Source organism: Fibrobacterota bacterium (assembly GCA_019509785.1).
Lineage (GTDB): Bacteria > Fibrobacterota > Fibrobacteria > UBA11236 > UBA11236 > Chersky-265.
Window position 1 is genome coordinate 1 of record JAEKLQ010000035.1, and the last position, 57,671, is coordinate 57,671.

A 57,671-nucleotide genomic window follows, 5' to 3' on the forward strand; every position below is an offset into this window, starting at 1 on the left:
ATGAGGCCGCCCAGATCGCGCAGGCGCATTTGCTTGGCCACTTCCCAGGCCGCGTCGATGTTGGTCTCCAGGATGTTCTTGCCCTGGTCGCGGCCGCGCACCTTGCCGCCGGTGTTGACGTCGATGGAGACCAAGGCTTCGGTCTGATCGATGATGAGGTAGCCGCCCCGCTTCAACTGCACGCGGCGGGCGAAGGTCTTTTCCAGTTCTTCTTCGATGCCGAAATGATCGAAGAGGGACAGGTCGCCTTCGTAGAGCTTGACCTTGCCCACCATGTCCGGGGAAAGCACGCCCAGGTAGCCTACCACGGTCTTATGCTCGATGCGATCGTCGATCCACACCGCGTCCACGTCTTCGGAGAAATAATCGCGCAGGGTGGTTTCGGAGGAATCGCTTTCCTGATGCACCAGACCCGGGGCCTGGACCTTCTCGGACAGTTCCTTGCAGGCATGCCATTTGGCTTCCAGCTGCTTCATCTGGATGGCGAATTCGTTTTCGCTTTCGCCCAGGCCGATGGTGCGCACGATGTAGCCGACGTCCGGCGACTTCAGATCGCGGATGAGCTTCTTCAGGTTGCGGCGCTGCTGCGGATCCCTGCTCTTCTTGCTGACGCCGATGAAATCGGTGCCGGGCATGCAGACCAGGAAGCGGCCGGCGAAGGACAGGTGGGCCGTGAGACGCGGGCCCTTGGTGCTGATGGGCTCTTTGGTCACCTGCACCAGGATCTCCTGGCCGGTCTTGAGCAGTTGGTCGATGGTCTTATTGTCTTCCACCCGGGGGGCCGGCTTATCGCCATCGTCTTCGTCGTAGTCTTCCAGGTTGGGGCGGCCCTGCACGTCTTCCACGTGGAGGAATCCGGCCTTCTCCATGCCGATATCCACGAATGCGGCCTGCAGGCCGGGAAGCACCGCGTTGACCACGCCTTTATAGATATTGCCCACCAAACGGTTGCTTTCGGGGCGCTCGTAAACGATTTCCGCCAGGCGGCCGTCTTCGAGAATTGCGATACGTTTCTCGTAGGGGCGCACGTTGATGAGGATCTCGCGCTTAGACTTCTGGGGCCGGTTCAACTGGTTCGAGGTGACTCGTCCAGTCCGTTTCAGAGTTTTATCCATTGTCTCCACTAATCGTTCAGGTGTAGGTGGACGTGATTTTTTTACTTCCCAAATAGGGAACCGGGCCCGGATCATCATGATCCGGCCCGACGAAAAAGCCGCTAACCCCGCCCTGCCACAAAGGCAAGAAGGGGCCTTTAGAGGCGGTAAAGATAGATAAACTATCCAGTTAGCTAGCCGAGGACGGTCAAACCGGCTCAAAAACGCCGTCTTGGCGGGGAGGGCCCTGCGGCCTTTATATCCTAAGCGGCCCCACCTTGGTCCGTCCATGAATGAGGGAGGTCACCGCGCTTCAAGCGGAGGGGGCGGGTCTGGGGGTCCGCGGCGGCGAATTGCGAGTGTACGAGGTTCGGGAGGGGAATCGATCTCGAAAGCCCGCGTCGGCCGGCGCGCGACCCAGCCCAGTGTTCGCGGGCGATGCCTTCCCGGGCCGAGAACGACCCACCAAAAGCGCCAAGCGAGCAGCTTGAGCCGCCGCGGACCCCCAGCCCCGCCCAGACCCACCCTAGAAGCGCATCGTAAACTCCCCGTGAACCGTGACCTCGTGGGTCGACTCCTCGCGAGCGGTATGGTAGAGCTTGGTGTACTTGTACTGCGTATAGAAAAGGGCGTCGACGTTATTGGTGAAGTTGTAGGAAGCCTCGGGACGGGCGCTCAGGGTCAGGACGTTCTGGTCCTTGTGGGGATCCGTCTGCGGAAGGGTTCGCTCCGTCCACATGTAATCCGCGCTGGTGGAGACCTTTAGGCGCAGGTTATTCTCCAACTTCACGTAATAGCGCCAGAATTGAAGGCCTTTCTGGGTCTGCACGTCGTAGGCCAGGGAGCCGTCGCCGCCGACGTCGAAAGCGTCGCGCTTGGTGCGCTTGTCGTTGCTCCGTTCATACGGGGTTTGCAGGGTATCGCCCGAGTAGTAGCGATAATTGATCTGGGGCTTGGGAACCTTCTCATAGTCGATGGCGTTCACCATGCTCACCCGCGTGCTCAGCTCCCCGCGCACGTCCTTATTGGTCGTCGCCGCCACCCGCACCAGCGGGTCCAGCTTGTAGGTGATCTGTTCGGTTTCGGGCGAAGAGGAAAACAGGGCATGCTTATCCTCCTTGCGCAAGTTGAAGGTGGTGGTCGAGGTCATGCTCCGGAAGGTCTTGCGCAAGGCCGGGATCTTGTTGGCGAAGTCGCCCAGCGAGCCGGTGACGGTGAGATCGGGCCAGACCACCGAGGTATCGCTCGGGGTCAGGGCCCGGAAGAGCGTGTACTCCTGGGTGTACTTGAGGTTGAAGGACATGGCGAGATCGATCCACGGCACGGTGAAGCCGGTGCTGGCGTCCACGCTACGGGTCACCCCGTGGGAGAACTGCGTACCGCTATGGATGGTGCTGTCCGGGGGCATCAGGTAATCCATCCACCGGGGATTCGGCTCCCCGTTGAAGAGGGTGTTGAAGAATTCCGCGGGGCTTTTATACACCAACCCGAACTGGTACTCGTAATAATCCCAAACGTCGTTCTTCTGGTTCAGGTAGCCGTAGGTGTATTCCTCATGGTTGTACTTGTGCCCCACGGAATAGCCGAGATCGATGTTGCGCAGGTTCCAAGTCTCCACCTTCTTGCGGATGGCGCCCAGGATCCCTTTGCCGTCGCCCGATGCCCCCAGTACGCCGGGCAGGCTCAAGGAAAGGTTCAATTTCACGTCATGATCGGCGTCGGTGGTGAAATGCTCGGGGCTGGTGATGCTATCGCCGTATTTGGATTTCACCGAATCGTTACGGGTCTGATGGAAACCCGAATTGAAATTGGCGCTGGTGGTGAGCCAGGAGACCAGATTGGGATTGAAATCCAGATGGAAGGCTTGCGTGCGATTGCGCTCGCGGTACAGGATCCCGTACTCGTCGCCCAGATGGCCCGGATGCCGGGTCGCATCATCCAGGTCGAAGACGAGGTTATGCGCCAAGATGCCTCCCTGGCCGGCGGACCCGCACGAACCATCGTCTTGACCCCACATGGTCTCATCGAAACACGAGTGCTCATTGTCGAAATCGCGATCCACCGAAGTGCGCACGCCGAAGTTCAGGAAAGTCAACAAACGCCACTCCATGTCCACGCCATGGGTCAACGCCACCGTGTACTGGGGCGGGATCACCAGCGGCTGCTCATCCAGGGTGCGCGGCTTGTTCACGTTCTCGCTGCGCACGAAGGAGAAGTCCGCCAAGGTCAGGTTCAGCTTGTCGGGATAGGGCTCGAACTCCACCCCGGACAGGAAGGACGGCATGAACCGCCACTTGGCGGTGAAATCGAGGGGCTTTTTGGTCTTGTTCTCGAAGGGGGACAAACTGTAAAGGACGCGGGTATTGTAATTCCGGGAATCGCTGGAAGCGAAGAACTCGTCCTTGCTGGAGGAAGAGTAGGAGTATTGCAAATCGGGCCGTTCGAAGAAGATTTGGTTGAGGTAGCTGGAGGATCGATGCTCTTTCTTATAGGCGGCGGTGAATCGGTTCTCGAAGACGGTGGATTGGTAAACGCGGGCATAGCGGCGGTTGATGTCGTCGATGCTGTCGGCGGAATCGCGAACGGAAATATGCCGATCGCCGATATCGCGGGCGATGTCCATCAGACCGGTGCCCTGCAGGGTCAGGTCGGAGGCCGGGCGGGTGAAGGGGCGCGAAATGGCCCCATGGTACTGCAAGGTGAGCGGGAGGCTTATCCCCCATTGATCCGGGAATACCTTATTGGCGAAGACGCTCAGGTTGCCGTTATAGTCCACCGTCGTCTGGGAATTGGCGGGGGTGGTCTTGGTCTCGCTCATGGTGGTAAAGCCGCCGTTGCGGTAGGTGAGGTTGCCCGAAACGTTGACGAAGTCGGAGAAATCGAGTTGCAGCTGGGTACGCATGCTGCTGCCCACGCTATGATCCACGCCCTCCAAGCGCAAATCGTCCACCCAGATCTCGCCCGCTTGCTTCTCCGTCGCGCCCGAATCGACGTAGATCACAAGGCGCATCCAATCCACGCGGGATAAGGTGGGATTGCCTACCACCGACAAGGTCACGGACGAGTCCTGGCGGCCCTGGTTCCAGATCTGCATGCTGACAGGGCGGCCGTTGAAGGCCTGGTAGAGAGGGTCGTTCTTGAGCCCGACGAGATCGGACACGTTCACGTTGAAGGAGTTCCGCTCCCACAGCGCGACCTGCTTCTTGTCATAGATGCCGGCCGTGTCCATATGGATGCGGATCTCGTAGTAATCCTTCGAATCGCGATCGCCTTCGTCCTTACCCAGCCGCAACCCCAGGCTCACCTTATTCTGCCCGCCCTTGTAGCTATTGAAGTTGGGGATGTAATTGGAGTCCGGATGGATGTCCATGCGGATGCGGGAATACATCGTGAGGTCCTTGGGATCGCTGCCCAGCAGGCGCGTTGCCCCCACCACCTCGCCGGGATGCAGGTTCGCATAGCTCAGCACCAGCGAGCGCTCGGGCAAAGGCTCGTCGGTGCGGGTATCGCGCTCCGTGGGCGTGTTGGGGGACTGGACGTAACCCCGCGACTCCTGCTTGTTGATGACGGCGACCTTGAGGCGGTTGCTGTCGAGCACGGCGGGAGGCAGGCGTACCGCGCTGCTGTCCCTCAAGTCCCCGGAAGCGTAGCGGTCGGCGTCGGTCTCGAAGGCGCGGTTTCGATCCCCTTCTTCCCAGGTGTTCCCTACCAGGTTCACGCGGGCCAGCTGCACGCGGGCGTTGGTCACCCGCGAAGGCAAGCGGCCCATCCACATCCGCATGATCTTCACGTTGGAGAGGATCTGGTTTTCGCTTTCCCCGGAATTGGCCCCGATGCGGAAGCCCGAGCCGTACAGGGGGATATCGTATTTGCGCCAGCCGGTGCTCAACTCCTCGCAGTGGAATTGGGCCGTACAGGCGCTATCCAGCGGCATCACGTAACGCAGATAAGTGTTCTTCGTGTCCAGGGTGCCGGAGCGATCCAGATCCTCGGTATCGAAGGTGAGGCCGTTGGTGTGCCGGTTGTTCCCCTGGGTGCCATTCACGGTGGCCGCCTCTTCGGTACCGCCTTGCGGATCGGTCCAGTTATCGCCGCCCGGATCCCCTTTGTTTATATGGCTGAGGGGGATGGAATAGCACAAGGGTTTGCACTCCCAACGCACCCCGTGCTCGTCCTCGTCGCGTAGATTGTCCAGCCCCAGATCCGAGCTGTTGACGGTCTCGCGCGTGGGATCGATCTCCTGGTTCAGGATGCCGTCGGGCTTTCCGTTGTTCAGGCTTTGGATGCTGATGTCTTCGGAAACTTGCCCTAGGTCAACGACCAGCGATCCCTCGCGCCCGGAAACCACCACTTCCAGGTTCCGCTTCTTGCTTTGGTTCAACAGGCCCTGGCCCAGGCCGCGCATCACGCCGCCCCAGGAATGCCCCTCCAGGTTGTCGTTCGGCTGCAGGTTCATCTGCAGGATTGTTTGGTCGCGGCTATCGGTATAGCTGCTCCCGGTTTTCCCGTAGATCTCCGCGTACGGCTTCTTGATGCTGGAGTGCCAAGTAAGCTGGCCCTGATGCCGATAGTCCATGGTCTCGTCCGGCTTGCCGTTGTCGTCGAAATCCGGCGGGGAGGATTTGTACCAGCTGAAAATGGTCATGGGCATGGACAGGATGTTTTCGCTGCCCTCGAAGTTGTCCAGGTAGGCGCTTTCCTTGGTGTTCGGGTTGTACAGGCTCTGGGCCACTTCGAACTCGAAGTTGGCGCGGGACGGGGCTTCGGTCTGCACGAAGGGGAACAGGTTCGCCAGGCTGGTCATCCACTTGGGATTGCCGGTCAGGCGGGCGTTGAAGCCCCATAGCAATTGGTTGAAAGGCTCGCGGCCGAGCTCGGGGCGCTGGGCCGTGGTGCTCTGGCTCTTGTAAAGGAGGGTGGCCCCCAAAAGGCTCTCGTCCGAGATGCCGTCCAGCTTGTATTCCAAGCGCGTACCCAAGAGGATCTTGTCCTGGATCTGGAAAGGGGGATTGCATTCGTAACTGATATCGATGTTGGCGTTGGGATCCTTGGCGCGCGGGGAAAGCAGGGTGATTTGCCCGGTCTCGTAGAGGACCTCGTAATCGACGTCCCGTTGCAGGGTCACGGAACCGTTGAGGACCAGCTTCTCGGTGCCCTTCTCGATATCCACGCATTGCGATCCGCTTACGGAATGGGAGTTCGAACGCACGTCGAAAGTGGATTGCCGCTGCTGCGCGGTGATGATGAACTTATCCACCGTGGGGCCGTTGGCGATCTCGTCCACGTTGGCAGTATAGATCTCGGTGTTGGGGTTCACGCGCTTCATGGGCGTGAGGCAATTCGTGGAATCGTCCTTCGGATTGATGCCTCCCACGCAGGGAAGCACCATATAGCCGAGGTCCAGGTTGAACAGCGTCGGGTCGTCGACGTTGACTTGGCCGGGCTTGTCGGAAACCTCCATGCCCAGCTTGCGGATGAGGGTGACCGTATCGTTGGGATCGCGCTCCAGGCTGTCCGCGCTCCGCACCAGGCGCACGTGGAAGCTTTGCTTATCGGTCTTGGAAATGCGGCTGATGCCGTAAACGTTGCGCCACATCAGGTCGTCCAGCTCGGGCACGCCCACCGCCGAGCGCGAATGGATGAGGATGAGATTACGCAAATCCGTCGCGCCCGCGATGAAGTCCTGGTTCCAGCGCACCGCCAGCGAGGTATTGCGGGTGCCTCCGGGCACGGTCAGCATGCGCATGCGCTCGTCGTAGAAGTAATCGACACCTTCCTTCAGCGGCTTCCAACGGCCGATCTCGCACCTCTCCTTGATGCGCCCGCCCAGGCGGTTGTAAGGGCAGGCCGTGGCGGTATCCTTGACGGTATTGATTTCCTCGCCCTGGCCCAGGAATTGGAAGACTTGCACGGGCAGGCGGCCGCTATTCTGCAGGTAGGCCGGATTGGCTCCCTGCCAGTTCCGGATGTCGGCATAGTCGTCCCGATCGGAAAGCTTCAGCCAGAAATGGCGGTGCAGATCAATATCGCGATCCTCCCGCACCGCATCGGACAGGACCGAACCCACGCCCAGCTTCTGCCTTTCCTGCGAGCCCCCTTCCTGCGACGCGATGGTGGTCACCTCGAGCCCGCCGAACTTCATGCGCATTTTGAGGCCGAAAAGCCCCTTGTGGGCTTCGGTGTAGCCGGTAAGGCTGGTGCCGGTGAGGGCCAAGGAGGTGTTGCCCGCTTCGATCTCCTGGATGATGTCGTCCTCGAGCTCGTCCCCCTCGCCCTTATAGGTGATCTTGAGCTGTTCCTTCAGGTTGGATCCGAAGCCTTCCTCGTTGTTGATCTCGATATTGATGAGGCGCCCGATCGATCCTTTCACCGAGAAGGCGGGCTGCTGATCCATATGCAGGTTGGGGAGGAAGGATCCGGTGCCGTTGGTCGCGCCATTGCCCTGCACGCCCGTGCCTTCCACCACCAGCTTGTACGATCCGTTGATGCGCAGGCGGGGCTTGTCGACGCCGATGCGTTTCATCCAATCCGGCACATTCACCGGCAGCACGATGTCGAGCATGCCCGGCCCGCCCGCCTGCGAGGCCTCCTCCTTGCCCATGAATTCGTTCAGCCACAGCCGGCGCAGGGCCAAATCGTTCATGTCCATGGTATAGGAGTTCAACTCCACGTAGTACGACTGCCAGAGGGGGGTGGAGTCCTGCGAGCCGGGCTCGGCCTCGGGAGGCGGCAGCGACACGTAGCGGATGATCTCCACTTGGCGCGTTTCGAAGTTGACGCTATGGCGGCGCTTGAGGTAGGTGCTGTTGACCTGCAGCATGCCGTGCCCGCCCGTGCTCTCCACTCCCTTCTGGGGCAACAGCTCGTCGAGGGGATGCGCCGCATCCGGAACGTTCAGATAGGATTGGCTCTCGATGTAGATCGCTTGCGCGGGCCATATCGCAAAGGCCAGGCCCAACAAGGCCGCGATGCGCGCGCCCGCGAAACGCGGGGCCGCGAAGCGCAGATCGGTTTTAAGCACGACCGTCCGCTCCCTCGTTGGAACGGGGACAAGCCAAGCGAACTACCGCGGCGAGGAACGCCCGGCTTCCTGAATTCCGCATCCAAATCCTCATGAACCGCGCCCGATTCGGCCATTCGAAAAAGGAGAGCCGGCGAAGGGCTCTCCTGGCGGACGGATTCCCATCGGCGGGTTACCAAACCGATAGCCGGAGTATTATACGAAAAAGGCCATTTGCGTCCTGTCCCAGCCGACGTTTTTTTTCGCCCAAGCGCTTGTTGCGTCTCGGGATAGCGGCTGGATTGCTAGCTTTGCCCCTCCTTTGTCACGAAACACCCTCAAAGGTCCTAGAGATGCGCCGACCCCCGCCCATGGATGATGACCGTAAACGCCGTTGGAAGTTCGGGCAGAACTTCCTGGTGGACGAGTCCGTGGTTCGGCAGATCGCGGAGGATGCGGCGCCCAAGAAGACCGATTGGGTCGTCGAGATCGGCCCCGGCCAGGGCGCGATCACCCGCCGCCTCTTGCCCGAATGCGCCAAGCTCACCGCCATCGAAGTGGATCCCAAATGGGTGGAACATCTGCGCAGCCGCGATTGGGGCGCGCTTGACGTGGTCCAGGCCGACGCCACCCGCGTGGACGTCGCCGAGATCCTGGCCCGGGAACCGGGGAAGAAGCCCATCGTGGTAGGCAATCTGCCCTACAACCGGGCCGCGCCCATCCTCTTCCGCTTTCTGCCCTTCATCCACCGCTTCCAGTCCATGCAGATCATGGTCCAATACGAAGTGGCCAAGCGCATCTGCGCCAAGCCGCACAGCCGCGATTTCGGATTCCTGACCGTCTTCATCCGCACCCACTGCGAGCCCGAGTTCCTGCATAAAATCGGCCAGGAAGCCTTCCGCCCGCGCCCCAAGGTCTTCTCCGCCACGGTACGCCTGGTGCCATTGCCGGCCCCCAAGATCGAGGATCCCCTCTTCCTCCGCTTCGTCGAAATCGCTTTCTCCAGGAAACGCAAGAAGGTGGTCAACTCCTTGATCGGCTTCTATCGCAGGGACAAGGTGGTCGAAGCCTTGAACGCCCTCAAGGACATGACGGACGATCCCGAAGAGCATCGCGTGAATGCCGACTCCCGGGCGGAAGATCTCTCGGTGGACCAGTTCGTGGAGCTGTTCAAAAGGCTAGGGCCGCCTCCCGGCGTCCTCGCGAAGGCGGAAATCCCGTCGATCGCGTTAGCCGATATGGAATCGGGGCCGGATGGGGATACGGACGAAGAAACGGACGGGGAAGCGGAAACAGGGGAAGACGAGTAACGAAGATTCGCCCCCGGGACCGGCCCCGGCGCGGCGGGCGCATCTTACCGCCGTTTGGGAGGTGCCGGGACCGGCCGCAGGGGCGGTCGGGAGTTGGGTCGAAAGGGCGTTACGCGCGCCTTAAGCCGGGATCATCTGGCGATGCGGGGCCCGGATGTAGGCCTTCGCCGCGTTCTTACGCTCCGTATACGTCGCCAATTGTTTCCGGATTTCGGCCATCTTGCCTTGCATCTGGCGGATCATCTGGTGATCGATGGCCTGGATGCGCGTTCCCGCGTCCAGGAGCAGATTCCGCTTCTCTTCGACCAGGGCGCGTTCATTGGAAGGAACCAGGCGCTCCGCCTGGTATTCCTTGAGCAATACGGACAACGTTTGCGAAGCCTGCGCGGTATGCCCCAGTATTTTCTCGCGCGCATCGATCACCTTCTGGATGCGGGCTTCGTCTTCGGGCAGGATTTTCCGGGTCACGTCGGCGGCCATCTGGTAAAGGCCGTAGAGGACGTCGATTTCGGAGATGATTTTCTGCGTCAGGGAGTGCATGGTTCCCTTCCCCTTACGACACCAGGGAGAGTTGGGCGCCGCTCTTTTGGGACAGCGCGCCGTGATCCTCGCGGCGTACGTTTTCGATCGCCACCAGCCAGGCTTCGCGCAGCATGCTCATCATGCCCGCCACATCGCGCAAGGCCTGTACGGACCGATCCTTGATGGCCTGGGTGAGATGGCGGGAATAGAACTCGTACAAGCGGAACAGGTTCCGCGCGATATCCCCCCCGCGCTCCATGTCCAAGGCGCACATCAGCTCGGTGAGACCGTTCTGGACGCGCTGCACCGCGCGCACCATCTTCTCCACGTTCTTGGTGTCGAGCTCCTCTTCCGCCTTTTTCGTCCACTTGATGCAGTGGTCGTAAATCATGATCACCAGCTTGCCGCGATCGGCGGTGGTCACATTGGCGTTCTTGTAGCTCTGATGGGCGTATGACATCGTTACCTCGATAAGCCGCTGCTGCTGAACGCGGCGCTTTGGGACTTGAGCTTGGAGACGGATAATTCCAGGTTCGCGAACTGCTGGGTCAGGCGGTCCTTGACGCTTGCCACTTGGGATTCCAACTGGGCGATCTTGGTGTCCTCTTGGTTGATCTGATCCTGGTAATTCTTGGCGGTGGTGGTGACGAAGCCGTCGACGAAGTTCGTGATCTTGTCGTAGAAATCGCGGATCTGGCCCGCCACCCCGCGCACGAAAACGACCTTGCCAGGACCACTGCCTGCGGCGGCTTGCACCGCCATGCCATTCGAGTCACCGGAGGTCGAATTCAGCAGGTCCCCGTCGCCGCTCACGGTGGCGGCGCTCCAGTTGGTTCCGCTCGATTTATCCGTGTCGATCCGCTGGCCGGCGGGATCAATGTCGTATACGCCCGTCCTGGTGTCCTTCGTATAGGTTCCGAACTGGTGGGACGAATTCGTCATGTACCCGCCGGTAATGAAAATCCGCTTTACGCCTTCGAAGTCCGAGTCCAGGGCGGCGCTGAAGGTATCGCTTTTGATGGTCAGGAACCCGGTCTTCTGTTCCGAGGTGATGCCGACCGAGGCCAGGCTGCTGAATCGGCTGACATGGTTGTCGGTCAGTTCCGACATCATGCTGGTCATCATCCCCTGGATCTGCGAGCGTAGCCCTAAGATGGAAGAATCGCCGGCGAAAGGGCCCTTATCGATCGTAGTCGTCTGCTGGGACTGGCTGTTCGAGGGATCGGCGCTCTTAGTGACGTTGATCTTCGACTTATCGTCGATGAATTTGATCAATTGGTTATAGCTATCCAGGAAGTCCTGGACCTTCTTCGTGATGCCGTCCTTATCGAAATCCAAGGTCAGCTTGATGTTCTGGGTGGGATCGGCCCGCTTCAAGATGAAGACGGTTCCATTGACCGTGTTATCATCCCGGTTGGTTTGCGACGACACCGACATGTCGTTCATCAGGTAGAAAGCCTTGCTGCCTTGGGAGACCACGTTCTTGAAGGCGCTCTTGGTCACCGCCGCGCCCAGCCCGAGCTTGGACCCCGAGCTATCGGCATCGTTCAGGCTCAAATTGAGGGCCATGGTGCTGACGCCGCCGGCGGCGTCGAGGACCTCGATCTCGCCCGAGGTGTTCAAGGAGACGGTGGCTTTGGCCCCGAATTGGGCCTGGATGGAAGCCACCAGGTCGCCCACCGTCTGGACCGCCGTGTTGGCGATGGTGAAGCTGGAATTGATGGCAGTGCCGTCGCTGGCCGTGCCGGTGAAATTGATCTGGTCGTTGTTGGTCAGATTCGAGGCCGAGCCGATGCTCTGGAACAGGCTCGCGAAGGTGGTGGCCGCGGTCGCGGGCCCGCCCGCGGCTTGGCGGAAGTCGAAGTTGGCGCGCAACGCCTGCTTTTGGGTGGTGGCCGTCTGCTGCGTCACCAAATCCAACCCGTCGGCGAAGATGCTCTGGGCTTCTTTGCCCGCCACGGCATTCAGCTGGAACGCCTTGGTCCCTTCGTCCACGGCGGTGAGCATGAGGCGGTAATCCGTATCGCCCATCTTCAGCACCGAGGCGGTCGCTCCCGTGCCTTTGGCGCGATTGATTTTGTTGGCGATGTCCGTTATGGTATCGGTAGCGGTTATATCGATCTGCACCGATGTCGCGGTGGGATCCGCCTTCAGGGCCGCCGCCGAAGTCGAGATGGTAAAGCTGCCGGTGAGGCTGAGCGAGGCATTGGAATTGGCGAAGGAACCGGAAGCCACCTTCAGGGAGCTGGCCAGGTTCATCACCTTCACGTCGTAATTTCCCACGGTGGCTTTATCGCCTCCGGTGATATCGGCGACGGTGGCATCCGAGGAGGTGTTCTTGAACACGTTGAACACCGTGCTCTTGTCCATCGCCGAAGCCTGGGTATCGAAATCGTTGAGCTTGGTTTTAAGATCGTTGAAGGTCGAAAGCTTCAGTTGGATTTGGGATTGCGCATTCTCTTCCCGGGTGACCTTCTGCTGTTCGATGGAAATCAGGCCCGTGATGATGGAGTTGGTATCCAGGCCCGTGGCCAAGCCCCCCACCTGCAGGAGCCCCGCCTGCGAACCTACTCCTGAAGTTGAATCTGCCATGGATCTCCCGAATCCTTGCACGAGTACATTGGTTTATCGACCAAAGAGCCCATGGCCTTTAATCCGGAAGTGGTTCCACTTGGAGAGCATCGAGTCACAAACAATGACATAAATAGGCCCATTTTCTCCCATAATTACTGATTTTTATGATATTAGAGATGAAGAATCGCAACATCTGTTACAGATTAACGATGTTTTGTCACGGTATATGACGTAAATTAGACATTCGTCATATATCATGACGGAATAAGCATTTAACCGAAAAATCCTTTACAAATTCGCATGAAAAGTGCATAGGACTGCTGGAACGGGACTTGCTTGCTTCAGATTCGACCCCACACCCACCCGCAAAGGACAGGCGAATGACCTTTGACACGACCGATGAGACCTTAAAGCGTTATCTGGAAGATATCCGGAAGACGAGCCCCATCGACCGGAAGGATGAGCATTTGCTCTTCAAGCTTTGCCGCGAAGGCAACCGCGGAGCCCGCGAAAAGCTCGTAAGCGCCAACATGCGCTTCGTGCTTAAAGTGGCCTTGCAGTATCGCGGCTGCCCCATCCCTCTCCCGGACCTCGTGAGCGAGGGCGCGATGGGCCTTATCCGCGCCATCGAGAGCTTCGATCATAGCCGCGGCCTCAAGTTCATCTCTTACGCCGTTTGGTGGATCAAGGCTTATATCACCCGCGCCATCAACGAGCAAGGCTCGCTGATCCGCTTGCCTGCCAATCAGCATTTGCGCGTGCGCAAGGCGCTTAAGGAAAAGAGCAAGGGCAAGGAGCTGGGCGACGATATCCGCGAATTGATCCAGCTGGGCGAAGCCGGCATCTCTTTTGACGCGCCCCTCAAGACCGATACCAAGACCACCTATCAGGAAGTCTTGCCGGACGAGAAGGCCGTCAATCCGGAGAACGAAGCCGAAATCCAGGCCGTGGAGCATCTCGCGAAGGACCTGTTGTCCGAGCTGCCCGAAAGGGAAGCCCAGGTCATCAAGGGCCTGTTCGGCATCAACCATGAGGCCCCGCAGACCTTGCGCGAAGTGGGCGAGACCCTGAACATCTCCCACGAACGCGTGCGCCAACTGCGCGACCAGGCCCTGCGCCGGATCCGCAAGAACAAGAACAAGGAAGTCCTTCGCGAGAAGTACGAAGGCTACCTGCAAGCGCTGACGAACTGAGATTAGCGCTTCGATGCGATTGCGAAGGCCCCGGGGGAAACCTCGGGGCCTTTCTTTTTGCATTCCGTCATGAAGTTTCGCGGAACCGCGGCGAAGCACGCAAGACTTCCCACAAAGCTAACTTTCGACCCATGCAGCTCCCTTCCAGCCTTCGGAACCTGTTCGAGCCTGCCTTGCTGGCGGAGTTGGACCGCCGCGCGGAACACCGGCGCGTGCCGGAAGGCCAAGCCCTGCTTGAACCCGGCCAAATGGTCCGCACCGTGCCGATCGTGATTTCGGGGCTGGTCAAGGTTTCCCGGATCGAACCCGACGGGCGGGAGCTGTTCCTGTATTACGTGAACCCCGAAGAGACCTGCGCCATGACCTTCACTTGTTGCATGGAAAGCCAGCCGAGCGAAATCCGCGCCCTCGCGGAGGAGGACGTGGAGCTTTTGGCCGTGCCCGTGCAGGTCATGGACGAATGGCTGGCGAAATACCCTTCGTGGAAATCCTTCGTGATGCGCACCATCCGGGCCCGTTTCAACGAATTGCTGCGCACCATCGATCTCATCGCCTTCCAGAACCTGGACCAGCGCTTGGCCGCCTTCCTGCGGGAGAAGGCCCGGGCGCAGGCATCCTCCCTCATCAACCTGTCCCATGAGGCCGTCGCGAACGAGCTTGCCACCTCGCGCGTAGTCGTATCCCGGCTCCTCAAGAAGCTGGAGCGCGACGGCAAAGTGCTCCTTTTCCGCAACCAGATAAAGTTGCTCGGGGAATTGTAACCCAAGTAGCGGACGCGGCCGTGCCCATGGCGTATCTTCCAAACGAGGAGGGCAGGCCATGGCCCATGAAGTGGAAACGCGCTGGTCGGGTAAGATGGAGTTCCAGGCCGAGGTGGACGGGCATAAGGTGATCATGGACGCCCCGGAGCGCGTGGGCGGCGAGGATCACGGACCCATCCCCAAGCCTTTCGTGCTGACCGCGCTCACGGGTTGCACCGGGATGGACGTGGTGGCGCTGCTTCGCAAGCGCGGGAAGACGCTGCGCGAATTCCGCTTGCATGCTTCCGGCGAACTCAGCCGTAGCGCCCCCATCGAATACGTCTCCATCCATCTTACCTACGGGATGGAAGGGGACGAGGCCGATCGCGAAGCGGCCCTGGAAGCGGTGGACCTCTCGCAAAGCAAATATTGCGGCGTATCCCATATGCTCAAGAAAATCATCCCGGTAACCTGGGAGGTACGGTATAACGGCGCGATCGCATTCACGAACAAGCCGGCGCAGGAGCGGGCGGCGGCCTGAGAGGCCCGCCTTAAGTTTTGGGTCCTAAGGGGAAGGGAGATAGACCATGTTTGACGGCTTGAAGAATCTATTGGGTATCGGGAACGCAAATGGCGACGAGATCATCCGATTGGCGGAGCAAGGCGCGCCTATCGTGGACGTGCGTTCGCCCGCGGAGTTCGCGTCCGGGCATTTTCCGGGATCGGTGAACGTCCCGCTGGACCGGCTGTCCGCGGGGCTTCCGCGCTACGGAAAGGATCAAGCCCTGATCGTCTGCTGCGCCAGCGGGATGCGTAGCGGCATGGCGAAACGGACCTTGGAAGCGGCAGGGCACGGAACCGTAGTCAATGGCGGAGGATGGAGGACCTTGAAAGAGCGACTGGGGAAGTGAACGCGACGCCCGCATTCACTTCAGGCGGATTTGCAACTCCGTCACGTTGTCCGAGGAATCGTAGCCGGCCCATTTGAGGTAGATTTCGCGACGCTCATCGCTTATGGCCAGCCCTTTTTTTTCGGCCTTGGCGAAGAACTCCCCCCAGGCATCGGTGATGGAAGTCATGGGACCCTTGAAGCGGGCGGATAGGCAAGCCCACTCGGGCTCCCAGCGGGCCCGGTAGGGCGACTTCCCGCGCGTGCCGGGCCTCACCGGATGGCCGGCGCGCAAGGCCAACTTGCCCGGGGCCGCCGGACGGTAACTCCAGACCGGGGGACCGATGAGGACGGTCGTCCCCTCGATGAGGGACTGCAGATCGTCCATGATTTTCCCGCCTTCGGCGGGCACCTTGGCGTAAGCCACCACCTTGGAGCCGTGCAGGAAGGTGAAGGGCTTGGCGGTCTTCTTCTTGATCGGGCCGATCAGCATGGCGCGCTCCCGGGCCGGCGGGGCCGCGCTAGATTGGAGCGAACCGTTTTCATAAACCGCATCTCATATTCCGAATTTCATATGCCGTATAGTCCGGCGTACTTGGCTTCGAGGTAAGCCAGGAAAGGCCCGGCCGCGGTCCTGTGGCCGGTGATTTTTTCCATCAGGGCGTCCCCGTCGTAGCGTCGGCCGTAACGGTAGACGTTCTCGCCCAACCAGGCCTTCAGGGCCCCGAAGCGACCGGCCCGGATGTCGCCGGCTAAGCCCGGCAGGGCGCGCCGCGCGGCCTCGAAGATTTGGGCGGCGCGCAGGTTGCCCAAGGTGTAGGTGGGGAAATAGCCCAAAAGCCCGCAGCTCCAATGCACGTCTTGCATGTATCCGAGCCTGGGCTCGGGCGGGGTAACACCGAGGTTACGCTGCATGGATTCGTTCCAGGCCGGCTCCAGATCCGAAGGCTTGAGATCGCCGCTGAAGAGGGCGGTTTCCAGCTCGAAGCGGAGGACGATATGCAGGTTGTACGTCACCTCATCCGCCTCGACCCGGATGAAGGAAGGCTGCACGCGGTTGATGGCCTTAAGGAAGGCGTCCAAGGGCAGGCTGGCGAGCGGGCCGGGGAAGGCCGCTTGCAGTCCCGGGTACCGTCCGGTCCAGAAATCCCGCGAGCGTCCCACCTGGTTTTCCCACAAGCGGGATTGCGATTCATGCACTCCCAGCGAAACGGCTTCGGCCATGGGCGTTCCGTACCATTCGGGAAGGAATCCCTGTTCGTACAGGCCATGGCCGCCTTCATGCAAAGTGCTGAACAGCGCCGACATGAGATCGCCTTCATGGTAGCGCGTCGTGAGGCGTACGTCGCGGGGATGGGTGCCTTCCGTGAAGGGATGGGCCGATTCGTCCAGCCTTCCGGCTTCCAGATCGAAGCCCATGGCCGCCAGGATCCCGTGGTTGAAGCCGCGCTGGGCTTCGAGGGGAAAGGTTTTCCCGGCCAAGGGATCGGGCGCGGACCCCTGGGCCGCGCGGATGCGGCCCAACAAGGGGACGAGTTCGGATTTCAGATCGGCGAGCAGAACGCGGAGGGACGAGGCGCGCGCGCCGGGCTCGTAATTCTCCAGTAGGGCATCGTAAGGGGTTTCGGCGTAACCGAGGCACTCCGCCTCTTGCCGGCGCAGGGCGATGACCTTGGCGAGCCACGGATTGAAGGCGGCGGTGTCATTCTTGGGCCGGGCCTCGGCCCAGGCCCGTTGCGCCAGCGAAACGGTTTCGGCGATCTCGGCGGCCAAGGACTCGGGCAACTTTACCGCCTTGTCCCGATCCCGCTTTAGCTCGCGCACCACCGCGCTCTCGTCTTCGGAGAGCGGCGCGGCCTCGGCGGCGGCCAAGGCTTCCGCGAGGCGCGGATCGGAAAAGCGCTGGTGCATTACGCGCGCCAGCGCGGCCATCGAACGGGCCCGGCCATCGCCGCCTTTGGGGGGCATATAGGTTTCTTGATCCCAGGAAAGCACGCCGACGGCGGAGCGGAGCGCGTACAGGTCGCGGCTCAGTTCCAGCACGGTCTCGAAGGCCCGGTTCATGCATGTCCCTTTCGGATCGCCGCGCGGGGGCGGAACGGGTTTGGAATCCACAACGTATCGGGACCCTAAAGATACGATTCCATGGCAGGCAGGTGGCAAACGGATTGCGCCCCTTCCGAGGCGGGCCGCCCAGGTCCTGTCCCTTTTCTAATTTTCCGGACCATGTCCCCCTTCAAGCTCGCCCTCATCCAGACCAAGGGCAACAACCTGCATCCGGACCGCTTTCCCAAGCTGCAAGAGCGCATCGCCCAGGCCGCCGCCCAGGGGGCGCAGGTCGTCATCCTCCCCGAGCTGGTGTTCCACGATTATTTCTGCATCGAAGAGGACATCCGGCATTTCGATCTCGCGCATGACTTGGAGCATCCCGCCCTGCAGGCCCTCTCCGCCCTGGCGAAAGAAAAGGGGATCGTCCTGGTGGTGCCCATCTTCGAGAAGCGGGCTCCGGGCCTGTACCATAACTCCGCCGTGGTCTTCGACGCGGATGGTAGCCGCGCCGGCCTCTACCGCAAGATGCACATCCCGGATGATCCCGGGTTTTACGAGAAATATTATTTCACGCCCGGCGATCTCGGATTCCAAAGCTTCGCGACCCGCTACGGGCGCATCGGCGTATTGATCTGCTGGGATCAGTGGTTTCCCGAAGCCGCCCGGCTCACCGCCCTGCAAGGCTGCGACCTGCTGGTCTACCCGACCGCCATCGGTTACGACGAACGCGAAACGGCGGACCTGCCCGCGGCCGGCGCCCGGGCGCTCAACGCCAAATGGCTCGACGCCTGGATCACCGCCATGCGGGCGCATGCCATCGCCAACGGGGTCTACGTGGCCGCCGTCAACCGCGTAGGCCAGGAAGGCCATCTCCGCTTCTGGGGCAATTCCTTCATATGCGATCCGGGCGGCGGTTTGCTCGATCGCCTCGACGACACGAAGGAGGCCTTGCTCTTGCGGGACATCGATCCCGGCGAGGTAGAGAACCATCGCCGCGTGTGGCCATTCCTGCGTGATCGCCGTATCGACGCTTATCCCGATCTCTTGAAGCGCTTCGCGCGCTGACCCGGAGCCCCGCCTTTATGCACGACGCCCTTAAGCCGCCGTATCCGTCCTTGCTCTTGCCCGCCGAATGGGAGCCGCAGCAGGCGATCTGGTTCACCTGGCCTCAGAACGCCGAAACCTGGACGCCGGTCTGGGAGGAGGCGCGCGCCGCCTACCGCGCCATCATCCGCACGGCGATCCGGTACCAGGACGTGAACGTTTTGGTGAACGACGAGCGGACGCGTGATCGCCTGGCCGCTGAATTCGAAGATGCGGCCCAGGGGCGGCCTGCGGGCGATGGGGCCACGGGACCGTTTCGCTTGGAATTCCTGGTTTATCCCACCAACGACAGCTGGATCCGCGATTACGGCGCCATCACGGTGCGGGCGCCGGATTCCGGGAAGGGCACGCGCCTGATCGCCCTGGACTTCGGATTCAATTCCTGGGGCGGCAAATACCCGCCTTGGGACAAGGACGATGCGGCCCCCCGCTTCATGGCCGAAGCGCGCGGGCGCGAATGCTTGGCCGTGGATCTCGTGTTGGAAGGCGGCTCCATCGACGTGAACGGGAAGGGCCTATTGCTCACCACTTCGCAATGCCTCTTGAATCCGAACCGGAATCCCGGGCTGGATCGGGGCCGCATCGAGGCGGCCCTGCACGGATGGCTGGGAGCGGAGCGGACCTTGTGGCTGGAATCGGGCATCCACGGGGACGATACCGACGGCCACGTGGACGATTTGGCGCGCTTCTCCGACGCGCGCACGGTTCTGTGCGCCATCGAAACCGACAAGCGGGACGAGAATTACGCTCCTCTCAAGAAGAATATCGAGGCGTTGAATCATGCGGCCCGCACCGTCGACCTCGAGGTCATCGAGATCCCCATGCCCGCCCGACAGGTCAAGGCGGAGCTGCGGACCCCGGCCACCTATCTGAATTTCCTGATCCTGAACGGGGCCGTACTGGTCCCCGTGTTCCGGGACAAGCGCGATGATTGGACCCTGCAAGCCTTCGCCGACCGCTTCCCCGGACGCCGCATCGAACCCATCGATTGCCGGGGACTGGTATTCGGCCAGGGCGCCATCCACTGCAGCAGCATGCAGGAGCCCGCCGGCGGCTGATTCCGTCCGACACGGAAACATGGAGGTTACCCCCGACTTCGGCCTTTTGCCCCGTGACCGCTCTTTCGCCCAATCCCTGCCCGCTTTCCTGCTTCCCTATCTGGCCTACGTGGCCCTGGCTTCGCTGCCCCACCGTTTCCTGCCGCCCGCCGCCGCCGAAGCCCTGCGTTTCGCCGTGGTCGGAAGCCTCATGTTGGCCTACCGCCGGGCTTATCGCCTGGGCCCGCCGCTCACCGTACGCCCGGCCTTGGCGGCTTTGGGGACGGCCCTCTGCGCCTTGGCCCTTTGGGCGATTCTTTACCGCCTTACCCTCGCCTTGCCTTTGCCCCTGTTCCGTTCCCAATTGGATTCGGCCGCCGCGACCGATCCGGGCCCTCTTTACGCCGCCTTCAGGGGCCTGAACTCGGTCCTCTTGGTGCCGTTCTTCGAAGAGCTTTTCTGCCGCGCTTTCTTAGGCGAACTCTTGGCGGGGATGCCTTCCCGGCCCGGTGGATTCCTGGCCCGCCTGGCTCTGCGTATGGACGAGCACCCCGGGCCCTTGTCCCGGCCCCCGGCGCAAGGCCGGGCCGCATGGGGCTGCGCGCTGGTGTTCACGCTGGGGCACGGGCTGGCGGCTTGGCCGGCCGCTTTCGCGTACTTCGCCCTCACCACCGTTTTATATCGCCAAACAAGATCCTTCCGGGCCTGCGTGGCGGTGCACGGATTGGCCAACCTCGGGATCGCGATCCTGGTGTCGCTAGCGCCCGGGATGCGATTCCTTTGGTATTAAGGCCTAGCCTTCGGCCTCGCCTCCGTTCACCTTCGCCTCGGTGCGCACCCAGATACCGGTCTTGCGCATCATGTCGTAGAAGGTAGGACGGGTAACGCCTACGGTACGCGCCGCCAGGGACACGTTGCCGTTGGCGCGCTGCAGGGCGTTGAGCAACAGGTTCTTCTCGAATTGGCGGCGGGCCTCCCGATAGCTTTGGGTGGCGTCGCCGGAACCGTCCAATTCCAGATCGGCGTCCTCGATCACGTTCCCTTCGGCCACGATGGAGGCGCGGTTGAGCCGATTCTGGAGTTCGCGCACGTTACCGGGCCACCCATGGGCCAGTAAGGCTTTCTCCGCGCGCGAGGACAGCCGCAGGCGCGGCCGCCCGAAACGGGCCCGGTTCTGCTCCAGGATCGCTTCGGCCAGGATGAGCACGTCGCGCCCGCGCTCCCGCAGGGGCGGCACGCGCACCTCGAACTCGCTCAGCCGGTAATAGAGATCGCTGCGCAGGGCCCCGTCATTGCCGGTCAAAATGGGCCGGTTGGTGGCGGCGATGACGCGCACGTCCAATACCCGCGATTTGCTTTCGCCGATGCGTTGCAGGCGCTTGTCCTGTAGGAAACGCAGCAGTTTCACCTGCAAGGCGGGCGGCATGTCGCCGATCTCGTCGAAGAACAAGGTGCCGCGGTGCGCGGTTTCGATGAGACCGGCCTTGTCCTCGTCCGCGCCGGAAAACGATCCCTTCACGTACCCGAAAAGCTCCGATTCCAGCAGCGTTTCCGGGATGGCCCCGCAATGGATGGGAACGAAGGGGTGGCGGGCGCGTTGGCCGCCCTCGTGGATGGCGCGAGCGCAGAGCTCTTTGCCCGTGCCGCTTTCGCCGGTAAGCAGGACGTTCACGTCGGTCTGGGCCAGGCGATGCAGGGTCGCGAACAAATTCCGCATGGGCTCGCTTTCGCCCAACATCGGTTTTTCGGCCGTCACCGGCGTCCAGGAAGGCTGCTCGTCGGGCACGCTTTCCAGGGAACGCATGCGGATGGCCCGGTCCAGCGCCGCTTCCAGCTTGCCGATGTCCACAGGCTTGGCGAGGAAATCGAAGGCTCCCCTCCGGATGGCCTCGCGGGCCAGGGCATCGTCCTCCTCCCCTATGATCACGATGACCTTGGCGGCCCGGTCGGCCGACAAGATCGCGTCAATCACCTCCAGGCCGCGATCCGCGCGGCCCTCCAATCCCAAGTCGAGGCAAACGATGGGCGATCCCCCCTCGGCGGCCAGTTCTTTGGCCGTCGCGAGGGAATCGGCTTCCAGTATCTCGAAATGCTCGCGTAGCGCCCACTTGAGCTGATCGCGCAAGCCGGCATCGTCTTCCACGAGGATGAGTCTAGTCATGGCCAAGGTATCATGCATTGTGCTCTCCTCCACATCCCCGGCGCTTCCGTTGGGGCGGAAGCCCCGGGAACCGGGCCGCGTGCGGCCCATGGTTAGGAGGGCGATATGCGGAACTCACCCTCGCTTGGCCGCTTGGATCTAATGGGATCCGGGCTTATCGGCTTCGGCGAAGGATGAATTCCGCATGGCGTCCTCATCGGTTAAGATAAATTTCCCGACTGCCGCAAGATCAGGTTGTTCCCGGATCCGGTCCCCGTTATACCCGCTTTCTTTCCGCTTTACGGAGAAGTCCGTCCTCGTGGAGGGGGCGTCGAGAATTTTATTTATCCCTACACGCTTACCGGTTTTACAAGCCTGGAGTTATTCCGATGAAACCTGCCTGGACCGTTATCTGCATGAAACGTCTGATTGATTTCCTGGCCGGATCGGCTGGCATGTTGATCATGGCCCTGGTCCATCCCATCCTAGCCCTGCTCATCAAACTGGAGTCGAAGGGACCTGTACTATATAGCCAGGAACGCGTGGGCATGAACCGCCGCTCGCGGGGCCCGGCGGGAATTCCCCCCGGCGGGATCGAGCGCCGGCAGTCCAACATCGGCGGGAAACCGTTCAAGATCTGGAAGTACCGGACCATGCGCCTCGACGCGGAAGCGGCGGGACCGCAATTGGCGAAAAAGGGGCTCGATCCGCGCGTGACCCGGGTCGGCAAATGGCTGCGCGCGCTCCACATCGACGAAATCCCGCAGTTCCTGAACGTGATCCGCGGGGAGATGAGCCTGATAGGCCCCCGCCCGGAACGCCCGCACTTCACGCGGCAATACACCGCCAACCTGCCCCATTACTCCGATCGCACCCGGCACATCCGCCCCGGGCTTACCGGCCTGTCGCAAGTCCTGCTCGGTTACGATGATTCCCTCGAAAGCGTGGTGCGCAAGACCCATTTCGACATGTCCTATCGCGCTTCCTTTTGCAGCCTCGCCTCTTGGATCAAGATGGAGGCCTGGATCGTGTGGTACACAATTACCTATCTGTTGCAGAAGCCCCAATTCGAAGGCGAGACCCGCGAGCTGGCCGTGCTCAAACGCGCCAAGCAATTGCCCTTCCAGGGCCGCGCGCAATCCCCGGTCCCGGCCCGGACCCGCGTCGCCATCACCTTCGGCAGGGAAGCCCGGCCGGTGGTTTTGGCCGGCTCCAACCCCGCCGAACTCGCCGCCCGCTTCGATGCCCTGGAGTTCGAAGGTCGCCCCGCGCCCGAGGTCATCGTGCATGCCAAGCCGCACTTCGATCTCGAGGACGTGGGATTCCTGGTGGGATTGGCCCATAAGGTGAAGCATTATGGCGGCCGGCTTGAGCTGCGCAACGCCCCGCCGGCGGCCCGCAAGATCTTGCGGGAGATGCGCATGGATTCCGTGCTCAACGTGCAGCATGCGTATCAAGGCGTCCGCAACTTCCTCACGGTGGACGTCGAGTGCTGGTTCCATGCCTATAATATGCGGGCGGTCGCGCCCAAGTGCGCCTGGCATACCCTCCCCTCCGGCATCGAACGGAACATGGAGAGGCTGCTCGACCTGCTGCGCGCCCACGAGGTCAAGGCCACCTTCTTCGTGCTGGGCTGGGTGGCCGATCGGCATCCGGAGGTGGTGCGCATGATCGATCGCGAGGGGCATGAGATAGGCACCCACGGTTACCATCATGATCTGATCACGGAGATGACCCCTGCCGAATTCGAGGACGATTTGCTCCGCTCCCTGGAAGCGATCTCGCGGAACGCCTCGCAACGCATCCGAGGCCATCGCGCCTCCAACTTCAGCGTGGTTTCCTCCACCCTGTGGGCGCTGGAAATCCTGGCCCGCCACGGCATGCAATACGATTCCAGCATCTTCCCCATCACCCGCAAGCGCTACGGGATAGGCGATTGGCCCAATCGCCATCCGCATACCCTGAAGCTGGCCGGCGGCCGTTCGCTGGTCGAATTGCCCATGTCCACCATGCAAGTGGCGGGCCGGCGCATGGCCGTCGCCGGCGGCGGGTACCTGCGCCTCTATCCTTCCCAGGTGACCGAACGCTTCATCGCCCAACAGAACCTGCGCGGCCTGCCCGCCATGGTTTATCTGCATCCCTGGGAGCTCGACGCGGAACAGACCCGGCGCAATCTGGGGATGATGGAGAGCTTCCAGCATTACGTCAATCTCGACACCACGGAATGGAAGCTGAACCGGCTGCTGCAGCGCTTCGCCTTCGGCCCGGTGTCGGAGACGCTCAAGTTGCCGCGTTTGCAGGCCATGCTGCGCCGTAACCCGGTCACCGTCCCCGAGCAATCGCCCGATTCCGGCCACCGGATCTCGGCGCCTTTCGCCCATCGCCCCGAGGTCCTCGCCGAAGCGATGACGACGGCCCAGGCGGCCCCGTTGTCCAAGGTCACCTGGCCACTCCAGATCGGCCCGACGGTCGATTGGACCCCCGTCCGCCGTATGGAAGAGGCGCAAGCCAGCGGGAACGGGAGCCAGAATCCCAACCGCGAAACCCCGAGAGGGATCGAAAACCCGAAAGGATTTTCGAGCGAAACCCCGGGGGAAGCGCGTCTGTTAGAGGACCTGGAGACGGTGCCGCAAGAGGTATAGAGACCCTAACGGAATGGCCGCTCGGCTACGGCCGGCGGCTCAAGTGCAGGCCGCCGACGATTCCAGGCGCAGGCAAACCTTCTCCATCATCCGGTTGAGGTCCGGCGCCCCCGCCAGCCCCGCCCGCAACGCATCCGCGTCCTGCACGTAACGCCCGCGTTCCGTCCCCGCGATGGATAGCTCGCTTCCGCACTCCCGCATCAGGGCCGCCTGCGAAGCCGCCGTCACTTCGGGATGGAATTGCAGCCCCAAGGCGCGCTCGCCCCAGAGAAAACCCTGGTTGGCGCAGGCGGAAGAGGACCCGAGAGGCACGGCGCCGGCGGGAATGCCGAAGGTATCCCCATGCCAATGGAAGGGCGTGAACCGCTCCGGGAAAACGCGGCCCAACCAAGTCGTCTTGGCCGCCTCGGACAGGCCGACCGGGAACCAGCCGATTTCCTTGGACGCATTGGGCTTCACTTCGGCGCCGAGCACGTGGGCCATGAGCTGCGCCCCCAGGCAGATGCCCAGCACCGCGGCGCCGCGATCCAGTCCCGCGCGTAGGGCGGCTTTCTCCGCCTTCAGCCAGGGGAACTCGGCCTCGTCGTGGACGCCCATGTGGCCGCCCATCACGATGATCCAATCGGCATCCGGGCCGGCGGGGATCTCTCCCGCGAAGAGGCGCACGTGGGCAAGCCTATGGCCGCGCCCGGCGAACCACGGCTCCATGCTTCCGAGGCCTTCGAAAGGGACGTGCTGGAAAACCTGAACGCTTAACGGGCGGGGGGCGGGCATGGTAACCTCCAAGTTACGGGGCGGGAAAGGACAGGGCGGCCGGACGACCGGACTCCGGTCGTCCGGATCAAATCAAATCGGCCGCGCGGCTTTCTTGAGGGACCAGTCCCGCAAAATCTCTTCGAGATCGTCCCTACCTATATGACCGCGCTGGAACTCGGATTCGGCGGCCAGTACGCCTTGGGCGAAAACCAATTCGCGCAGGTAGCCGTTCAGATGATAGCGACGATCCCGGCCCCGGCGGGCCGCGAGATCGCGCAATTCCCGCTGCATTACCGCTTGGCTGGAAAGGAGCGCCTTCAGGCTTTGCGGGCTGATCTGCTCCAGTACCGCGCCGTTGTTGAGCAACTCCCCCAATTCCTGGGGGCTGGCCGACACCGGTTTCATGCCGCCGGACCGGGCCTCCGTCCCGCTATCCTGAACGGTTTTCCCGTCTGCGCCGGCATGGGCGCCCGCGATGTCGGCATCGAAAAGGCTATCGAACTTGAACTGGGACAAATGAACCTGCGCGCCGTCCGCGGTCAGCGCGTCCTTGGCCATATCCATCAAGGTGGCCGCGCGGGCCATGCGGTCCTGGCGCTCCTCGGAGCGCGAGAACTCGAGGGCCCCGTATACTCCCAGGAAACACGCGCACAAAGTGAGGAGCATTCCCGAAAAAGCCGGGTTGCGGGCGTAGAACACCCTAGCGGACGGATGGAAGGTGGCCGCTGCCAAGACGATGAAGAGCAAGATGGCGGATCCGAAAGCCATGGAGGATACCCTGGCTTAATGTAGCTATTCCCTTTTCCCGCCGATCTGCGGGCGACCAGGCCCGGGGAATGTATTTTTGGGGGGTAATCCGCCCTAAAAGGAGTTTCCATGGCTATCCGTACGCTTGCCTTGGCCGCCTTGCTTGGAGCTGCCGCCGCGGCGACCTCCGCGCGCGCCGAGGATCTCAACCTCAAGGAAAAACCGGACACGGTCCAAGCCTCCATCGCGCCCTACAGCCTGGGGCTGGGCGCGGGGGTCCTATCGTCCATCAACAATGAGCTTTCCGATCGCAGCGCCGCCTTCCTGAAGCTCTCCGTCATCCAATCGATCCAGTTCACCGACCACGTGGCCGCCGGCTTGGATCTCGATTGGCTGCTGCCGGGGCAGAATTGGGGCGGGGACTTGACCTTGGACTACCTGATGCTGACCGGAGCCATCAAGCCATTCGTCGGGATCGGGGGCGGCATCCGTTACTTCGACAAGGCCGGCCCATTCGGGGATAACATCGGCGCATCCGGCACCGTGCACGCCGGCTTGATCCTGGACGTCATGGACGAGATGCAATTGCGGATCCGCGTACCTTACCACGTGGTCGCCAATAAGGCCATGGACCAGGGCGTGGGCATCGACGTGGGATTCCTATTCTCCTCGCCGTTGCGCACCACCAAGGTAAAGAAGCTGAAATACTGATCCGACGGGCGCTCTCGCGCCCCCGGAATGGCCTCGAAGCGGAAGTCAGGATTTAAGGCGCATCGATATTCAGCTGAATATCCTTTTTGACCTCTCCCAACGATTTCCCGTTCTTCGACTTAATGACGTCCAGGACCCGTCCGTCCAACGAAATGATTTTCAATTCCCCGTCCGAAAAATTCGCGCCCGCGGAGGCCGGTTGCATCAGCAATTTGCTTCTGTCGATGGAAGTGGTGCCTTGGCGTGGCTCCCAAGCATTGTTGGCGAGCGAAAGATACGCCTTCGCGTAACGGGTCCCGAACTCCTGGAACCCGGCCGGGGTGAAATGCCAGGTGTCGCGGCCGTTCCCCACCAAACCGGAGGACGAAACGTAGGCGCTGTGTTGGTATTTGGCCGGGAACCCGTCCACCATCTTGTTGAAGGCGGTATTGTTCGGCGGAGGATTAGTGTTGTCCGAGCGCAATTCACCGACGATCACGGGGGTTGCGGCATCGAGGCTCAGGTCCTTTTTGATGTTATCGAAAACCGTCATCGCCATCGCATCCCATGCCACGCTGGAACCGGAACCGCTTTCGCCTTGATGCAGAAGGATGCCCTTGATCACGCCGACCTGCTGGGCCAGTTTGCAACGCGCGATCATCCAGGCATAAGCGTTCTTCCCGTTGGGAGGCCCGATGCCCGCATTGGGCCCGTCCGGGAGGAAAACGTTCAAGGCGACCCCGGCCAAGGCGCAAGGGATGAGCCCGATGGTGATGTCGGAGCGGACCGAATCCAACAGGGTCTTGGCGAAAAAATCCCCCGGGCAAATGCCTTCGCTGCAATCATGCAAAGGCGGAAAAGCCGTGTACCATTTGTCCGTCGTCCGGCCTAAGGGAAATTGGCATTCCGGGCTTTTGCCGGAGCAATTCATATAGGCCATGACCTTCACCCGCGAAGTGGTATCGCATTCCTTGGCGACGACCGGGCTGGTGGCCCCGCCCCCCGTCATGTTCGATTGCCCGAAAAGCAGGAAGATGTGGTAGTTCGGATCCGGGGCGGCGGAAATTTTCCCGATCAGTAAAGAGGCCGCGAAAGCCGAACAAATAAAAATCCATCGCGATTTCATAACGTATTTCCGTTCTGTATTCGGCTTCGCCAGCTACCGGCCAGCCATCAGCGGTTAAAGTTCTCAGGCCCCACCCAACAGCCCCTAAATTACCCCCGACTTCCTAATGCCACAACAGGAGCATAGGCGATCGAGCCTGGTTTTCGGTTAATAAATCCCCCTGACCGGCGTTTTCAGGTTAATCCGGTCACTACCCTAGTCCCGCCATCCCGTTCTTCCCTTCCACCCGCATCCACGTTTGAGGAAGCCCCACTTGTGGTTCCCGCCCGGTCCTGCTACCTATTGTCGCTACCTATTTCGAAACGGAGGGATACCTGATGAAGCATTCCATAGCCACTTTCGCCATCCTTTGCCTGGCCGCCTCGCTGCGCGCCGGGGACATGAATCACGAACACATGGCTCCGCCCAAGGGTTCGGCCGAGCTCGAACGTTTGAAGTCCCTGGCCGGAACCTGGGAAGGCATGACGGAAAAGGTCAAGGACCAGCCGACCGTCGTCACCTACGCCGTGACCGGAGGCGGAAGCGCGGTGGAAGAGAAGATCATGCCCGGCACCCCCATGGAGATGACCACCGTCTATTACGACGAGGGCGGCAAGATCCGGCTGACCCATTATTGCGCGTTGGGAAACCATCCCTCCATGAAGCTGGACAAGACCGAAGGGAACAAGATGGAGTTCTCCCTCGTGGACGGGACCATCGGTAGCCCTGCCGAGATGCACATGCATGCCCTGGCGCTCTCGATGCCCGATAAGGACCACCTGGTCGCGGATTGGACGATGTTCGACAAGGGCGCCAAGAAGGACGTGAAGACGTTCAACCTCACGCGCAAGAAGGCGTAAACGTTCCGTGCGGCTTCGCGGGGGCGAAGCCGCTTACCGAATAAGGATGGTATCGCAGATCGCCTGGTACGCTACTTCATGTCGGCGCAGAGCAACGGCTTCTGCTGCTTCAGCCACACTCCCGCCCGCTCCTTGACATCCTTGGCGGCCGCCTCGGGCTTGGTATAGTAATACTGCCGGTTGGAACGGCCCGCGTAGGTATCCCCGTCGGAGGGATTGGAAACGAACTCCTTGGATTCGGGCAACCGCTTCTCCACTTCCCGCATGGTGGGCTCCTTGCCTTCCACCGATTTGGTGGCTACGATCAGCAGATCCTTTTTATAGACCTGGTAATTGATGACCAGATGGGCGGTGTAGGTCTTGGCCCAATCGTTCTTGTTGGGATCGCCGTTGATCTCCTTGAGGTAGCGCGAGTCCGAGGTGACCTCGGGTTCGATAGCCTCGGCTGAGGGCAGGGCGACGATGCACTCTTTCACGGCTTCGCGGCTGATCTCGGAGCTGCCGTCGGCGGTGCCGGTCGCGTTGATCAAGGTGACCGTTTTGCGCTCGACCTTATCGTGCGTCGCTTCGGCGGAGACGGCGAAATCGACGGCCAGGGTGACCCCTAATAAGATGGCGAGATGGCGATTCATTTTTTACTCCTCGGAATGCCGCCGGGGGCGCGGGCGTCGCGGCCTCCGCAAGACGGCCGTCGGATGAAAGTATAATTTTGCCGGCCCGCGGCCATTTAAGTAAACTATATGGCGCGTAAATCAGGAGGCTACATGTCCCGCATGCTCAAATCCGTCTTGGCCGCGGCCCTGCTCACGACGGGTTGCGCCACCAAGGTCACCCGCGTTTCCCACGATTCCACCATCGATCTCACCGGCAAGTGGAACGATACCGATTCCCGCCTCACGGCCGAAGAGATGGTGAAGGACTGCCTGAACGGATCCTGGTACAACAAGTTCGCAGCCAACAAGACCACCCCGACCGTGGTGGTGGGCGAGATCCGCAACAAGAGCCACGAGCATATCAGCACCGAGACTTTCATCAACGACATGCAGCGCGCCTTGATCAACTCGGGCAAGGTGGACTTCGTGGCCAACAAGACCGAACGCGGGCAGATCCGCGACGAGAAGTCCGACCAGGCCTCCAACGCCTCGGTGCAGACCCGGCAATCGGCGGGCGAGGAAAGCGGGGCCCAGCTCATGATGATCGGCGAACTCAATTCCATCGTGGACCAGGAAGGCGGAAAGGCCGTGGTCTTCTACCAGGTGAACCTGGAGCTGGTGGAAATCGAAAGCCATAAGAAGCTTTGGATCGGCGACAAGAAGATCAAGAAGTTCGTCGAGCGCAGCGAGACCAAGTTCTGAGACTGGCCGACAGGGCCCGGAATGGGACGGGGTCTTCGCCGCGCGCTGGTGCGGATCGTCCCGCCTTCCGTTTGGCCAATCCTCTCGCCGCCGCCCTCATGCTGGCGGCCCTCCTTTTCCAAGGCTGCGCCGACAAAAGCCTGCTCCGCTTCCAGAAGATCGCCGACGCCGCCGGCCGCGACGAGTACGCCAAGGCCGCCGCGGAAGTGGTTAAGAACAAAAGCCTGTACGGAAGCAACAACGCCCTCCTCTATCACATGGATCTGGGGGTGCTCTACCATTACGCCGGCCAATACGATTCCAGCATCGCGGAACTTTCCAAGGCCGTGGCCGTGCAGGAAGATCTCTTCGCCAAGAGCGTAAGCAACGAGGCCTTCGCCCTGGTCACCAACGACAACTCCCGGCCTTACCGGGGAAAGCCCCACGAAATCGTGCTCTTGCATCAGTTCCTGGCCTTCGATTACCTGGCGCTGGGGAAATTCGACGATGCCTTGGTGGAAGCCCGCCAGACCCAGCTCTACCTGGACGAACTCAAGCGCAAAGCGGGCCCTACGGGCAAAGGCTACGTAGACGACGGCATGTTCCGGTACCTATCGGCCCTGGCCTACCAGGCCGCGGGCCAGAAGGACGACGCCGCCATCTCCATGTACCAATCCGTCAAGGCCTACCGTAACGGGCCCGTTACCCTGCCCACCTCGGTCGCCCGCGGGGCCTATGCCTTCCTGAAGGCCCAGGATCGCGAAAACGACATCCAGGAACTGAAACTGGAGGGCACGCCTCCTCCGCAGGCGGGCGGCTCCATCGCCCCGGCCGACGTAGGCGGATCGGAAATCGTCGTGGTAGGGGAAGCCGGCCGCGCCCCGGCCCTGGATCAGAGCGTCTACTGGGGCACGTACGCCCGGGACGGCCTGCTGGTTCTCCACTACCATGACGCTAAAGGCAACGAGGTTACCCAAGCCCTGCCTGCCCCCGGCCTTCCCGCCTCCGAATTGGCGAAGGTGGCGCGCGGACGGCGCAACCGTTCCGGCACCACCTTCCACGTCAAGTTCGCCCTGCCGGGGGTGAAGGATGTCAAATCGGGGACGAGTTTCTTCTCCGTGGCCGGCGAAGCCGCCCCGGCCCCGATCAAGACCGAACCTCTCACGGACCTGCGTCCCCTGATGGAGAGCTATCTGGAAGAGAATCACGCCGCCATGCTTACGCGCACCGTGATTCGTGTCGTGTTGCGCACCATCGCGGCGCAGGAGACCAAGGACGCCATCTCCGGGAGCAACCCCCTTCTCAACCTGCTCTTCAATGTCGGGACCGATGTGTTGGCCGATCAATTGGAACAGGCCGATACCCGCACCTGGTTCCTGCTCCCTCGCACTATCCAGGTGGCCCGCATCCCCGTCAAACCCGGCGTCCACTCCCTCACCATCCAGGCCCATGACGCCAACGGCAATCCCCTCGCCACGCATCTATTCGACAATGTCGAGGTGAAGCCGGGCGAGAAGAAATTCCTCTTCTTCGCTTCCCTGAAATAGCCGAGGCCGTCGTTCAGAACAAGGCGCGCAAGACCGAGCGCGCCCCGGCCCGGATGTAGTAGAGACCCTTGGGCAGGCCGGCAGGCACTTCATATTTCCCCGCCGATAAGCGGCGCAAGGCCACCTGGCGCCCGTCTAGGGAAACCAGGGTCACTTCCCGGTTACCCCTGTAACCGTCGAGGCCGCTTCCGCCGTCATCCGGAACGAGGGTCAGGAACCGCCCTCGCAAGCGGATGGATTCCCCGGCGGACAAGCGCTTTGACCGGCCCACGGCCGTGGTAGAACCTCCCATCTCCCTCACCCACCTCTCCAGCAAGGCTACGGCGGGATTATTGACCTCGAAGGTGGCCAAGGGGGGCATTTGCATATAAATCAAATCGTAATCGCCCGGAGTGGTGTTGCGCGATTTCTCCCGAAATATTAAAACCGATTTTTCCGGATAGCCTGGAACGATCAGGGCGGGCACTATGGGCTCCGAATCCCCGTGGGTGACGTTGGCCGCATCGTTCGGCTTATAGTAGAGCGGGGGAACGGTATCCAGGCCAAAGCCCCAACCAGTTGCGCGGTTACGGAATTCCATGGCAGCCTGCATATCGTGGAAATCAAAATTATCCATCACGCCCATGGCGGCGCCTGCGCTAATACCACGGCGCCCATGGCAACCCGAGCAGTTGGCGGCGATGTAAGAGCGCGCCCGCAGGTCTACGCTGGCGCCGCTATCCTCGATGCCCCTCCAATGCGGGGAATCGTTCCAGGCGGCCGGCTTGCTACCCGCGAGTATCCCTTTGGAAAAAAACCAATCTAATTGGTTCAAGCCGGCGCTGTCCGGGGCGGGCCGATTGAGTTGGGCCGTGAAAAACCCCAGGACGCTCCGCTCATGGACCGTATCGGCCGTATTGGTCCGATGGCAGACCCAGCATTGGTAGATGGTCGGGAAATGCCACTTCTTGATGGCGCGCGACTTCCCGGACCCAGTTCCATTGGGCCAAACGGGTATGCTGTCATCCTTGCCGTGGATCAAATCGACGCGATCGGCGTCTTGCTGGTTCTTGCGCCATTTGTAGCTTACGCCATGCCAACCACCTATGGAGTTCGGATCGAGGGAATCGATTTTGTTGAAGAGCACCCGGGTTTCCCAGAGCACGCGGCTGCTGGAATCCCCGGGGATGGTATCAATGGATAATTCCTCCACGAATACGGCGCTGTCGGGATAGCCCCAATAATCGTCCTTCTCGGTGAAGGCGATGTGGCGGCCGGTTTTGAGGATCACCCAGTGGCGTTTCCTGGCGCCATCGCTCCATTGCGGGACATTGACTTCATAACGAAGGGCCTGGGGGATGAGCGCGGCATTTTTGCCCGGCGTAACCGCATACAGCCCCAAGGCGGATAAGGTTTTGGGGATGGCGGCCGTATCCCTCGTGTCCCAGTACCGGAAGCCCGAAGGCGCTGGGGCCGCCGGGACCGCGGCGCGGGCGATGAGGGCGGAGAAAGCCGCCAACATCGCCAGCACGATTAGGAAGGAGCGCGGATTGGATTCACGAACCGGCATATCGGGCTCCTTGGCCTTGGGTTTGAGACGGGGCGCTGCGCGGATGCCTGGCTTCAATTTATGTACGGAAGCCGATTCGATGGGGCGACCGGAAAAAACTTTCGTTTTCCCGGGGAGGACGAAATGGGCCTTCAACGACCGGGCGAACGAAAGGAAACCCGAAAACCTGGTCTTACCAATAAAAAAGGCCCCGCCATGCCGCGGGGCCTTTGACAATCTGAAAGTCCCTGTTCTTAGAACAGGTAGCGGGTGAAGTTCTGCTCGCCCACGCGGATGATGTAGACGCCCTTGGGCAGGCCCGACGGCAAGGCGAAGACATTGCGGCTGACCGCCTTCAAATCGAAGGTGCGACCGTTGATCCCCGTAAGCTTAACCGAAAGCTTGGAGGTCGCGGCGAAGTCCGCCGGGAGAATCACCAAGCCGCCGCGGATGACCGGGCTCTTCAACTGGGAGCGGACGGATGCGCCGTGTACTATTCCGACGTTGCCGGTCCCGTCTACAGGGAGGGGCACCATTTCCGTCACCCACCGCTCCAGAAGCGTGACAGCCGGGACATTGACCTCGAAAGTGGCCAAGGGAGGCATCTGCTCGTGGATGACGTTGTAGCCATCGGAGCTGGTATCGGGCAAGGTATTCCGAGACTTCTGGCGGAAAATCAGGACGGACTTGTTCGGATATCCCGGCACGACCAGAGCGGGCAAGATCGGCACCGAATCCCCATGAGTGATGTTCGCCGCATCGGTCTTCTTATAAAAGAGCGGCTGGAGGGTATCCAGGTTCCAACCCCAACCGGTTACGCGGTCGCGGAACTCCATCTGGACTTGCATTTGGAAGAAGTCGTAGTTCAGCTCTACGCCCTGGGTGGCGGAAGTGGCGATGCCGCGGCGGCCATGGCAGCCCGAGCAGTTGGCGCCGATGTAGGAACGGGCGCGCAAGTCCACGCTGGCGGTGCTGTCCTCGATGCCGCGCCAATGGGGCGTGGTCGCCGCGTCCCAATTCGACTTGGTCCCGGCGAGGATTTTCTTCTGGAAGAAATATTCGAGCTGATTGATGCCGGCGACATCCGGGTGGGGGCGGTTCAACTGCGCGGCGAAAAAGCCAAGCACGGCGCGGCCGTGGGTGGAATCGGTCATACCCGAACGATGGCAGGTCTGGCATTGGTAGATGGTCGGGAAGTGCCACTTCTTCATGATCGAGGTCTTGCCGACCCCGGTGCCATTGGGCCATACGCGGATGGCGGTGTCCAACCCGTGGGCCGTGTCCACGAGATCGGCATCGAGCTGGTTCTTGCGCCACACGTAGCTGTAGCCGTACCAGTGGTCGGAAACGCTTTTGTCGATGGTGTCCTTGATGTTCAACAGGACGCGGGTTTCCCACAGTACGCGGCTGTTGGTGTCCAGGCCGTTGGTATCGATGGCGAATTGCTTGATGAATACGGCGCTGTCGGGATAGGCCCAATAATCGTTTTGCTCTTCGTACTTGATGGAGCCGCCGTTATTGGCCCGATTGCGGTTCTTAAGCATGACCCAACGGGACTTATGCGCGTCATCGCTCCATAGCGCGCTGTTGACTTCGAAATGGAAAAGGTTGGTGTCCAATATCTTGGCCCGGATAGGCATGGCCGTGATGTTCTGGTAGATCCCCAACTCCGTCAGCGTCTTGGGAGGGGGGTTGTTCAGGGTGGGATTCCAATACTTGAAAGCCGCCGATGCCAACATCGGCATCCCCAAGATCAGCAATGATTTTTTCAATAATCCGGACTTAACCATGATAAACGACCCCCTAATGCCACGACGCGAACGCCTGGCGCGGTAGACATGTAACCCTTGGCCTAGATTTAATCAATATCGGACGGAAAATCTGGAAGTTTCTTGAGGAAAAAATGGCGGAGAAGCGGCCTAGGATTTTATTCTCCTCTAACCGGAAGCGCTTGTAAATCGGCGATTTAGGAGAATTTCCAAGAGAGGATTTTTCGCCTTCCGAGCAATCAGCCATTGGTTCTCCTCCCCCCCTCTAAATGGCCCCCGATTTGAGGGCATTTCCACGCATCCTGTCGAGATCATACCCTCGCCTGGGAGCGAAGGGAGGAGGGCGGCGGGAAATGCCGCTCCCCGATGGAGAGCGACGGTAGAAGAATCAGAAACCGGGGCGGACGATACGCTGCACGAACCAAAAGAGGCCGACGGCGGCGATCAAGGCGCTAACCGGCACCACCACGCGCTTGAAGTACCAGGGTTTCTTCCACATCCAGCCCGTGAGGGCCGCCGCCATGGCGACCACGGCGAGCTGACCGCCTTCTACCCCCAGGTTGAAGCTGACCAGCACCTTGAGGAACTGGTTCGCGGGCAGGCCCAGGCTCTTGAGCACCCCCGCGAAGCCGAGGCCGTGGATGAGCCCGAAGCCGAAAACGATGAGGAAGCGGGAAGGGCGCAGTTTGCGGTAGAAGATGTTTTCGATGGCCACCACCGCGATCGACAAGGCGATAAGCGGCTCCACGATGCGGGAGGAGAGGGAAAAGACCCCGAACAAGGAAAGCCCCAGGGTGATGGAATGCGCGATGGTGAATGCGGTGATCTGAACGAATAGGGGACGGAAGTAGGTGGCGAAGAAGAAGAGCCCCAGCACGAATAGGATATGGTCCAAGCCTTCGGGAAGGATATGCGTGAACCCCAGCCATAGGAAGCGGCCCACCACCGATTCCTGGGGTTGGGCTTGGGGCGGAGCCGCTTGGCCAGGGGCGGGAGCAGGCTGTCGGGCCGCCGCCAGCATGGCTTCCAGGGAATCCTTTTCGAGGGACATGGAGAAGCGATCATCCAGTCCGAGGAACTTGCGCCGGATTTCCGTTCCCTGGTAGAAGATGCGCAAATGGCATAAGGGCTGGATCTCGAACTCGGCGAACAGCTTGCTGTCGATATCCAGCTTTTTCGCTCCGGGGGGAATGGGATAGCGCAAGCGGAAGGCGACCGTAGTATCCATGTAGTCGGCGCTATCCATGTAGCGGGTGGAATATCCCGACCTCTTGCGGAACTCAAACAACCCCACGGGCGCGGCATGCCCGTCGACCTTGAAATCAAAGCGGGCTTCCAAGTAGTAGGCGAGCTTATCGCCGATCTCCTGCAATTTCGCCGGGGTGGCGCCCCAATAGTTGCCGGCTTGGGTGACCGACAAGATATCGTCCGGCTTCACCTGGATGCCCGCCTCAGCGCTATCGCCCTTGAGCGTGATATCGATCAGGGACGCGCCGTTGGGATGGGCCGACGCCGGCAGCGCGCCCAGGCAAACGGCGATCAGTAAACTGGCTAGGTAACGCATGCGGGTCAAATTAGTAACTCGCTACTTGTCGAAGTACAGCAGGCTGCCAGGCTCTATGCCAAGACGGAAGCGGTCCCCGGCCTTGGCCCGCAAGGAAGCCGGAGCGGTAGCGCGCAGGATCAATCCCTGCAACTCCAGGACCAAGGCCAGATGGGGCCCAAGATGCTCGACCACGGAGGCGGTAGCGGGACCGGCCGGGTCGGCCGAGATCCTCCAGCTCTCCGGGCGAATGCCGACGCGCTTGCCGCCTTGCAACGGAAGCCCCAGAGCGGCGGCCTCGTCGGGCGAAAAGAGGTTGATGGCGGGCCTGCCCAGCATGCGCGCCACGCGCGTCCCCGCCGGCTGCCGGTAGATTTCCTCCGGGGGGCCCATCTGCAGGGCCCGGCCCCGGTCCAGCGCCAGGATGCGATCGGCGAGGCCCATGGCTTCGGAATGCTCATGGGTCACGTAGATCATGGCGCAGCCCAGCGATCGCTGCAAGCGTCGGATCTCCATGATCATGCGCTCGCGCAACTTGGCGTCCAAGCTGGCCAAGGGTTCGTCGAGCAAGAAGAGCTTGGGGCGCCGCACCAGGGCCCGCCCCAGGGCCACGCGCTGTAGCTCGCCTCCCGAGAGCTGGCCCGGCCGGCGTTCCAGCTTGTCGGAAAGGGCCAGCATCGCCGCCGCCTGCGCTACGCGGGCTTCGATCTCCTGTCGCGGCAAAGCCAGGGTTTTTGCCTGCAAGGGAAAGGCCAGGTTCTCGCGCACGCTCATGCGCGGGTACAGGGAAAAATTCTGGAAGACCATGGCCATGTCGCGCCGGTGCGGCGGTAGCCCGGAAAGATCCAAGGGTCCTTGCGGGCCTATCTCGAAGACGCGCCCCGCGGAAGGTTTCTGAAGGCCCGCCAAGGTGCGCAGCAAGGTGGTCTTGCCGGCGCCCGATCCCCCCAGCACCACCAGCAATTCGCCCGGTTCGATCCGGAAGGAAACCCCGGACAATGCGGGCTTGCCGACGAAGTCGACGGAGAGCCCTTCTACCGCGTAGCCGGGCATGCCGCCTCCAAGGTAAGCCAGGGTAGGGCCGCTCCCGTGGGGCCGCCGAACCAGCGGCAGCCGCCGGGCAGGAAGGAAACCCGCACGGTTTCCCCTTCCCCGAAGCGGATGCCCGCGGGCAGCCAGGCCTTCAGGAACCCAGCGCCGGCGCGCAGGGTCAGCAGATTGTAAGCGCCCAGGGGCTGGGTCCGCTCCACCTGGCAGGGCGCGCCGGATTCCGTGAGCACGACGTTCTCGGGACGCACGCCCAGCCACAACGCCCCCGTTTCCGCCATACCGGGCTCGCTGCCATCGGAAAGGCGCAGGGCCAGATCGATCCCTTCCGGCGCGGCCCAATCGCCCTCGCGCCGCGCGCGCATCAGGTTCATGCCCGGCGAACCCAGAAAATCGGCCACGTAAAGATCGGCCGGATGATCGTAAAGGGCGCGCGGCGATCCCGTTTGGACCACGCGGCCCTCGCGCAGGATGGAGATGCGGTCGGCCAAGCCCATGGCTTCTTCCTGATCATGGGTCACGAACACCGTGGTCGCGCCGCTCTGGTTGTGTATGGCCCGCAAGGTCGCGCGCATCTCGGCCCTGAGGCCGCCGTCCAAGGTCCCCAGCGGTTCGTCCATCAGGAAGGCCTGCGGCCGCCGCACCAGCGCCCGCGCCAGGCCCACCCGCTGCTGATCGGACCCGGAAAGCCGTTCGGGATGGAGGGACGCGAAGCCTTCCACGCCCATACGACGGAGCATATCGAAGGCTTGGCGCTTGGCCTCGGTCGCGGGCAATCCCTGGGCCCGCAAGGTGAAGGCGACGTTGTCGAGGACGGTCAGATGGGGATACAGCGAAAACAGTTGGAACACGAAGGCGACGTCGCGGGCGCCCGGCCTTAAGGAGGTCGCGTCCCTCCCGTTCAGGAAGACCTTGCCTTGCGTGGGCGAATCCAGCCCCGCCATCATGCGTAGGGTGGTGGTTTTGCCGCAGCCGCTCGGCCCCAACAATACCAGGAACTCGCCCTTGGGTACTTCCAGATCGAGCGGATAGACGGCGATCACATCGCCGAATTTCTTGGCTACTCCTTCCAGGCGAATGCGGGCATGCGCGCTCACGCGGGGCCCCCGTCGGCCGCAGGCCCGCCCTTTTCGATAGAGGCCTGTGCCGCCTGCGCGATGCGGGCCAGTTCGCGCTCCTTGGCGGCGCGGTCGCCGGAAAGCCACCCCGCCGCGTTGTAGCCGATCAAGGCGATCAAGGTGAAGGGGAATCCGGCGGCGAAGAGCGCATGCGACCACGGTTGCACGATAAGCCCTAAGCCCAGCCCCATGGCGGCCAGGGAAGCGCGTTGCAGGGTGAGTTCCTTGCGCATGCTAACCCTTCACCGCGCCGAAGGTGGCGCCCCGGACCAAGTGCTTACGCATCATCAGGCCGAAGAAAACGATGGGTACCAGGAACAAGGTGGCGGCGGCCGCCAGCGGGCCCCAGGGCACCGTTCCGGTATCGCCGGTGAGGGAATGGATGCGCACGGGCATGGTGACCGCGTCGGTGCTGGTCAAGGTGAGGGCGAAGGCGTATTCGTTCCAGGCCGAGATGAGGGAGAAAACCGCGGTGGCGGCAAGCCCCGGGGCCGCCTGGGGCAGGACCACGCGCAGCAAGGCTTCCAGGCGCGTGTGGCCGTCGAGCATGGCCGCTTCCTCGTAGGCCGCCGGGATCTCATCGATGAAGGCCTTCATCATCCAGGTGGTGAAGGAGAGGTTGAAGCAGGTGTAGAGAAGGATCAGCCCGAAGCGCGTATCGAGTATCCCCAGGCGGCTATACATGAAGCTGATGGGCACGGCCACCGCGAGGGGCGGGAGCATGCGCGTGGCGAGGACGAAAAAAAGCGCGTCCCGGCCGCCGCGGAAAGGGAAGCGGCTGAACCCGTAACCGGCCAGCGACCCCGCCGCCACGGAGAGCACGGTGCTGCATACGGATACGAAAACGGAATTGAAGAAATAAAGCAGGGTCCCGCCATCGGCCAGCACGCGGCGGAAATTCAACAAGGTGAAACGGAACCAGTAGGAATCCTCGGGGGCGGAGGCTCCCGGCAGGAAGCGCGGCGGCAAGGCGGCGGCATCGGTGGGCAGCTTGAAGGCCGTAAGCACCAAGTAGACGATCGGCGCCAGGCTGATCAAGGCGTAGGCCGCCAGCAGGGCCGCCTTCAACGGCGCCCAGGCCCCGCCTTCGCTCTGGAAGGCGCCGCCCTCGGTCCGGGAAGCGCGGCTCATGCGCCCCTCCCCGTGAACCCGCTCGCGCCCCGCCGCGCGCGCACGTGATCGAGGTAACGCAAGACCAGGCTGGCCAGGGCCAGCGAAGCGATCAAGAGCAGATAGGCGAGGGCGGCCGGTTCGCCAAGGGAACGGCTGCCGCCGAAACCGCGCGCATGCAACAGCACGCTCACGAAGGTGGTCGGCTGCCCTTCCAGGTTCCCGTTCAAGACCATGGCGGTATCGAACAGGCGGAAGCCGTCCATGGCGCGGAAGACCACGCCCAGGATCACCATGGGCGCGGCCAAGGGAAGGGTGATATGCCGGAAGCGGAACCAGTTCCCGGCGCGATCCACTTCGGCGGCTTCGTAGAGGGTCTTGGGGATGGCGTTAAGCCCGGCCAGGGAGAGCAGCATCATGAAGGGCGTCCACATCCACACCTCGGCGATGACGACCGCCCAGAAGGAGAGCGGGCGAGATCCATCCCACGCCAGGCGCGCGTCCAGCAGCCAATCGACCACTCCGTAATCGACGTTGAAGAGGTAACGCCAGAATGACCCCATCACCGCCGGGGACAGCATCATAGGGATGAGGAGGATGGCGGTGAACAGGCCCCGGCCCTTGAAGGCCCGCCTCAGCAGCAAGGCCACGCAGAAGCCCAGTATCGTCTCCAGGCCTACGGTGACGGCGACCATGGCCCCGGTGCGGGAGAAGGCGCGCCACACCTCCTGGCGCGGGCTGTCGAGCAGGCCCCCGTAATTGGCGAGGCCGGTGAAGATAGGTTTGGTATCGATGATGGGATTGAAGTCGGTGAAGCTCAGGGCGAAGGAGGCCAGCAGCGGGAATACGTTGAAGAGGATGAGAAGGCCGAGGGCGGGCATGACGCAAAGGTTGCGCACCGCCCGATCCGAAAGGGCCCGCACCGCGCTCATCGGCCCGGCCTCCGCTTGGCCAGGATGGCTTCCTGCTCGGCCTGCACTTGCCTCACGGCCGTCTCCGCATCGGCGCCGTCCTGGGATACCGCGCAGAACTCGCGCTGGCAGGTCTTCAGGAGATCGTCGTACTCGGGGACGGACCAGAAATCGCGCATCAGCTGGAAGGCTTCCTCGAAGAGCGGATTGTAGGGCGCCGCCTTGCGGAAAGTTTCCCCGGACAGCACCGTCTTGTCCGAAGTGAATCCGCCCTTGGCGGCCCAATCGGCCTGGGTCGCGCTTTGCGAGAACCATTTCAGGAATTCCTTGGCGCGGTCCTGCCGTTCGGGGGAGATATGCGCGTTGATGCTCATCCCCTGCCCGCCCAAGGCGGCCGCGCGGCGGAAGGTCCCGTCGGCGCCTTGGTGCCCGGGCGAATTGAAGAATCCGGTTTTGTCGTAGTAATCGGGATTCTCGCCGGGATTGGTGAAGGCGGGGAAAAAGGCCATGAAGTTGCAGGCCATGGCCGCGCGGCCGGAGATGTATTCCGCCGCCACCTCCCCGTAGCCCATGTTCCGTCCGCCCGCGGAAGAGGAGGACAAGAGATCGGTATAGAACTTCAGGGCCTCCACGGTGGCCGGGGAGCCGATGGTCACCTTCTCCGCGGCGTAATCGCCGAACTCGCCGCCGAAGGACCATAGCACCGGCTCGAAGCCCATGGTGGCCATGTCGTAATTGCGGGAGGTGGGCATCACCAGCCCGGCCATGCCCGGCACGGCCTGCTTGAAGTAGCGGGCGATCAGGCGCAATTGCTCCCAGGTCGCCGGCGGCGCCAGGGGAAACGCCGGCGTTACCTTCTCCTTGGCCAGGAAGGCGGCGAAGCCGGATTTATGGGCGGGATCCTGGAAAAGATCCTTGCGGTAGATCCAGGCCATGACGTCGGCTTCGCAGGGGACCGCATAGTAACGGGCGGAGCCCTTGGGGTATTCGCAGTACCATTTCATCGCCGCCGGCTCCAGGCGATCGGTGGCGATATTCCCCTTGATCCAATCCGTGAGTTCGACGTAATGGCCGCCCACCGCGCCCAGCCCCAGCCATTGGCTGTCCCCGATGATGATGTCGTAATGATCATCGCGGTTGCGGAACTCCGCGAACACGGCGTCGCCGAAAGCGCCGTCCCACGATTTCTGGATCACTTGGACGCGCACCCCGGTCTTAGCCTGGTATTCCCGGCCCAGCTCCGCCAGCGCGTCGGAAGGATGCCATTCGGCCCAGAGGATGCGGATGGTCGGGACGGAATCGCGCCGCCCGCAGCCTGTCAGGGCCAGGACGGCGAACAGTGCCATCGCCAAGCAGGCGGCCGCGTTGGATCGGAACGATCCTCGGAGAGGAATGGATTCAAGCCTGCCCATGGGGCTCCATAATATAACCCGTGAACGGATCCGTCCCGTCCGTCTTTTTCGGAACTTCGGAAAGCGGTGGCGGCGCAAGTCTTCCGGTGCCGGCCGGCTTTACAGCGCCCGCGTCAATACGCCATGAGAGCGCAGGAATTCTTCCGATGCGGCCATGGCCCGATGAGGCTCGTCCTTAAAGGGATACAGGTCGGGCGTGAAGTCGCCATGGTAGCCGATCTCCCGCAAGGCCCGGAAAACGGGCGCGAAATCGATATCGCCTTCGCCATAGAGCTTATGCGCGTGCACGCGGCCCCGGATGTCTTCCAAATGCAGGTTCCGCAACAGCGGCCCCAGGCGATGGATGCAGGCCGCGATATCCTCCCCCATCACCGCGCTATGCCCCACATCGAAGGTCGCGAAGACCTCGCCCGGGAAAGCGAGGCAGAGCGCGTCCAATTGCTCCACCGAACGGATCACGTGTTCGGGCTCCTGCTCGATGAGGAGCTTCAAGGCGGCGGGCTTGATCGCCACCAGTCCCGCCAGCGCTTCCCGGAAAGCCGCCTCCTGGCGGGCATGCGTAGCTTCGGATTCGGTGAGCCCGGAGGTGATGGTGAGATGCGGCGATCCCAACGCGACCGCGATGCCCATGCAGGCTTGGCAGGCGGCCGCCTTGGCCGCCCTATCCGCGGGATCGAGGGAGGCCAAGCCCGGGCGATGCGGCTCGGGCCCAAGCAAATGCGGCGCGCCCAAATGCACGTTGCGGAACGCCAGGCCCTTCTCCCGGTACAAGTCGCGGATGCCCTTCCAGTAAGCCGCATCGGCGGCGCGCGCCAGCATGGGCGGCGTCACCGTCAGTTCCACGCCCGTGAAAGGGGTGTTGGTCAGGAGATCGGAGATGGCGGGAAGGGAAAGGGCGTCGGGAAGGGAACCGGTGCTATAGCAGAGCATCCCAATACTCGAGCAGGACGCGTTGCAGCTGGAACTCGCAGACGGGCGTGAGCACGGAACCTTCCTGCCGATTCACTTCCCCCACCGCCTTCATGAGGATGAAGGCCATGCCCTTGCCCACTTTTTTGTTGTCCTTCTGCGCGGCCGCCAGGATCTGGCCCACGGAAATGTCTTTCGGGATGGACGGGATGCCGGTGAGGCGCGAGAGCAAGAGGCTCTGCTTCTTAAGCTCGGCCAAAGGCATGATGCCCATATGCGCCGCCAGCTGGCCCGCCACGTTGATCCCGTGATAGACCGCTTCCCCGTGCAGCAGGCGTCCATGGGAAAGCCATTCCAAGGCATGCCCCACGGTATGCCCGTACTCGAGCATCAGCCCCAGGGAGCGTTCCTTGGGATCGAGGCGGGCGATCTCGAACTTCTGCGCCAAGCTGTTCTCCAACAGGCGCGCGAGCTGGGGGGCGGAAAAGATCTCGGGAGCGGAGAAGAACGCGAGGGCTTCCTCGTAATGCCTGCCGCCCAGCAGGATGGCGTTCTTGCAATATTCCACCGCGGCGGCGCGCAACTGGCGCATGGGCTCGCTGCGCACGTAGCGGATGTCGGCTACGACGGCCACCGGCGTATTGAACACGCCCAAGCGGTTCTTGCCGCCGGCGAAATTGATCCCCTGCTTGTTCGAGACGATGACGTCGCTTTGGGCCATCAAGGTGGTGGGCGCTTGCACGAAACGGATGCCGCGATAGACGAGGGAGGCCGCCAGCCCGCCGATATTGAGGACCACCCCGCCGCCGAAATTGACCACCACGGACGACTTCGTAGCCCCGCGTTCGAAAAGCTGGGTGCAGAGCGATTCCAGGTTGGCCAGGTTCTTCTCCCCTTCCCCATCGGGAATGAGGAGGATTTCGGGAGCGAAATGGGGGGAAAGCGCCTGCAATAAGGAGGACCCGTGCAGATTGAATACGCGGGTATCCGAGATGATGAAAAGCCTGTCCGGTTTGAGTCCCTGCAACAGGCCGGGCAACCGCTCGATGGCGCCGGGCCCGAAATGGATGGGCGCATTGCCGGCCAGGGGCGATTCCCAGGTGCGGACCACGGACGCCACGTCGTTTAGTTCCGGGGCCGACAAGGTCTTGGCCACCCCTTGGGCGGCTGCTTGCAGATTTTCCTGTTTCATCGGTTTACTACCTTAATCTACTCCGGGGTCCGGGGATTGGGAAACGGTTTTCGCTTGAAAAACCTCAGCCTCACCTATTGCACCAATGTGCATCCTTTGGGGGATTGGGGCGTTTGGAGCGACCTGATCGGCCGCTTCGGGCCCATGGTGCGGGATGAGCTGGGCTGGCCGGGGATGCCCATGGGCCTCTGGTTCCCCGCTTCCTTTATAGAAGAGATGAACCGGGATCCCCGCGCCGCACGCGAACGTCTGCTGGATCATCTGTCCGCGCACGGGCTCTCCGCCTTCACTTGCAACGCGTTCCCTTACGGAAACTTCCATGATGCCGAGGTGAAGACCAAGGTCTATCAACCCGATTGGACCACGCCCGAACGCTTGGCCTATACGGTGGCCTGCGCCCGCCTACTGGCGGCGATCCTGCCCGCCGGCGCGGAGGGATCGGTCTCGACCTTGCCCTTGGGCTGGCGCGTGGGTTGGACCGCGGAGCATGGTCATCGCGCGGCGGCGAACTTGTGCGCCTTCGCGCGCGAGGCGCGCGCCCTCGCGGAAATGGACGGGCGCACGATCCGTCTCGGGCTGGAGCCGGAGCCGGGCTGCGCCCTCGAAACCACCCTGCAAGTCCGCCTTTTCTGGGCCCAAGTCTTAAGGCCGGAAGCCAAGCGCGCGGGCCTAAGCGACGAGGATCTGTCCCGTTTCCTCGGCGTCTGCTATGACACCTGCCACCAGGCGGTGCAATTCGAGGATCCCGTCGACGTTCTGGAGGCCTTCGCGGCGGACGGCATCCCCATCGCCAAGATGCAATTGTCCAGCGCCCTCGAGTTCAAGCCCGATCCGGCGCGCGCCACCCTGGAAATGCGGCGGCGTTTCGTCGAGCCGCGTTTCCTGCATCAAGTCCGCGTGCGCACGCCTGTCGGCGTGGCCGTCTTCGACGATCTGCCCCAGGCCCTCGCCGAGGGCGCGCGGCCTATCGAAGCCTTGGTCGGTTCGTCCGTCGGGACCGCGGGAGCGTCGGCGAGCTCGGCCGCAGGTGGGGCGGCGGACAAAGTCCGGGCCGCCGGCGTCCCGCCGGCCCATTTCTCTGGGCTCGATTTGTGGGACTATCCCTGGCGCGTTCACTTTCACCTGCCTATCGATTCCGATCGCATGCTCGATGCGGAGGCCATCGGCACCACTCGCGAGGATATGCTCGCCGCCTTCCAGCATGCGGTGGCCCGCAAGCTTTGCCGGCATTTCGAAGTGGAGACCTATACCTGGAGCGTATTGCCCGAAGCCCATCGTCCCGACGGAGATGCCGCCCTGGCCGCCTCCCTCGCGCGCGAACTGCGCTTCATCGAGGAGCGGGTGCCTCCGGGATATGTAATGAACGGCTGGACGAAAGGGCGCCATGGCTGATCGGAGAGGGACTTTGCATAACACCGCCGTGCTCAACGTGGTGGGCCTCACGCGCTCCCTCATCGGCCCGCATACGCCCCGCATCGCGAAATTCCTGTCCGAAGGCTGGAGCGCCCCGTTGCAGGAAGTCTTCCCCGCCGTCACCTGTTCCAGCCAGGCGGCCATGCTCACCGGCGCCCCGCCTTCGTCAAACGGCATCGTCGCCAATGGATGGTACTTCCACGATCTCGCCGAAGTCGGCTTCTGGAAACAGAACAACGGTCTCATCCAGGGCGAGAAGGTATATGAAAGCCTCAAGCGGGCCCATCCCGATTTCACCTGCGCCAAGCTGTTCTGGTGGTACAACATGTACGCGCCGGTGGACTGGAGCGTAACGCCCCGTCCGCAATATCCCGCCGACGGACGCAAGATCTTCGACGTATACGCCCAGCCCTTCGGCCTGCGGGACGAATTGGTCAAGGACTTGGGGCCCTTCCCCTTCTTCTCGTTTTGGGGACCCGGATCGGGCATCGCCTCGTCGCAATGGATCGCCGCCGCCGCGAAGAAGGTTTTCCAAAGCAAACGGCCCACTCTGAACCTGGTCTACTTGCCCCATCTCGACTACGGCCTGCAACGTTTCGGCCCGGGTGCGCCGGAAATGGCGGCGGAGCTGGCGGCCATCGACGCCGTGGTGGGCGACTTGATCGATTTCTACCGCGGCCAGGGCGTGCGCATCATGTTGGTTTCCGAGTACGGGATTTCCAAGGTGACGCGGCATACCCATCCTAACCGCATCTTGCGGCGCGCGGGCTTGCTGGAAATACGCCCCAGCCTGACCTGGGAAATGCTGGACGCGGGGGCCAGCCGCGCCTTCGCCGTTTCCGATCACCAGATCTGCCACATCTACGTGAAGGACAAGGCGCTGATCCCGAAGGTGGCCGCCCTGTTCGAAAAGGAACCGGGGCAGAAAGCCGTGCTGGTCGGCGACGCCATCGCCAAGGCGGGGCTGAAGCATGAACGTAGCGGCGACGTGATCCTGATGGCCGAGCCTGACAATTGGTACACCTATTATTACTGGGAGGACGACCGCAAGGCCCCGGACTTCGCCCGCTGCGTGGACATCCACCGCAAACCCGGCTACGATCCCGTCGAGCTGTTCCTCGATCCCGGCATCCCCGCCATCAAGGCCAAGATGGCCTTCACCTTGCTCAAGAAGATGCTGGGCTTCCGCTATTACATGGACGTGATTCCGCTGAAGCCGGAACTGGTGAAAGGGAGCCATGGGACTCCGGCGACGAACCCGGAGGAAGCGGCCCTGTGCATCTCGGAGGTCAAGGGCCTGCAGCCAGTAACGTCTACGTTACCCATGACGGCGATGAAGGAATTGATCGCCGCGCACGTGCTCCAGGGCGATTAGAGGGCGGCTGGCTCCGGCCCTACGGGAAACCGGCGCGGCGGCGGCGGTCAGAAATTCACCAGGCCGAAGGGCGCGGCGGTGCGCCCGATTCCTTAAGAGCGCGATTTTCGACGACCAGGAAAATTTTTTTATATCGGCATGGAAGTTGCGAAGGGCGTCCTATTTTTCAGGAGGTTCGCATGTCCATTCTTAAGACCCTATCGAGTGCCCCTCATCGACCTTTTTCGGCGGCCCGGTCCAAGCGCGCCTTGGCCCTAGGTTTCCTTGGCGTACTGCTGCCGTCCATCGCGGCGCGGGCCCAGACCACCACGCCCGCTTGCGGTCCCGGGGTGCGGGAAATCTTCGACTTCCACGTCGGCGATATTTTCCAGTACCGGATCTACAGTCAGGATCCTGTGGGCATGGGCCACAATAAGGAAGTCATCCGCAAATACGAAGTGGTCTCCCGGAACGAATCCGGTTTTATCCGGACCTATGATTTTTCCGGGCTGGAATCGCGCCGTTCCCTGATTGGCAACGTCGTCGCCGAACAGAGCTACAACGATTATCAAGAGACCCGCGCCTATCTGGATACGGCGGGCTCCCCGTTCAACGGGTGCCCCGGTGAAATCGTCCGGATGATTCCAGATCCCGATCTCAATATCCGCGCGGGGGGTGGTTACACCCGCGTGCAAGCTCTCCGGGGCGATACCTCGAAATTCGCTTTGGCAGGGCCGGATTTGCGCATGAAAGCCTACGGTGGCCGGGAATTGGGCAGAGTGCAAGATTCGGTCATCATCCCCGTGCTGGACTGGGATGAAGAGGGGACCTATGCCGAAGGCCTCGGGCTGGTGTACGCATACTTCAGGAGCCTTGGCCCGTACACCCGGGTTGACTTGGTCGGTTATGTCAAAGACGGGGATACGGTCGGGGTGGTTTCCCCGGATACTTCGTTTAGGCATACCACGGCCCTTCATTCTCCCGCAGCCCGTCGCACCGGAGCCGGAAGCCTTTCGGCAGAAGCCGGTGGCGTCCTCTCCGCTTACGATGCGCAGGGCCGCCAGTTGCCGGGGATGGCAAAGCGCAGGAGCCCAACCGCGGCGATGCCCCGTTTCCGGAAATGATCTTCTATCGGCCCTAAGCCGACTGAAGCGATTCCGTCATGCGGCCTGGATCGGGTGGATCAGTAATTCGCAGGAAGAGGAATCGTTGCCGATCGTCACGGTAAGGGTCCCTTCCTGATGCAGGAGACTCCATTTGTTGGTCCGCTCCAGCGAGGGCGCCAGGCCTTCCAGGAACTTAGCCTCCAGCGAGAACACCTCGATGGTTTCGGCTTTGTGGACCTTGTTCCCGCGGATTTCCTCGAGCAGGACCCGCACGTCCTTATAGGTATACACGCGCACCTGCCTGGCCGCCTTGGAAGCCTTATGCAGCTTCCGCGCGCTAGGGTTGCCGATCTCGATCCATAAGAGGATCTCCCCATGCGGCGTGGCGGCTTGGATGCAGGGCGCATCCGGATCCGAGAGCCCGCCGGGGGAAAACTCCAGGTACTCGCGGTCGTTCAGGATATAGGCGATGAGCCGGGTGAGTAGGTAGGTTTCCGATTCGGAGGGATGCCTGGCGAGCCTGAGGTCGAAGGCCTTATACACCCCGCGATCGATGTCGGAGAAATCGATTTGGAAGCGATGCAGGGAAACGGGTTGCGCCATAGGGACCGGGCGGCCCCAAAGGGACCGGGCGGGAAGGTAACAACTTCGGGGTATCCTGGATCCGGATCGCGGCCGGGGCGGCCCTACCGGGCCGGTACCAGGGTGAAGGATCCGGACATGATCAACAGTACGGTATCGGAAGGGATCGCCTTCAGGCGGAGGGAGCCAATGTAAGACGAGGACGAGGGCGGCGGAAGGGTCCATGGGTATGTATTGTAACCTGAATCGTTGACGATACTATCCGCGACCGGTAACCAGGTCCCGTCGAGGCCATCTTTACCCTTATAAGCGACCTCTAACCGCACCAGGGCGCCCGGGGCATAAGCCCAACTCACCTTATAGGATGAGCCCTGCACGAGGGTGTCGCCGGGCTGGGGAGAGACGAATTTCGTTTGGGTGGGACTCGGTTGCGGATTGACATTTATGGATAGGGTGTCCCGCACCGTGACGGTCCCGAAGGTGGCAGACAGCTCCAGGTTATAGCCGGGAGAAGCGGGGAACCGGATCGAGGTCCGCAACCGGGTCGCATCTGCGATGCGGGCGGAATCGCCCGGGGCCTTGTCCAGAAACCGCCATAGGATCGAAACACGCGTATCGTTGGAATCGGCTCCCGACAGTAGGCCTTGGATTCCGATCTCCTGTCCCGCGAAGGTCAACACGGGCGTCCCCGCGTCCACGCCAAAGCCGGCGGGCGGATTGATCGCTTCGATCCGCCCGATCGGATCCGGCGCGGCCGTGAAGGCATGTCCCGCCCGCGTATCCAGGCTTTCCCGGACGGCGTACATATACCCGTCTCCGCTCAGCATCCGCGCGGTGAAACGTCCTTCGGGTAAGTCTTCCAGAACGAAATCGCTGTCGACCAGGGTGGCCTGGAAAGGCGTGCCCGGCAGGATGATCCGCCCCAGCACGCCCTGGACGGCCTGGCGGTGCAGGCTCGCGGCGAAGCGGAGCAAAGGCTTGGGCAGCATGCGCACGCTTTTCGCGCCGACGGCCTCAAGGAAAAAGCGATGGAGGCCGGGATCATAGGAAAGCCCTGCCGCCATGGCGCCGGAACCCGAAGCGCTGCGGAAAACCAGATTGAACCGGATCAAGGTGTCGGATGCGGCCGAGACCGCCGCCGCGGACCGCTTCGCTGCCGCCGACCGCTTAGGCGCCCGCGCGGCCAGGATCCGATCGAAATCCCCGGCGGTCAACTTGAAACCCGTATTACCCTCCATGTCGAGGCGCATCAGGGGCGCCGAATCCAGGGCGGGATTGTGGTCCTGATCATAGATCTCGAGCGCGCCACGGGCCGGAACCAATTTGCCTGCATCATCGCGGAACTCGACGGGAAGCTCGGCCACGCCGGGGTTGTCCACGCCGGTGCTCCCGCCTTCGCAGCCCGTATGCATCACGGCCGGACATGCGATCAAGGACGCGACCAGTAGGGACGCAATCCGCCCCGGGAGGCGGAGACGACGTACGGGGATGAGGTTCATGCGCCCTTGCCCGGCGCGTTTTTGCCAGCCGCTTTCGCCACGGGCAAGCCCAGGCCCGGGCCCGCCTCGGATTGGCTGTTGGGGAAGAGTTGCAGGGTGAGGGTATAGATGCGATCCTCGCCCGAGTCCCGATCGACGATTTCGCGCAGCTCCTCTTGGAACGAGCCGATGCGGTCCTTGACCGCCCGGAAGCCGGTTTCGGACACGGAGAACATGAGGGCGTTGAACTGGCGGCGATCCGGCGGTACGGAATCGAGCGCTCCCATGGCCAGCCCCGCGAGATCATGCAAATGCTGCCTCGTGGCCATGGCCTTCAAATCCTTTTCCGTATACAGATGCTTGTCGGTGGCGGCATACCCCGAAGCCGTCTTCTTGATTAGCCCTAAGGTGAGCAGGAGGCGGATGCTTTCCTCGACCTGGGCCGGGGTGGCGGGCGGGAAAAGGCGCGCGCCGATGATGCCCGGATGCCGCTGCTTCTGGTCGAAGGTGAAATAGGTCCATACCGCCGAATGATGCCACTTGGTGTAGTAGCGGTACTGCGCTTCGCCCACGATGCGGGCCCGCGAGTTGCGGAACTTGGAAAGCTGGGCGAAGAAATGATTTTTCTCGATCATCCCCTTGGCCTGGTTGAACTGCACCAGCAAGTCGAAATAGCGGTAATCCCTTTCGGAAAGCGCCAGGGCCTTCCCGAATTTGATGCGGAGGTTCGCGCTCAGGTTGCGGCGGCCGTTCACCACGCCGGGAAGCAAACTGGAACACGTCGGGGGGAGGTCGGCCTCCTGCGCGAAGATGCGCTGGGAAAAGCCGGGATCGATCCCCTTGCGCCAGGCGCAATGATCGCGGATGAAATCCCGGAAATCGAGATACTGCAGGATGCGCGGCGCGGCGCCGGACCCCGGCGCGGCGGAGCGGGAAGGTTCCTTATCGTCAGCCTGCATACCCCAAGTATAATCGCCGGTTCGCGCTCCGCCCACATCGAACTGGTCCCAAGTGAGGACAAAAAATCCCTGCCCTGCCCGCAAGGATAGGCGGTAAACCGCGATTTTAATGCGGATTCCAGGTGATTTTCAGGGACATAGGTGAGGACAAAAAATCCCTCCTCTTCCGCAAGATGGTGGAAAAAAATCCCGGGCGGAAGATTAATCTTAAAGCATCCCCTAACCCGGAGGTCACATGCGCAACAAGCTCTTCATCACTCACGGAACCCTCGGCCTGGTCCTGGCCGGATCCGTATTCATAGGCTGCCAGGATTTCCTCGGCAGCGACAAAGGCAATCAGCCGGCGGCGCCATCGGGCGACAACCTACAACATGCCGCCCAGGCGCTCTCGGCCCAGGACAGCGCGAAGGATTTACCCGCCCAGGCTGCCGCAGGCACCCCCGGTACCGCCCAGGAATTGCCGGCCAATGCGCCTGGGAACACCTCGCCGGAGGGTGGCGCCCCCTCCTCGCAACCCGCCGCGACCGAGCCCGAGAAATCCGCTCCGCCACCTGCTGCGACCGCCCTGACCCCCGAACAACAGGCGTGTTTGGATGCCTATAACGTATTGCAGTCCGGCAAAGGAGACGCTTACGCGCAGGCCAAGGACATGTATGTCGGCAACAATTGCGATCAGGTCCTGGGCGCTGCGAAGCCGGACCCCCGCCCCACCTATACGCCTCCCGATACCGCGCAGCTATGCGAGATGTACCGGAAAAACGCCGTGACGCTGCCGACGACGGGAGACCCCAAGTACGACGCATACATGGCGCAGCAGGCGATCATGTGCGCCGGGTATCCCTAAGCGAAACGCTACCGGCCCCCTCCGGCCCGCCGGAACGGGGGCCTTCCTCCCCTTGAATCGGGCCGCGCCTGCAAGAACCATGGCGGGCCCGGCTTTCAGGTATTATTTCCCTAGGTTGTCGAAAGGGAGGGCATCCCGTTCGACTATCGGGTAGAGCGACCCGGATTCGCGGGCGCCTAACCTAGAGGAAATCATGAAATACCTATGCCTCATCTACGGAAACGAAAAGGAAATGGACGTGCGCCGGGAAGGCGAAAATCGCGTGATGTTGGAGGAATACTTCACCTTCACGTCGGACATCAAGAAGAACGGGAAATACCTCGCGGGCGAAGCCTTGCAGCCCACCGCCACCGCCACCACGGTGCGGGTCCGTTCCGGCAAGCTCGTGACCACCGACGGCCCCTTCGCCGAAACCAAGGAGCAATTGGGCGGCTTCTACATGATCGATGCGGCCGATCTGAATGAAGCCATCCAAATCGCCGGACGCATCCCCGGGGCCAAAACGGGTTGCGTAGAGGTGCGGCCGATCGTGGTGTTCGCCAACCCTCCGGCTTAACGGCCTTTCACGACGAAGGCGCGGTCCCCCATGCGGCAACTCATCGAGGAAACTTACCGGCGGGAATCGCGCCGCATCCTGGCGACCCTGGTGCGCCTCCTGGGCGATTGGGATTTGGCCGAAGAAGCCTTGCAGGACGCCTTCGCGGAAGCCTTGGCCCATTGGCCCGCCCAAGGCGTGCCGGAAAACCCGCGGGCCTGGCTGGTGTCGGCGGGCCGGTTCCGCGCCATCGACAAATTGCGGCGGCGGGCGCGCCAGGCGCCCTTGCCCGAAGGGTACGAGGATTTGCTCCGCGCGCCGGAGGAAGCCTTCGCCCGCGCCGAGGAATTGCCGGACGATCGCCTGCGCATGATTTTCACCTGTTGCCATCCGGCGCTTTCGCAAGAGGCCCGCATGGCCCTCACCTTGCGCGAGGTCTGCGGGCTTCCCACCGAGGCCATCGCCGCGGCCTTTCTGAGCCCGGCGGCCACCGTGGCCCAGCGCATCGTGCGCGCCAAAGCCAAGATCCGCGACGCCAAAATCCCTTTCGCCATCCCGGAAGGGCCGGAACTGGCCATGCGCATGGAAACCGTCCTGCACGTGGTCTACCTGGTCTTCAACGAGGGGTACCACGGGAGTAACGGGTCTGATCTGCTGCGGGCCGATCTCACGGGCGAGGCCATCCGGCTTGGAGAGCTCCTGCTGGAACTGGCTCCCGATCCGGAGGTCAAAGGGCTCTTGGCCCTTATGCTCTTCCAGGATTCGCGCCGGGCTTCCCGGCTCAGCCCCGAAGGCGAACTGGTGCTGCTCGAAGAACAGGACCGCGGCCTATGGGATCGGGACGGCATCGCCCGGGGCCAGACTCTGCTGGACCAGGCTTTCGCCGAGGGCCGCATCGGCCCCTATTGCCTGCAAGCGGCCATCGCCTCCTTGCACGCCGCCGCGCGTACGGCCGCCGAAACCGATTGGCCGCAAATCGCCGGGCTCTACCAGGTCCTGCGCCGCTGCGCGCCTTCCCCGGTGGTCGACTTGAACGCCGCCGTAGCCGAAGGCATGGCCTTCGGGCCGGAAGCGGGCATCCGGCGCATCGATGCCCTGTTGGAAAAAGGCGAGTTGGCCGGCTTCGCCTTGGCCCATTCCGCCCGGGCCGCCTTCCTGGAACGTTGCGGCCGGCCGGTCGAGGCCCGGGACGCGTATGCGAAAGCCCTCCAACACGTGCCAGCCGACGGCCCGCAGCGGAGATTCCTGTCGCGCAAGTTGGATTCGCTCCAAGCCTAAAGGAAACGCGATTAGGCGGGTCTTAAAACGCAGAACCGCCGGGGAATCGGAAATACGCATCTCCGCGCCGGGAAAGACCCGTCCCGATCGGGGGCGGGGAGGTAAGTTCGGTCCGGCGCAGGAGACGAATATGAAGACCCATTTTTCCGCATCCTTTCCCCTTGCCCTTTCCTTCGCGGCGGCCCTGTCGGCGCAGCCGGGCATGGCGCAAACGACGGTCGGGACCTGGACCAAGGCCGCGGTCCTCCCGGTCATCCAATCCGAATGGGACGGGGCCGCCATCGGCGACTCGCTGTTCTGCGCGGGCGGCGAGATGAAGAGGACCCCGGCCACCGATGCGAACAAGGCTTCCGACGAGCTGTGGATCTACGATGCGAAAGCGGACAAATGGATCCAAGGAGCCAACATGCCGGGCAGCCGCAATCATCCCGCGGTCTGCGCCCTGGACGGCAAATTCTACGTCTTCGGCGGTTACGACTGGCCTTGCTGCGCCAATTACCCCTGGCCCTACGGCAGTACCAACGCCTGGCAATACGATCCCAAGACCAATGCCTGGAAAACCTTGGCCAACGTCCCTCGCCGGCTGGGCGCGGGCCTGGCAGTGCCATTCGACGGCAAGATCTACGTCATGGCGGGAACCGATTCGGGCAAATACCACTCCGTCGCGTTCGCGCACGTGTACGATCCCGCGACCGACAGCTGGAAGGCGCTCGCGTCCATGAAGAATGCGCGCGAGCATACCAAAGGGGTCGTCGTGGACTCCCTCATCTACGTCATCGGCGGACATTCCGTGCCGACCGGCAGCACGACCCGGTTCAACCAGGCCGCCGTCGAAGCTTATTCGCCCAAGAGCGACAAGTGGTACGACAAGGGGACCATGCCCACGCCGCGCGGCGGCATCGGCCTGTCTTACTTGGGCGGCAAGGTCTACGTCTTCGGGGGCGAAGGGGCCGACTTCAGCCTCTTCAGCCGCATCGATCAATTCGATCCGGCCTCGGGGCAATGGGCCAAGGTCAACGATTTCCCGGACGGCGGCATCCACGGCCATGCGACCGTAACCTATAAGGGCACGGCCCATCTGGTGGCCGGCAACAATCCATCCGGGTTCGCTCCCAAGAACTACCACTACGTCTTCACCCCTCCGGCCAGCAGCGTTTCCTTGCTTCCGCCGCAAGCGAACGGAAGCCTACGCCTTTCCATGACGAAGGCGGGATGGCGCTTGGAAGGACTGGCTCCGGGAGAGCACCGTCTTGCCATCCTCGATCCCAAGGGCCGGGCGTTGCGGAAAGCGTCTTTCGCGGGCACGGGAATCGACTTGGCCGGCGCGCCCTTCGCGGGCGCCCGCTTCCTCCGCATCGAAGGGCCTGGCGGCGCCGTCGTCAGGGTCTTGCCCCCGGCGCCCTGAAACTTCCTATCCTTTCCGCATGAAGCGCGCCTTCTTTTCCCTCGTACGCATCCCCACCGTTTTCTCATCCATGTCCAACGCCTATGCCGGATGGTGGATCGGCGGCGGGCGCGGACTGGAATGGCCCTTGTGGGCGGGCGTGGCATCCGCGGCCTTGTTCATCATGGCGGGCATGGCCCTCAACGACGTGGCCGATAAGGACGTCGATGCGCGCGAGCGGCCCAATCGCCCCATCCCTTCGGGGGCCATCTCCCTACGCGCAGCCTGGACGTTAAGCTTGGGGATGATGGCCTTGGGACTGGCCATCCTGGCGGTGGCCCATCCTCTCTCCGCCCTGTTCGGGCTTGCCCTATGCGCGGCTATCTTCGCCTATAACTTCTGGCTCAAAGGCGGGCCCTTTGGGCCCGCCGCCATGGGCCTGTGCCGGGCCCTCAACCTTTTCACCGGCATGTCCCTGGCATGGAGCGCCTTCCCCGCGGTCTGGCCGGGTTCCGTAGTCTTAAGCCTCATCTCCTTATGGGCCTATATCGCCCTGGTCACCTACCTGGCGCGCGATGAGGTCGGCGGGAATTCGCGCCGCCGCGCGACCTTGTTCCTGGGCGGACAGGGATCGTGGTTCGCCGCTTGGGCCGCGGCCGGGATCCTATGGTACCGCGCCGAACGGCCGCTGGCCCTTGCCTGGCTGGCCTTGGCGATCTTGCTGCGCGATCCCCTCCGCGATCTTGCGAAAGATCCCTCGCCCAAGCATACGGGCAAGGCGGTGGGCATGCTGCTCCGTTGCGTGCCCCTCGTAGACGTGGTCGCTTTGTTCGCCAACCAGGTTCCCTGGCAATACGCAGCCGCGGGCGCCTTGTGGATCCTGCCCGCCTACGCGGTAGGGAAATGGTTCTATAGCACTTAAGGGTTCAATAGCCCTTATAAGGCGTTAAAGCACCCGGGCATACAGGATTTCATCCGCCACCACGCCGTCCTTCAAAGCGCTTTTCCGCAAACTTCCTTCCGCCACGTAGCCGCACTTTTCCAACACCCGCATCGAAGCCCCATTCCATTCCAGGACATAGGCGGATAAGCGGCGCAGACGGAATTCCCGGAAGGCGTATCCGGTGAAGGCGGCCAGGGCCGCGGTCATGATCCCGCGCCCCCAAAAGGGTTCTCCCAGCCAATAGCCGATTTCCGCCGTGCCCACATGCACGTCGGACCCGGGGATGATCCCGATCCCTCCGGCCAGCGCGCCGCCCTCCGCCACGATGGCGAAGTGCTGGCAGGGTAGCTGCCGCGTTACGGCCCGGATCCAAGCGCGGGCGTCCTTTTTCGCGTAAGGGTGCGGGAAGGCGTCGCGCAGGTTCCGCCAAATCGCCCGGTTATCCGCCAGGCGCGCCAAGGCGCTGACGTCGGAGGGGAGCCAAGGGCGGATGCACCCTCCCGGGAAGTCGATGCCCATCGGCCCAAATCTAACTAAGGGAAAGCCCTACAGTTCCCACCCGATTCTTCCGATGATGATAAGGCAAAACGTCCTTTCTTCGTGAGGCCCATCACGCGCAGGGGTCCCCCCGGTTCCATTTCCACTCAGAGCTAAAGTTTTGATCCGCCCCCTCCGAAAACCCATACTGGAACAGGGAGGCATTCAATGCGCAACGTCAAACAACATCTTATCCACCTCACGGCCGCGGCCGCCGCGGCCATCTCGCTTGCGGCCTGCGGATCCTCGCCGAGATCGGTCGACGACCCCGCGTCCAGCGAGGCCAACGCCACGGTCAAATCGACCATCGTGCTGGGAAAGGTGGGCACGCTTTCCAAGACCTCCGCCATCAACCTGCAGAAACTGATCCTGACCGCCGTTTCCAGCGCGACCCCCCCGGACACCGTGCGCGACACGGCCACGGTCTCGGGTAATTCCCAGGTTACGGTGCTGCGGGTGCTGACCCTGGCCCCTCTCCGCAATTGGACGGTTTCCGCGGTTTCCAAGGACGCCAAGGACTCCATCATCCATCAGGGATCGACTTCCCCCTTCTTCGTGAAGCCCGCCGACACCGCCGAGGTGACCTTGAACCTGACTTCCCGTTTCTCCATGTACCAGGCGAACTTCAATACCCTTCCCGATAGCATCAGCTCGAGCGTCTCGGGCACGGGCAAGGACAAGTTGAACCTGAACCGGGTGACCTTGCTGGTCGACGGCGTAATCAAGGCCGATTCCGTCCTGTCCAGCGGCTTTTTCTCCGGAAACCAGAGCGTTTCGGTCTTCTGGGATTACATCGCCCCGGGCAGCCATACCGTCACCCTGGAAGCGTACGGCGTGCTCCACACCTACTCCGGCAAGCTGTATAGCGGCTCCCAGACCTTCACCTCCACCGCCGGCACGGACGATACCCGCAGCGTAACCTTGAACTGGGTCGGCCCCACCACCGGCACCGGCAAGCTCACGGTCACCATCGGCAAGGTCGGAAAGGTCACCATCAATGGCGGCCTCCCCGGAACCGTCATCCCTTAATCCCCGATTCCTCCCTCCCTTACCTCCGGCGCCTCCCTCCGAGGCGCTTCCCTATTTTCCCCGGCCCAAGATCCGCAAATGCCTTCCGTCGCCCATCCCTTAGGTGATGGCCGTAGCCGGGATCCGCCCCCATAATGGAGTCCATGCGGGCCTCGGCCCGTGTTGGGAGCCTTGGCAATGGCTGATGAAATTTCGAATGGAACCAATCTCGTTCCGCCGCGCTCCGATCGCCGCACCTTGGCGAAGATGCGCAGCAAGTTGGCCTCATCCGGACAACGGGGCAAGCGGCCCGAGATGACACATTTCGTCGGGCCCAAACGTCAAATCCGCATCTGGCCGTTCGTGATCGGTTTGGCG

The 57,671-nt window shown here is 62.3% G+C and carries 50 protein-coding genes (1 of these 50 running past the window's edge); 23 read left to right on the forward strand and 27 right to left on the reverse strand.

The features are described 5' to 3' along the window. Both JF616_09460 and sprA read right to left on the reverse strand, forming a co-directional pair. The coding region (locus JF616_09460; GenBank protein MBW8887969.1) for an Rne/Rng family ribonuclease at window positions 1-1,115 on the reverse strand (1,115 nt) is incomplete at its 3' end. Window positions 1,116-1,620: 505 nt separating this feature from the next. Next, window positions 1,621-8,115, reverse strand: coding sequence for a cell surface protein SprA (sprA, locus tag JF616_09465; protein ID MBW8887970.1), 6,495 nt, complete (start codon window positions 8,113-8,115; stop codon window positions 1,621-1,623). Between the two features lie 332 nt (window positions 8,116-8,447). Between sprA and rsmA the strand changes: the two genes are divergently transcribed. Next, complete coding sequence (gene rsmA / locus JF616_09470; protein ID MBW8887971.1) at window positions 8,448-9,404, forward strand: ribosomal RNA small subunit methyltransferase A; 957 nt, start codon at window positions 8,448-8,450, stop codon at window positions 9,402-9,404. A gap of 120 nt (window positions 9,405-9,524) precedes the next feature. On the opposite strand, the gene JF616_09475 is transcribed toward rsmA, so the two are convergent. Genes JF616_09475 through fliD form a run of 3 tightly spaced genes read right to left on the reverse strand, consistent with a single transcriptional unit; the run spans window position 9,525 to window position 12,518 of the window. Further along, window positions 9,525-9,944, reverse strand: coding sequence for a hypothetical protein (locus JF616_09475; protein ID MBW8887972.1), 420 nt, complete (start codon window positions 9,942-9,944; stop codon window positions 9,525-9,527). A gap of 13 nt (window positions 9,945-9,957) precedes the next feature. Next, window positions 9,958-10,386, reverse strand: coding sequence for a flagellar export chaperone FliS (gene fliS / locus JF616_09480; protein ID MBW8887973.1), 429 nt, complete (start codon window positions 10,384-10,386; stop codon window positions 9,958-9,960). Between the two features lie 2 nt (window positions 10,387-10,388). Next, entirely contained in the window at window positions 10,389-12,518 is a 2,130-nt protein-coding gene (gene fliD / locus JF616_09485) for a flagellar filament capping protein FliD (protein ID MBW8887974.1), read from the reverse strand. A 362-nt stretch (window positions 12,519-12,880) separates the two neighbouring features. On the opposite strand from fliD, the gene JF616_09490 reads away from it, so the two are divergent. From JF616_09490 to JF616_09505, 4 genes are all read left to right on the forward strand, one after another. Continuing rightward, a complete protein-coding gene (locus JF616_09490) occupies window positions 12,881-13,693 on the forward strand; it encodes an RNA polymerase sigma factor RpoD/SigA (GenBank protein ID MBW8887975.1) in 813 nt (270 codons plus the stop codon). A gap of 131 nt (window positions 13,694-13,824) precedes the next feature. Next, window positions 13,825-14,454 (forward strand): Crp/Fnr family transcriptional regulator, encoded by a 630-nt coding sequence (locus JF616_09495; GenBank protein ID MBW8887976.1) that lies wholly within the window; start codon window positions 13,825-13,827, stop codon window positions 14,452-14,454. A gap of 58 nt (window positions 14,455-14,512) precedes the next feature. Next, entirely contained in the window at window positions 14,513-14,974 is a 462-nt protein-coding gene (locus tag JF616_09500; protein MBW8887977.1) for an OsmC family protein, read from the forward strand. A gap of 46 nt (window positions 14,975-15,020) precedes the next feature. Then, window positions 15,021-15,344, forward strand: a complete 324-nt coding sequence (locus tag JF616_09505; GenBank protein MBW8887978.1) for a rhodanese-like domain-containing protein — start codon at window positions 15,021-15,023, stop codon at window positions 15,342-15,344. 15 nt (window positions 15,345-15,359) lie between these two features. Here JF616_09505 and JF616_09510 read toward each other — a convergent pair whose 3' ends face one another. Continuing rightward, window positions 15,360-15,815, reverse strand: a complete 456-nt coding sequence (locus JF616_09510; protein ID MBW8887979.1) for a hypothetical protein — start codon at window positions 15,813-15,815, stop codon at window positions 15,360-15,362. 77 nt (window positions 15,816-15,892) lie between these two features. Beyond that, the gene (locus tag JF616_09515; protein MBW8887980.1) at window positions 15,893-17,386 is read right to left on the reverse strand and encodes a carboxypeptidase M32; all 1,494 of its coding nucleotides are present in this window, start codon (window positions 17,384-17,386) and stop codon (window positions 15,893-15,895) included. A gap of 162 nt (window positions 17,387-17,548) precedes the next feature. Between JF616_09515 and JF616_09520 the strand changes: the two genes are divergently transcribed. From JF616_09520 to JF616_09530, 3 genes are read left to right on the forward strand one after another with little or no spacing between them, the layout of a single operon-like run. Next, window positions 17,549-18,436 (forward strand): carbon-nitrogen hydrolase, encoded by an 888-nt coding sequence (locus JF616_09520; GenBank protein ID MBW8887981.1) that lies wholly within the window; start codon window positions 17,549-17,551, stop codon window positions 18,434-18,436. A gap of 17 nt (window positions 18,437-18,453) precedes the next feature. Beyond that, the gene (locus JF616_09525; GenBank protein MBW8887982.1) at window positions 18,454-19,533 is read left to right on the forward strand and encodes an agmatine deiminase family protein; all 1,080 of its coding nucleotides are present in this window, start codon (window positions 18,454-18,456) and stop codon (window positions 19,531-19,533) included. Between the two features lie 19 nt (window positions 19,534-19,552). Continuing rightward, a complete protein-coding gene (locus JF616_09530; GenBank protein ID MBW8887983.1) occupies window positions 19,553-20,302 on the forward strand; it encodes a CPBP family intramembrane metalloprotease in 750 nt (249 codons plus the stop codon). Between the two features lie 3 nt (window positions 20,303-20,305). Here JF616_09530 and JF616_09535 read toward each other — a convergent pair whose 3' ends face one another. Further along, window positions 20,306-21,691 (reverse strand): sigma-54-dependent Fis family transcriptional regulator, encoded by a 1,386-nt coding sequence (locus JF616_09535; protein ID MBW8887984.1) that lies wholly within the window; start codon window positions 21,689-21,691, stop codon window positions 20,306-20,308. A gap of 377 nt (window positions 21,692-22,068) precedes the next feature. On the opposite strand from JF616_09535, the gene JF616_09540 reads away from it, so the two are divergent. Further along, a complete protein-coding gene (locus tag JF616_09540; protein ID MBW8887985.1) occupies window positions 22,069-24,294 on the forward strand; it encodes a sugar transferase in 2,226 nt (741 codons plus the stop codon). A 39-nt stretch (window positions 24,295-24,333) separates the two neighbouring features. Here JF616_09540 and JF616_09545 read toward each other — a convergent pair whose 3' ends face one another. Together JF616_09545 and JF616_09550 are read right to left on the reverse strand one after the other, a co-directional pair. Continuing rightward, window positions 24,334-25,068 (reverse strand): type 1 glutamine amidotransferase, encoded by a 735-nt coding sequence (locus JF616_09545; GenBank protein ID MBW8887986.1) that lies wholly within the window; start codon window positions 25,066-25,068, stop codon window positions 24,334-24,336. Between the two features lie 72 nt (window positions 25,069-25,140). After that, entirely contained in the window at window positions 25,141-25,818 is a 678-nt protein-coding gene (locus JF616_09550; GenBank protein MBW8887987.1) for a hypothetical protein, read from the reverse strand. Window positions 25,819-25,926: 108 nt separating this feature from the next. Here JF616_09550 and JF616_09555 point away from each other — a divergent pair, with 108 nt between their 5' ends. After that, window positions 25,927-26,508, forward strand: coding sequence for a hypothetical protein (locus tag JF616_09555; GenBank protein ID MBW8887988.1), 582 nt, complete (start codon window positions 25,927-25,929; stop codon window positions 26,506-26,508). Between the two features lie 52 nt (window positions 26,509-26,560). Here the strand turns inward: JF616_09555 and JF616_09560 are convergent, their stop codons facing one another. Then, window positions 26,561-27,613, reverse strand: coding sequence for a hypothetical protein (locus tag JF616_09560; GenBank protein MBW8887989.1), 1,053 nt, complete (start codon window positions 27,611-27,613; stop codon window positions 26,561-26,563). 317 nt (window positions 27,614-27,930) lie between these two features. Between JF616_09560 and JF616_09565 the strand changes: the two genes are divergently transcribed. Continuing rightward, complete coding sequence (locus JF616_09565; GenBank protein MBW8887990.1) at window positions 27,931-28,452, forward strand: hypothetical protein; 522 nt, start codon at window positions 27,931-27,933, stop codon at window positions 28,450-28,452. 71 nt (window positions 28,453-28,523) lie between these two features. Here the strand turns inward: JF616_09565 and JF616_09570 are convergent, their stop codons facing one another. Then, window positions 28,524-29,084 (reverse strand): hypothetical protein, encoded by a 561-nt coding sequence (locus JF616_09570; GenBank protein MBW8887991.1) that lies wholly within the window; start codon window positions 29,082-29,084, stop codon window positions 28,524-28,526. Window positions 29,085-29,216: 132 nt separating this feature from the next. Here JF616_09570 and JF616_09575 point away from each other — a divergent pair, with 132 nt between their 5' ends. Beyond that, window positions 29,217-29,807 carry a penicillin-binding protein activator LpoB gene (locus tag JF616_09575; protein MBW8887992.1) on the forward strand — a complete coding sequence of 197 codons (591 nt, stop codon included), beginning with the start codon at window positions 29,217-29,219 and terminating at the stop codon, window positions 29,805-29,807. 71 nt (window positions 29,808-29,878) lie between these two features. Beyond that, a complete protein-coding gene (locus tag JF616_09580) occupies window positions 29,879-31,333 on the forward strand; it encodes a hypothetical protein (GenBank protein ID MBW8887993.1) in 1,455 nt (484 codons plus the stop codon). 13 nt (window positions 31,334-31,346) lie between these two features. Here JF616_09580 and JF616_09585 read toward each other — a convergent pair whose 3' ends face one another. The 11 genes from JF616_09585 to JF616_09635 form a co-directional block, all read right to left on the reverse strand. Next, window positions 31,347-32,882 (reverse strand): hypothetical protein, encoded by a 1,536-nt coding sequence (locus JF616_09585; GenBank protein MBW8887994.1) that lies wholly within the window; start codon window positions 32,880-32,882, stop codon window positions 31,347-31,349. Window positions 32,883-33,115: 233 nt separating this feature from the next. Further along, on the reverse strand, window positions 33,116-34,600 hold the full coding sequence (locus JF616_09590) for a hypothetical protein (protein MBW8887995.1): 1,485 nt from the start codon (window positions 34,598-34,600) through the stop codon (window positions 33,116-33,118). Window positions 34,601-35,018: 418 nt separating this feature from the next. Next, window positions 35,019-36,194, reverse strand: a complete 1,176-nt coding sequence (locus JF616_09595) for a HupE/UreJ family protein (GenBank protein ID MBW8887996.1) — start codon at window positions 36,192-36,194, stop codon at window positions 35,019-35,021. Between the two features lie 21 nt (window positions 36,195-36,215). Then, complete coding sequence (locus JF616_09600) at window positions 36,216-37,226, reverse strand: ABC transporter ATP-binding protein (protein ID MBW8887997.1); 1,011 nt, start codon at window positions 37,224-37,226, stop codon at window positions 36,216-36,218. Further along, entirely contained in the window at window positions 37,208-38,317 is a 1,110-nt protein-coding gene (locus JF616_09605) for an ABC transporter ATP-binding protein (GenBank protein ID MBW8887998.1), read from the reverse strand. The genes JF616_09600 and JF616_09605 overlap by 19 nt, the downstream gene beginning before the upstream one ends. Beyond that, entirely contained in the window at window positions 38,314-38,571 is a 258-nt protein-coding gene (locus JF616_09610; protein MBW8887999.1) for a hypothetical protein, read from the reverse strand. The genes JF616_09605 and JF616_09610 overlap by 4 nt, the downstream gene beginning before the upstream one ends. A 1-nt stretch (window position 38,572) precedes the next feature. Beyond that, window positions 38,573-39,469, reverse strand: a complete 897-nt coding sequence (locus tag JF616_09615; GenBank protein ID MBW8888000.1) for a carbohydrate ABC transporter permease — start codon at window positions 39,467-39,469, stop codon at window positions 38,573-38,575. Continuing rightward, window positions 39,466-40,380: a sugar ABC transporter permease gene (locus tag JF616_09620; protein ID MBW8888001.1), complete on the reverse strand. Its 915-nt coding sequence runs from the start codon at window positions 40,378-40,380 to the stop codon at window positions 39,466-39,468. The genes JF616_09615 and JF616_09620 overlap by 4 nt, the downstream gene beginning before the upstream one ends. Beyond that, on the reverse strand, window positions 40,377-41,705 hold the full coding sequence (locus tag JF616_09625; protein MBW8888002.1) for an extracellular solute-binding protein: 1,329 nt from the start codon (window positions 41,703-41,705) through the stop codon (window positions 40,377-40,379). Before JF616_09625 ends, JF616_09620 begins: the two co-directional genes overlap by 4 nt. Window positions 41,706-41,870: 165 nt before the next feature. Beyond that, on the reverse strand, window positions 41,871-42,701 hold the full coding sequence (locus JF616_09630) for a sugar phosphate isomerase/epimerase (GenBank protein ID MBW8888003.1): 831 nt from the start codon (window positions 42,699-42,701) through the stop codon (window positions 41,871-41,873). Further along, window positions 42,688-43,872, reverse strand: a complete 1,185-nt coding sequence (locus JF616_09635; GenBank protein MBW8888004.1) for an iron-containing alcohol dehydrogenase — start codon at window positions 43,870-43,872, stop codon at window positions 42,688-42,690. The genes JF616_09630 and JF616_09635 overlap by 14 nt, the downstream gene beginning before the upstream one ends. A gap of 54 nt (window positions 43,873-43,926) precedes the next feature. Here JF616_09635 and eboE point away from each other — a divergent pair, with 54 nt between their 5' ends. The 3 genes from eboE to JF616_09650 all read left to right on the forward strand — a co-directional run bounded on the left by eboE (window position 43,927) and on the right by JF616_09650 (window position 47,763). Continuing rightward, window positions 43,927-45,264, forward strand: a complete 1,338-nt coding sequence (eboE, locus tag JF616_09640) for a metabolite traffic protein EboE (GenBank protein MBW8888005.1) — start codon at window positions 43,927-43,929, stop codon at window positions 45,262-45,264. After that, the gene (locus tag JF616_09645; protein MBW8888006.1) at window positions 45,257-46,660 is read left to right on the forward strand and encodes an alkaline phosphatase family protein; all 1,404 of its coding nucleotides are present in this window, start codon (window positions 45,257-45,259) and stop codon (window positions 46,658-46,660) included. The genes eboE and JF616_09645 overlap by 8 nt, the downstream gene beginning before the upstream one ends. Before the next feature lie 179 nt (window positions 46,661-46,839). Then, entirely contained in the window at window positions 46,840-47,763 is a 924-nt protein-coding gene (locus JF616_09650) for a hypothetical protein (protein MBW8888007.1), read from the forward strand. A gap of 36 nt (window positions 47,764-47,799) precedes the next feature. On the opposite strand, the gene JF616_09655 is transcribed toward JF616_09650, so the two are convergent. The 3 genes from JF616_09655 to JF616_09665 form a co-directional block, all read right to left on the reverse strand. Continuing rightward, on the reverse strand, window positions 47,800-48,348 hold the full coding sequence (locus tag JF616_09655; GenBank protein MBW8888008.1) for a YaeQ family protein: 549 nt from the start codon (window positions 48,346-48,348) through the stop codon (window positions 47,800-47,802). 83 nt (window positions 48,349-48,431) lie between these two features. Next, complete coding sequence (locus tag JF616_09660) at window positions 48,432-49,826, reverse strand: hypothetical protein (protein MBW8888009.1); 1,395 nt, start codon at window positions 49,824-49,826, stop codon at window positions 48,432-48,434. Beyond that, window positions 49,823-50,764: a TIGR02147 family protein gene (locus JF616_09665; protein MBW8888010.1), complete on the reverse strand. Its 942-nt coding sequence runs from the start codon at window positions 50,762-50,764 to the stop codon at window positions 49,823-49,825. The genes JF616_09660 and JF616_09665 overlap by 4 nt, the downstream gene beginning before the upstream one ends. Window positions 50,765-50,999: 235 nt before the next feature. Between JF616_09665 and JF616_09670 the strand changes: the two genes are divergently transcribed. From JF616_09670 to JF616_09690, 5 genes are all read left to right on the forward strand, one after another. Further along, the gene (locus JF616_09670; GenBank protein MBW8888011.1) at window positions 51,000-51,608 is read left to right on the forward strand and encodes a hypothetical protein; all 609 of its coding nucleotides are present in this window, start codon (window positions 51,000-51,002) and stop codon (window positions 51,606-51,608) included. Window positions 51,609-51,801: 193 nt separating this feature from the next. Then, the gene (locus JF616_09675; protein MBW8888012.1) at window positions 51,802-52,164 is read left to right on the forward strand and encodes a YciI family protein; all 363 of its coding nucleotides are present in this window, start codon (window positions 51,802-51,804) and stop codon (window positions 52,162-52,164) included. Window positions 52,165-52,194: 30 nt separating this feature from the next. Further along, window positions 52,195-53,421 (forward strand): RNA polymerase sigma factor, encoded by a 1,227-nt coding sequence (locus tag JF616_09680; GenBank protein ID MBW8888013.1) that lies wholly within the window; start codon window positions 52,195-52,197, stop codon window positions 53,419-53,421. Between the two features lie 130 nt (window positions 53,422-53,551). Continuing rightward, complete coding sequence (locus tag JF616_09685) at window positions 53,552-54,826, forward strand: hypothetical protein (protein ID MBW8888014.1); 1,275 nt, start codon at window positions 53,552-53,554, stop codon at window positions 54,824-54,826. 19 nt (window positions 54,827-54,845) lie between these two features. Further along, complete coding sequence (locus tag JF616_09690; GenBank protein ID MBW8888015.1) at window positions 54,846-55,727, forward strand: UbiA family prenyltransferase; 882 nt, start codon at window positions 54,846-54,848, stop codon at window positions 55,725-55,727. Window positions 55,728-55,751: 24 nt separating this feature from the next. Here the strand turns inward: JF616_09690 and JF616_09695 are convergent, their stop codons facing one another. Continuing rightward, on the reverse strand, window positions 55,752-56,267 hold the full coding sequence (locus JF616_09695) for a GNAT family N-acetyltransferase (GenBank protein MBW8888016.1): 516 nt from the start codon (window positions 56,265-56,267) through the stop codon (window positions 55,752-55,754). 186 nt (window positions 56,268-56,453) lie between these two features. Between JF616_09695 and JF616_09700 the strand changes: the two genes are divergently transcribed. Together JF616_09700 and JF616_09705 are read left to right on the forward strand one after the other, a co-directional pair. Then, window positions 56,454-57,314, forward strand: a complete 861-nt coding sequence (locus JF616_09700) for a hypothetical protein (GenBank protein ID MBW8888017.1) — start codon at window positions 56,454-56,456, stop codon at window positions 57,312-57,314. A gap of 177 nt (window positions 57,315-57,491) precedes the next feature. Next, a protein-coding gene (locus tag JF616_09705; GenBank protein MBW8888018.1) for a hypothetical protein crosses the window boundary here: on the forward strand, window positions 57,492-57,671 show its 5' portion. 354 nt of this gene lie beyond the right edge of the window; 180 of the gene's 534 nt are visible here — the first part of the coding sequence; the start codon lies at window positions 57,492-57,494; the stop codon falls past the right edge of the window.

Excerpts from the sequence above, each read along its gene's own strand:
- rsmA (MBW8887971.1), top strand. The coding sequence starts at position 8,448 with ATGCGCCGACCCCCGCCCATGGATGATGACCGTAAACGCCGTTGGAAG.
- JF616_09475 (MBW8887972.1), bottom strand. The coding sequence starts at position 9,944 with ATGCACTCCCTGACGCAGAAAATCATCTCCGAAATCGACGTCCTCTAC.
- fliS (MBW8887973.1), bottom strand. The coding sequence starts at position 10,386 with ATGTCATACGCCCATCAGAGCTACAAGAACGCCAATGTGACCACCGCC.
- fliD (MBW8887974.1), bottom strand. The coding sequence starts at position 12,518 with ATGGCAGATTCAACTTCAGGAGTAGGTTCGCAGGCGGGGCTCCTGCAG.
- JF616_09490 (MBW8887975.1), top strand. The coding sequence starts at position 12,881 with ATGACCTTTGACACGACCGATGAGACCTTAAAGCGTTATCTGGAAGAT.
- JF616_09495 (MBW8887976.1), top strand. The coding sequence starts at position 13,825 with ATGCAGCTCCCTTCCAGCCTTCGGAACCTGTTCGAGCCTGCCTTGCTG.
- JF616_09500 (MBW8887977.1), top strand. The coding sequence starts at position 14,513 with ATGGCCCATGAAGTGGAAACGCGCTGGTCGGGTAAGATGGAGTTCCAG.
- JF616_09505 (MBW8887978.1), top strand. The coding sequence starts at position 15,021 with ATGTTTGACGGCTTGAAGAATCTATTGGGTATCGGGAACGCAAATGGC.
- JF616_09510 (MBW8887979.1), bottom strand. The coding sequence starts at position 15,815 with ATGCTGATCGGCCCGATCAAGAAGAAGACCGCCAAGCCCTTCACCTTC.
- JF616_09515 (MBW8887980.1), bottom strand. The coding sequence starts at position 17,386 with ATGAACCGGGCCTTCGAGACCGTGCTGGAACTGAGCCGCGACCTGTAC.
- JF616_09520 (MBW8887981.1), top strand. The coding sequence starts at position 17,549 with ATGTCCCCCTTCAAGCTCGCCCTCATCCAGACCAAGGGCAACAACCTG.
- JF616_09525 (MBW8887982.1), top strand. The coding sequence starts at position 18,454 with ATGCACGACGCCCTTAAGCCGCCGTATCCGTCCTTGCTCTTGCCCGCC.
- JF616_09530 (MBW8887983.1), top strand. The coding sequence starts at position 19,553 with ATGGAGGTTACCCCCGACTTCGGCCTTTTGCCCCGTGACCGCTCTTTC.
- JF616_09535 (MBW8887984.1), bottom strand. The coding sequence starts at position 21,691 with ATGCATGATACCTTGGCCATGACTAGACTCATCCTCGTGGAAGACGAT.
- JF616_09540 (MBW8887985.1), top strand. The coding sequence starts at position 22,069 with ATGAAACGTCTGATTGATTTCCTGGCCGGATCGGCTGGCATGTTGATC.
- JF616_09545 (MBW8887986.1), bottom strand. The coding sequence starts at position 25,068 with ATGCCCGCCCCCCGCCCGTTAAGCGTTCAGGTTTTCCAGCACGTCCCT.
- JF616_09550 (MBW8887987.1), bottom strand. The coding sequence starts at position 25,818 with ATGGCTTTCGGATCCGCCATCTTGCTCTTCATCGTCTTGGCAGCGGCC.
- JF616_09555 (MBW8887988.1), top strand. The coding sequence starts at position 25,927 with ATGGCTATCCGTACGCTTGCCTTGGCCGCCTTGCTTGGAGCTGCCGCC.
- JF616_09560 (MBW8887989.1), bottom strand. The coding sequence starts at position 27,613 with ATGAAATCGCGATGGATTTTTATTTGTTCGGCTTTCGCGGCCTCTTTA.
- JF616_09565 (MBW8887990.1), top strand. The coding sequence starts at position 27,931 with ATGAAGCATTCCATAGCCACTTTCGCCATCCTTTGCCTGGCCGCCTCG.
- JF616_09570 (MBW8887991.1), bottom strand. The coding sequence starts at position 29,084 with ATGAATCGCCATCTCGCCATCTTATTAGGGGTCACCCTGGCCGTCGAT.
- JF616_09575 (MBW8887992.1), top strand. The coding sequence starts at position 29,217 with ATGTCCCGCATGCTCAAATCCGTCTTGGCCGCGGCCCTGCTCACGACG.
- JF616_09585 (MBW8887994.1), bottom strand. The coding sequence starts at position 32,882 with ATGCCGGTTCGTGAATCCAATCCGCGCTCCTTCCTAATCGTGCTGGCG.
- JF616_09590 (MBW8887995.1), bottom strand. The coding sequence starts at position 34,600 with ATGTTGGCATCGGCGGCTTTCAAGTATTGGAATCCCACCCTGAACAAC.
- JF616_09595 (MBW8887996.1), bottom strand. The coding sequence starts at position 36,194 with ATGCGTTACCTAGCCAGTTTACTGATCGCCGTTTGCCTGGGCGCGCTG.
- JF616_09600 (MBW8887997.1), bottom strand. The coding sequence starts at position 37,226 with ATGCCCGGCTACGCGGTAGAAGGGCTCTCCGTCGACTTCGTCGGCAAG.
- JF616_09610 (MBW8887999.1), bottom strand. The coding sequence starts at position 38,571 with ATGCGCAAGGAACTCACCCTGCAACGCGCTTCCCTGGCCGCCATGGGG.
- JF616_09615 (MBW8888000.1), bottom strand. The coding sequence starts at position 39,469 with ATGAGCCGCGCTTCCCGGACCGAGGGCGGCGCCTTCCAGAGCGAAGGC.
- JF616_09620 (MBW8888001.1), bottom strand. The coding sequence starts at position 40,380 with ATGAGCGCGGTGCGGGCCCTTTCGGATCGGGCGGTGCGCAACCTTTGC.
- JF616_09625 (MBW8888002.1), bottom strand. The coding sequence starts at position 41,705 with ATGGCACTGTTCGCCGTCCTGGCCCTGACAGGCTGCGGGCGGCGCGAT.
- JF616_09630 (MBW8888003.1), bottom strand. The coding sequence starts at position 42,701 with ATGCTCTGCTATAGCACCGGTTCCCTTCCCGACGCCCTTTCCCTTCCC.
- JF616_09635 (MBW8888004.1), bottom strand. The coding sequence starts at position 43,872 with ATGAAACAGGAAAATCTGCAAGCAGCCGCCCAAGGGGTGGCCAAGACC.
- JF616_09645 (MBW8888006.1), top strand. The coding sequence starts at position 45,257 with ATGGCTGATCGGAGAGGGACTTTGCATAACACCGCCGTGCTCAACGTG.
- JF616_09650 (MBW8888007.1), top strand. The coding sequence starts at position 46,840 with ATGTCCATTCTTAAGACCCTATCGAGTGCCCCTCATCGACCTTTTTCG.
- JF616_09655 (MBW8888008.1), bottom strand. The coding sequence starts at position 48,348 with ATGGCGCAACCCGTTTCCCTGCATCGCTTCCAAATCGATTTCTCCGAC.
- JF616_09660 (MBW8888009.1), bottom strand. The coding sequence starts at position 49,826 with ATGAACCTCATCCCCGTACGTCGTCTCCGCCTCCCGGGGCGGATTGCG.
- JF616_09665 (MBW8888010.1), bottom strand. The coding sequence starts at position 50,764 with ATGCAGGCTGACGATAAGGAACCTTCCCGCTCCGCCGCGCCGGGGTCC.
- JF616_09670 (MBW8888011.1), top strand. The coding sequence starts at position 51,000 with ATGCGCAACAAGCTCTTCATCACTCACGGAACCCTCGGCCTGGTCCTG.
- JF616_09675 (MBW8888012.1), top strand. The coding sequence starts at position 51,802 with ATGAAATACCTATGCCTCATCTACGGAAACGAAAAGGAAATGGACGTG.
- JF616_09680 (MBW8888013.1), top strand. The coding sequence starts at position 52,195 with ATGCGGCAACTCATCGAGGAAACTTACCGGCGGGAATCGCGCCGCATC.
- JF616_09685 (MBW8888014.1), top strand. The coding sequence starts at position 53,552 with ATGAAGACCCATTTTTCCGCATCCTTTCCCCTTGCCCTTTCCTTCGCG.
- JF616_09690 (MBW8888015.1), top strand. The coding sequence starts at position 54,846 with ATGAAGCGCGCCTTCTTTTCCCTCGTACGCATCCCCACCGTTTTCTCA.
- JF616_09695 (MBW8888016.1), bottom strand. The coding sequence starts at position 56,267 with ATGGGCATCGACTTCCCGGGAGGGTGCATCCGCCCTTGGCTCCCCTCC.
- JF616_09700 (MBW8888017.1), top strand. The coding sequence starts at position 56,454 with ATGCGCAACGTCAAACAACATCTTATCCACCTCACGGCCGCGGCCGCC.